Source organism: Streptomyces sp. LX-29, from assembly GCF_029541745.1.
Taxonomy (GTDB): domain Bacteria; phylum Actinomycetota; class Actinomycetes; order Streptomycetales; family Streptomycetaceae; genus Streptomyces.
The window spans coordinates 2,761,948-2,817,982 of sequence record NZ_CP089746.1; the positions used below are offsets into that span (position 1 = coordinate 2,761,948).

Genomic DNA, 56,035 nt, shown 5'->3' on the forward strand with positions numbered 1-56,035 from the left:
CGCGTGACATGGCGGGCGTGGGATGAGCATCGAGCACGACACCCGGCAGACCGGCCCCGGCGGCCGCGTCGGCGTCGCCCGCTGGGCGGCCGACCTCGCCATGGGCGCCCGGTTCGCCCTGACCGGCGGCCGCGAGGGCTGGACCCGCACCATCCTGACCTCGCTCGGCGTCGGCCTCGGCGTCGTCCTGCTGCTGATGGCCGCCTCGGTGCCGAACCTGATCCCGGCCCGGGAGCACCGCGGCGACGCCCGCTCGGTCATGGTGTCGAACGATCCGGAGCCCGCGCGGGGTCCCGACACGCTGTTGGTGAGCAACACCGGCACCCAGTTCCACGACCGGGACATCTCCGGCGTACGGATGCACCCCGACGGCGCCGAGGCCCCCCTCCCCCCGGGCGTGGACCGGATGCCCAAGCCCGGCGAGATGGTGATCTCCCCCGCTCTGAAGGAGCTCCTGGACTCCGAGCCGCTGCTGAAGAAGCGCTTCGCGGAGCGGATCGTCGGCACCATCGACGACGAGGGCCTGCTGGGCCCGCAAGAGCTCTACTACTACGCCGGGGCCGAGGCCGCGGAGACGACCTCCTCCAACGGAGGGTTCCACCGCATCGACCACTGGGGCACCACGACCGAGAGCGGCCCGCTGCCGCCGCCGCTGGTACTGCTGATCATCATCGGCTGTGTGGTGCTGCTGCTCCCGGTGGCCATCTTCATCGCCACCGCCGTCCGCTTCGGCGGCGAGCGCCGGGACCGGCGGCTGGCCGCGCTGCGCCTGGTCGGCGCGGACAGCCATATGACGCGGCGGATCGCCGCGGGCGAGGCGGTGTTCGGCTCGCTCGTCGGGCTCGCGGTGGGCGCCGTGCTGTTCCTGCTGGCACGCGAGCTCATCGAGGGCGTGGAGATCCAGGGCGTCAGCTTCTTCTCGCGCGACGTCCGGCCGTCCGTGCTGCTGGCCACGCTGATCGCGCTGGCGGTGCCGGCCGCGGCGGTGCTGGTCACCCTCTTCGCGCTGCGCGGCATCGCCATCGAGCCGCTGGGCGTCGTCCGCAACACCCGGCCCCGGCGCCGCCGGCTGTGGTGGCGGCTGGTGCTCCCGGTCCTCGGCTTCGGTCTGCTGGTGCCTCTGGTGGGGCACGACCTCGCCGGAAACCGGGAGACCTACCAGGTCGCCGCGGGCGCCGTACTGGTGCTGATCGGTACCACCGCGCTGCTGCCCTGGGTGATCGAAGCCGCGGTCGAGCGCTTCCGCGGTGGTCCGGTGCCCTGGCAGCTGGCCACCCGCCGGCTCCAGCTCAGCAGCGGCACGGCGGCGCGCGCGGTCAGCGGCATCACGGTCGCGGTGGCCGGCGCCATCGCCATCCAGATGCTGTTCGTCAGCGTGCAGGACGAGCACACTCAGGACACCGGGCAGGACACCAGTCGGGCCCAGTTCTCCACCGCGATCCCCGTGCGCGACGGCGCGGACGCCCAGGCGGCGCTGAAGAAGTTCGGCGCCACCGCGGGGGTGCGCGAGGTGCGCGGCCTGGTGTCCGCCAGCGCCGCGGAGCTGCCCGCCGGGAAGAAGCCCGCGGAGGACCCCGCCACCACGGGGCTGTACGTCGGCGACTGCGCCGCGCTGCGCGAGGTCGCGCGGATCGACGGCTGCAAGGACGGCGACGTCTTCTACACCCTGTACCCGGACGACCCGAGCGCCGCCTTCATCAAGCCGGGCGCCCAGCTCAACCTGGAGACCCCGCGCTACTCCTGGGACGGCGAGCTGGAGCCGCAGCGCACCGCCCGACCGTGGACCATCCCTGCTTCGGCCCGCGAGGTGCCGACCCGGCCGGACCCGATGGGCTGGGAGACGATCGGCGTCCTGGCCACCCCGGGCGCCCTCGACATCCGCACGCTCAGCGAGCCGGAGGCCATCGCCTGGCTGACGCTGGACCACGGCGACGCGGAGGCCGTCGAGCACGTCCGCAACACCGACGCCGCACTGAACCCGCAGATGCGCGGGTGGGCGATGATGTCGACCGAGGAGTCGCGCGAGTTCGCGAGCATCCGCCGCGGGCTGTTCATCGGAGCCACGGCCACGCTGCTGCTGATCGGCGCCAGCATGATCGTCTCCACCCTGGAGCAACTCCGCGAACGCCGCCGACTGCTGTCGGTCCTGGTCGCCTTCGGTACCCGGCGCTCCACTCTCAGCTGGTCCGTACTGTGGCAGACCACCGTCCCGGTCGTCATCGGCCTCGCGCTCTCCATCACCGGCGGACTCGCCCTCGGCGCCTTCCTGCTGAAGATGGTCGAGCGGCCGATATCCGTGGACTGGGCCGGCGTCCTCATGATGACCGGCATCGGCGCGGGCGTGATCGCCCTGGTCACCCTGGTCACGTTGCCGCCCCTGTGGCGGATGATGCGCCCGGACGGTCTCCGCACGGAGTAGCCGAACGGCGCCGACCACACGACGGTGGGGGCGGGAGGGGCGACCCTCCCGCCCCCACCCGCGCATCCGCGCGACGCAGCACAGAGAACCCCGCCGCGACGGCGAGCACCCCCCACGGCGCGGTCCGGCGGTGCCCCACCGCCCGCGACCCGGCGACAAGACGGCCCCAAGCCGGGAGGCTAGGCCGTGAAGCGGACCGGCAGCGGCTTCAGCGCCCCCCGTAGCGCGACGGCGAACGCCTCGAACTCCTCCGCACGCGCGGCGCCCGCGCGCATCGCGAGGCCGATCCGCCGGGACGGGGCGGGGTCGCTGAAGTAGCCCGTGGCGAGCTCGGCGCTGCGGCCGGTCTCCACGGGCACGGCGGTGCGGGGCAGCAGGGTCACCCCGAGGCCGCCGGCGACGAGTTGGACCAGCGTGGAGAGCCCGGCCGCGCTGGTGGTGCCGAGGGCGCCCTCCGGGCGACCGACCTCGCGGCAGATGTCCAGGGCCTGGTCGCGTAGGCAGTGCCCCTCGTCGAGCAGCAGCAGGTCCAGGGACTTCAGCGCCTCGCGGGGGATGTCGCCACGGCCGCCGAGCCAGTGGTCCTTGGGGGTGACGAGGACGAAGTCCTCGTCGAACAGGGGCAGCTCGGTGACGCCGGCGGCGCCGAGCGGGACGGCGAGCAGCAGCAGGTCGAGCCGGCCCTGGCCGAGGCCGTCCAGTAGCGAGGCGGTCTGCTCCTCGTGCACCTGGAGGTCGAGCTCGGGGTAGCGGTCGTGCACCAGCCGCAGCACGGTGGGCAGCAGATACGGGGCGACGGTGGGGATGACGCCGAGCCGCAGCACCCCGGTGAACGGCGCCCGGGCGGCCTCGGCCTCCTCGATGAAGTCGCCGACGGCGTCCAGCACCGCCCGCGCGCGCACCGCCAACCGCTCCCCCGCCGCGCTGAGCAGCACCTTGCGGGTCGTACGCTCCAGGAGCTGCACCCCCAGGGCGTCCTCCAGGGCGGAGACCGCACCCGAGAGGGCGGGCTGGCTCATGCCGATGGCGGCCGCGGCGTCGCGGAAGTGCAGATGTTCGGCGACGGCCACGAAGGCACGCAGCTGGGAGAGGCTGGGCTGACGCGGTTTGCCCGCACCGCCGCCCGGGCCGAGAGAAACGCTCACTGATAACTCCTTCCGATCAGCAGCACCCAGTCTAGCTATTTCACTGATCAATGCCTCGTATGGCAGGGTTGTCACGTCCAACCCCAGGAAGGTCCGAACCGGGACTTTCTTCGCTGCAACCTGCACAAGGAGAGCGCGTGCTCACTGTCGGTGACAAGTTCCCCGAGTACGACCTGACCGCTTGCGTCTCGCTGGAGAGCGGCAAGGAGTTCGAGCAGATCAACCACAAGTCCTACGAGGGCAAGTGGCGTGTGGTGTTCTTCTGGCCGAAGGACTTCACCTTTGTCTGCCCGACCGAGATCGCCGCGTTCGGCAAGCTGAACGAGGAGTTCGCGGACCGCGACGCGCAGATCCTGGGTGTCTCCGGCGACTCCGAGTTCGTCCACCACGCCTGGCGCAAGGACCACGCCGACCTGCGTGACCTGCCCTTCCCGATGCTGGCCGACTCCAAGCACGAGCTCATGCAGGGCTGTGGCGTGGAGGGCGAGGACGGCTTCGCGCAGCGCGCCGTGTTCATCGTCGACCCGAACAACGAGATCCAGTTCACCATGGTGACCGCCGGTTCCGTGGGCCGTAACCCCAAGGAGGTCCTGCGGGTCCTCGACGCCCTGCAGACCGACGAGCTGTGCCCCTGCAACTGGAGCAAGGGCGAGGACACCCTCGACGCGGTCAAGCTGCTGGCCGGTGAGTGACCGTGGCTCTCGATGAGCTGAAGTCCGCCATACCGGACTACGCCAAGGACCTGAAGCTGAACCTCGGCTCGGTCATCGGCAACTCCCCGCTTCCGCAGCAGCAGCTGTGGGGCACCGTGCTGGCCTGCGCGATCGCCTCGCGCTCGGCCCAGGTGCTGCGCGAGCTGGAGCCGGAGGCGAAGGCGAACCTGTCGCCGGAGGCGTACACGGCCGCCAAGTCGGCCGCCGCCATCATGGCGATGAACAACGTCTACTACCGGACCCGGCACCTGCTGTCGGACCCGGAGTACGGCAACCTGCGTGCGGGCCTGCGGATGAACGTCATCGGCAACCCGGGCGTGGAGAAGGTCGACTTCGAGCTCTGGTCGCTGGCCGTCTCCGCCATCAACGGCTGCGGCATGTGCCTCGACTCGCACGAGCAGGTCCTCCGCAAGGCGGGCGTGGAGCGCGAGACGATCCAGGAAGCCTTCAAGATCGCCGCGGTCCTGCAGGCCGTCGGCGCCACCCTCGAAGCCGAGGGCGTGCTCGCCGGCTGACCTGTCCGCCGGCCCGGAGCGACGAAGGGGCGGTTCCCCCAGCACCCGCTGGGGGAACCGCCCCTTCCGCGTTCCATCCGTTCTGCCGTCCGGCCCTTCCGCGTGCCGAGGCCGGCCCGCCGGGCACGGCCGCGGACGCGGAAGGGCAGCGACTACTCCCCCGGCTCGTCCCGCTCGCGCCGCGCGATCGGCGGCGGCACCGGGGCGATCGCCAGCGCCGAGGCCCCGTGCGGCCCCGGTGTCCCCGCCACCCTCGCGGCCTCCTTGGAGTACGCGCGCAGATAGCCGACCACCGTGTTGGCGACCGCGACCAGCGGAACGGCGACGACCGCGCCGCCGATGCCGCCGATCAGGGAGCCGGCGGCCACCGAGAGGACCACCGCGAGCGGGTGGACGCTGACGGCGCGGCCGAGGATGAAGGGCTGCAGGATGTGACCCTCGATCTGCTGCACGGCCAACACCACCACGAGCACCATGGCCGCCGTGAAGACGTCCTGGGTCACCAGCGCCACCACCACCGCGAGCGCGCCGGAGATCACGGCGCCGACCAGCGGGATGAAGGCGAAGAGGAAGATGAAGACCGCGAGCGGGACGGCCATCGGGACGTCGAGGAAGTAGATGCCGACGCCGATGAAGATGGCGTCGATCAGAGCCACTATCACCGTCCCGCGCACATAGGCCGTCAGCGTCCGCCAGGCGCGCGGCCCGGCCCCCGCGACGCCCTCGCGCGCCGCGGCGGGGACCAGCTTGAGCGTCCAGTTCCAGATCTTCGGGCCGTCGTAGAGCAGGAAGAGCGTGCTGAACATCGCCAGCAGAATGCCCGTCAGCACCTCCACGACGACGGTGACGCCCTCCAGACCGGCCGTAGTGATCTCCTCGGTGTTGTCCCCGATCGACTCGCGCAGGTTCTTGGCGATGTCGTTGATCTGGTCCTCGGTCACATGGAACGGGCTGTGCAGCAGCCAGCGCCGCAACTCGTCGATGCCGTCCTGGACCCGCTGGGAGAGGTCGTCCAGGTTCTCCATGACCTGCCACACCACGAACCAACAGACCAGCCCCATGACGACGAAGCCGGAGACGAAGACGATGGCGGTGGCCAGGCCCCGCGGCACCCCCCGGCGGCGCAGCCGGGCCACGGTCGGCTCCAGCAGCGCGGTGATGAGCAGGGAGACGGTGAAGGAGAGCACCACCAGCTCGACGGCGCTGATGACCCGCATCAGCACCCAGACGGTGCCGGCCAGGACCAGCAGCCGCCAGCCGACCTCGGCGGCCACGCGCACGCCGTAGGGCACGGCGGCCACCGGATCCGGGCGGGGCGCCGCGAGCGGGGCGTAACCGGACGGCGCCTGGGCCCGCTCGGGCCCGGGCGCGGCGACGCCCGCGGGCGTGCCGGGCCCGTCCGCGTGCGTGGAGTGGTCGTCGGCTCCGGGCGCGCCGGGGGTGTCGTCGGAGGCGGCACCGCGGCCGCTCGACGAGGAACCGCCGGCGGGCGTCTGCTCCAGCGGGGTCCGCTCGCGCTCCCGCGCGTCGCGTTCCTCGCGCTCCCGCTCTTCCCGCTTGGCTTCGAGCCGGTCAGAGAGCCGCGTCAGGCCGGCCCCCAGCCTGCCGACCCACTTCGGCAATCTGGACATCGTTCTTTCCCTACCCCCGCTCCCCGCAGTTCGTCGGGATGACGTTACCGGAGGACGCGCCGAGCCCCCGTTCGGTTGCGAACGGGGGCTCGGTGACGTCTGGTACCGGTGCGCCGCCGGGTGCGACGGCCTACCGGGGCTACGGGCCTAGGCGGTTTCGTTTGGATCACCGAGCGGACCAGAGGAAGATGCCCGCGATGTGGAGTCCGGCCAGGTAGATGACCGCTGTCTTCTCGTAGCGGGTGGCGATCCCTCGCCACTGCTTCAGGCGGTTGATGCACCGCTCGACGGTATTGCGCTGCTTGTACGCGTCACGGTCGAAAGCGGGTGGCCTCCCACCGTGTCTGCCGCGACGCAGCCGGTGGCCGCGCTGATCCGCCCGGGTGGGGATCACTGCCCGGATGCCGCGCTGGCGTAGATGCTCGCGGATCGCACGTGAGGAGTACGCCTTGTCGGCCAGGACGACGTCCGGCCTGGTGCGAGGTCGTCCACGTCGGCGGGGAACGCGCAGACGGGCCATGACCTCGCCGAAGGCGGGTGCATCGCCGGCCTGGCCGGCCGTGAGGACGAAGGCCAGGGGCCGGCAGTCGCCGTCGGCCGCGAGGTGGATCTTCGTGGTCAGCCCGCCGCGGGACCGGCCGATGGCGTGGTCGGCCGGTTCTCCAGCCGGGGCCCCCTTTTGCGGGCCCCGGCAGCGTGCTGGTGTGCTCGCACGATCGTGGAGTCCACAGAGACGGCCCAGTTCAGGTCCTCGTCCGCGTCGGCCTGGGCTATGAGAGCGGTGAACACTCGCTCCCAGGTGCCGTCGACGGCCCACATACGCAGCCGGTTGTAGACGCCTCGCCAGTTGCCGTACTTCTCCGGAAGGTGCACCCACTGGGTTCCGGTCTGGAACTTGAAGGCGATCGCGTCGATCACCTCCCGATGGTCCCGCCACCGACCACCGCGCCTCGGCGTCCGGTCCGGGAGCAACGGCTCGATCCGCGCCCACTGCGCGTCAGTCAACGGCACACCCAGACCAACGACCGGCTGATCCAAACGAAACTGCCTAGTACCAGTGGTTGGCCTGCCAGAACGACCAGGCGCCGCAGGGGCTGCCGTAGCGTTCGTCCATGTAGCTGAGGCCCCACTTGATCTGGGTGGCCGGGTTGGTCCGCCAGTCGGCGCCCGCGGAGGACATCTTGGAGCCGGGCAGCGCCTGAACGAGGCCGTACGCACCCGAGGAGGGGTTGGTGGCCTGGTAGTTCCAGGTGCTCTCGTGGTTCACGATGTTGCTGAAGCACTGGAACTGGTTGGCGGGGACGATCTGCCGGGCGATCGCCTGCACCTCGGCGACCGTGTACGAGCTCTGCTGCGGGAAGGACTCCTGGCGCGGCGCGGAGCGGCTCGCGACCTGCTCCTCCTCCTCGCGCTCCTTGGCTTCGCGCTCGGCCTCGGCCTCGGCCTTCTCCTTGGCCTTACGCTCGGCCTCGGCCTTGTCCGCGGCGGCCTTCTTCGCCTTGGCGTCCTTCGCGGCCTGCTTGCGCGCGGCCTCCTCGGCAGCCTTCTTCGCCTCGGCGTCGGCGGCAGTGGACTGGATGTCCGCCTGCGCCGTCAGCGAAGCGGTCTGGACCTGGGCCTGCTGGCCGGCGGGTATCTCTGCGAGGAGCGTCGCATCGGCGGCGGCCGCCTCGACGGGCTCGGCGGAGCTCTTCTGCTCGCCGCCCGCGGCGACGCCGACGACGGCGCCCACAGTGGTGACCGCGGTGGCCGACGCCACTGCGAATCCCCGGACCGAAATCCGGCTCACACGGTTTCCTTCCAGCATCGCCCACTTAGGTGACCTCGCGGGCGCAATCGTGCCCCTTGGCGCTGGCCTCCCCTTGTTCCGACCCCGGTTGGTGACGGGGACCGACTGGTCACGGGAGGCACGGGCCCGGTGGTCCCCCGCTGGGAGGGCCGTGGTGCTTCGGGCGGCATACGGCGGCGTGTTGAGTTGTGGTACTGCTGATGCTCCACACCGCTGGGGGTGCTGATGTGCCGTATGCGGGGCCTGACAGGACCCACACCCTGCCGGAAGGCGACACCCGGAGGCAATTCTCTGTTGCGTGTTAAAGCTCACACCCCGTTTACACCAGCCGTTTCAGGAAATCCCCCGCGCACCAAGGCGCCGCGCGACTAAGCTTCTTGGCTTCTCGCGCGGCGCCTCGACGGCAGCAACGTCCCTTTTACGCCCTAGACATGGATATCTTCCAGCATTTCGGTCACCAGGGCGGCGATCGGGGAGCGCTCGGAGCGGTTGAGAGTGACATGGGCGAAGAGCGGGTGACCCTTGAGCTTCTCGACCACCGCCACCACGCCGTCGTACCGGCCCACCCTCAGATTGTCGCGCTGGGCCACGTCATGGGTCAGCACGACCCGTGAATTGGCGCCGATCCGGGACAGAACGGTCAGCAGGACGTTTCGCTCCAGCGACTGCGCCTCATCGACGATGACGAAGGCGTCGTGCAGCGAGCGGCCGCGGATGTGAGTGAGCGGCAGGACCTCCAGCATGCCGCGCCCCACCACCTCCTCGATCACGTCCGCGGTGGTCACCGCCGAGAGCGTGTCGAAGACCGCCTGCGCCCAGGGGCTCATCTTCTCGGCCTCGGTGCCCGGCAGATAGCCCAGCTCCTGACCGCCCACCGCGTACAGCGGCCGGAAGATCATCACCTTCCGGTGCTGTCGCCGCTCCAGCACCGCCTCCAGCCCGGCGCACAGCGCCAGCGCGGACTTGCCGGTGCCGGCCCGGCCGCCCATGGAGACGATGCCCACGTCCGGGTCGAGCAACAGGTCCAGCGCGATGCGCTGCTCGGCGCTGCGGCCCCGGATGCCGAACGCCTCCCGGTCGCCGCGCACCAGCCGCACCGTCCCGTCCGCGGTGACCCGGCCCAGCGCCTTGCCCCGCTCGGACTGGAGCACCAGCCCGGTGTGCACGGGCAGCCCCACCGCCTCGGGCACCCGGACGGCGGACTCGGCCGCGTAGAGCTCGTCCACCTGCTCGGCGGTGACGGACAGTTCGGCCATCCCGGTCCAGCCGGAGTCGGTGATGGCCAGCTCCGCGCGGTACTCCTCGGCGAGCAGGCCGACCGAGGACGCCTTGATGCGCAGCGGCAGGTCCTTGGAGACGACCGTGACGTCATACCCCTCGGCCTGGAGGTTCCTGGCCACCGCGAGGATCCGTGAGTCGTTGTCCCCGGGCCGTCCGCCATGGTTGAGGAAGGCCGCGGGCAGGACACCCGGGTCGGAGTGGTTGAGCTCGACACGCAGGGTGCCGCCCAGCTCGCCGATGGGGATCGGGGCGTCGAGGCGGCCGTGCCGGATGCGGTACTCGTCCAGCAGGCGGAGCGCCTGCCGGGCGAAGTAGCCCAGCTCAGGGTGGTGCCGCTTGGCCTCCAACTCCGTGACCACGACGACCGGGAGCACGACCTCATGCTCCTCGAAGCGGGCCATGGCGTTCGGATCGGCCAGCAGGACGCTGGTGTCGAGAACATAGGTGCGCCGGTCTTGCTCGCGGCGCTTCTTGCTGGTCACCACGGGTGGACGAACCCCCTCGGGAGAGGTCGGGGTGCGACGGCGTCGCGGGGGAATGGACCGGGCAGGACCCCACGCGGGGCCGAGCACCGGCCCTCCGCGTCATACGCACGATCCGCACAGTCGTCCGTGAGCAAAGGGCCTCCCGGGCGGACGGCCCCATGCCGCCCGCTGGCAGTTCGACGCCCCCATGGACAGTTGGGCAGGGCGTCGACCTGCCAGGGATATTCCCTCGATAGTGCAAACCCATGCAACGGCATATGACGGCAGCCACGTGAACGTTGTGCGACACGCGTGCCAACCGTGTCCCGGGAGACCACTGAGTCGAACCCCCGCACGCCGCCACCCTCACGGCAGCGCGCGCACTCCGACCCCGCGCGCACCGGCGGCCGAGCCGAGGGGCGCGCGGCGCCCGGAGGCGAACCGAGCCCTCAGGGCGTGGGGCGCCCGGCGGGAAACCGAGCCCTCATCGGGCGGGGGCGCCCGGCGGGGAACCGAGCCCTGAGGTCAGTTCCCGTAACGCCGGTGCCGCGCGGCGTAGTCCCGCAGCGCGCGCAGGAAGTCCACCTTGCGGAAGGCGGGCCAGAAGACCTCGCAGAAGTAGTACTCGGAGTGCGCGCTCTGCCAGAGCATGAAGCCCGAGAGGCGCTGCTCGCCGCTGGTGCGGATGACCAGGTCGGGGTCGGGCTGGCCGCGCGTGTAGAGGTGCTCGGAGATCATGTCGGTGTCGACGATCTCGGCGAGCTCCTCGAAGGTGGTGCCCTTGTCGGCGTGGTCCAGCAGCAGGGACCGCACCGCGTCGGCGATCTCCTGGCGGCCGCCGTAGCCGATGGCGACGTTGACCAGTATCCCGTCGACGTGGTCGGTGGCCTGTTCGGCCTGCTTCAGCACGGTCTGGGTGTGCGCCGGCAGCAGGTCCATGGTGCCGACGTGGTGCACTCGCCAGCGGCCGTCGGCCGCCAGGTTGCGCACGGTGTCCTCGATGATGGCCAGGAGCGGGAGAAGCTCCTTCTCCGGGCGGTTGAGGTTGTCGGTGGAGAGCATCCACAGGGTGACCACCTCGACATCCGTCTCGGTGCACCAGCCCAGCAGTTCCTGGATCTTGTTGGCCCCCGCCTTGTGGCCCTGCTCGGGAGAGCCGCCGGAGGCCCGGGCCCAGCGGCGGTTGCCGTCGAGGATGACGCCGATGTGCTTGGGCACCTGCGCATGGTCGAGGCGGCCCTCCACCCGGCGTGCGTAGAGCCCGTACACCAGGTCGCGCAACTTCACGTCTTCCAGCCCCTCCATGCCATGACCTGCGCTGTGCGCCTTGCTGTGCTTCGCGCCATACGCCCTTGCCTCGCGCTCCGCGGCCTCGCGGCGTGCCGGCTTCGGCGGTCCGCGTCTCGTGCTGTCGCGCCGCGCGGCTCGCCCTGCCGCCATGCCGTGGCCCTGGCGGTCCGCACCGAGGGCGCCACCCTACTGCGGGGGTGGCGCGGGTGGCGAACCTGGGGCGGTGCGAGCCTGTAGCGTCCGTGTGACACCCCGCGAACAGGATCATCCATGAGCGACACCACCTCTCCCTACGCGGCCGCCGCCGACCGCTATGACGCGATGGAGTACCGCCGCAGCGGGCGCAGCGGCCTGAAGCTGCCCGCCGTCTCGCTCGGCCTCTGGCACAACTTCGGCGATGACCGCACGCTGACCTCCCAGCGTGCCATCCTGCGTCGCGCCTTCGACCTCGGCGTCACCCACTTCGATCTGGCCAACAACTACGGGCCGCCGCCCGGCTCCGCCGAGCTCAACTTCGGCAAGCTGCTCGCCCAGGATTTCCGGCCGTACCGTGACGAACTCATCATCTCTACCAAGGCCGGATACGAGATGCACCCCGGCCCGTACGGCGAGTGGGGATCGCGGAAGTACCTGATGTCCTCGCTCGACGCCTCGCTGCGCCGGATGGGCCTCGACTACGTGGACATCTTCTACTCGCACCGCTTCGATCCGGACACCCCGCTGGAGGAGACGATGGGCGCCCTCGCCTCCGCCGTCCAGCAGGGCAAGGCGCTGTACGTCGGGGTGTCCTCGTACGGCGCGAGCCAGACCCGCGAGGCGGCGCGGCTGCTGCGCGAGATGGGCGTGCCGGCACTGATCCACCAGCCCTCGTACTCGATGATCAACCGCTGGATCGAGGACGACGGGCTGCTGGACACCCTGGAGGCCCAGGGGATGGGCTGCATCGCCTTCGCCCCGCTGGCCCAGGGCCTGCTCACCGACAGGTACCTGGACGGGGTCCCGGCGGGTTCGCGGGCCGCCCAGGGCAAGTCGCTGGACCCGGCGCTGCTGACGGAGGACATGGTCCGGCGGCTGCGCGGGCTGAACGAGATCGCCGCGCGGCGCGGCCAGTCGCTGGCGCAGCTGGCGCTCGCCTGGGTGCTGCGGGACCAGCGGATGACGTCGGCGCTGATCGGGGCGTCGAGCGTGGCGCAGCTGGAGGCGAACGTGGCGGCGCTCGGCTCGCCGAAGCTCACGGCCGAGGAGCTGACCGAGATCGACTCCTATGCGCGGACCACGGAGGGCGTGAACATCTGGGCGCGCCGAGGCTGAGGCCGGGGCCGCCGTAGCGGGTGTCCGCGCGGCCGGATCGCATCGCTTCGGTCGCGGGCCTCCCGGCGGTCGCGGGGCCGGAAACGGGACCGGCCGGGCGGCCGCGGCTACCCGGATCGCCGCGCCGGGCGGGGCGCCCGGCGCGGCGACGCGGGCGGTCCGGCGGCGATCCGGCGATCCGGGGGCCGGCGGTCACGGTGGCGGATCAACCGCGGATGGTGACCCCGTGGCGGGTCCGCATCCGCCGCAGTTCCCAGAGCGAGACGGCCGTCACGGTGAGCGGACCGCCCAGCAGCGAGCACAGCTGGACCTGGACCGGCCCGTTCGGCATGCCCTGGTCGAACAGGTTGAACAGGGCGAGCACCCAGACCAGCACGCCGGTGAGCACCGCGGGCAGCGCGGCGTGCACATGGGCGGTGTTGAAGGCGCTGCGGGCGGCGTGCGCCGAGGCGAAGAAGAGGAACGGCAGCCCCCAGAGCAGTACCCCGAGCATGGCCAGGGCGATGGCGATGTCGACCGCGCCCTGGTACCCCCCCGACTGGGCGGCGAGGCTCCCCGCCCAGATCGACCCGCCGAGGGCGATCACGGTCAGCAGGTACCAGCCGATGGTCTTCAGCGGGACGCCCAGCCGGGAGCGCAGCACCCGGCGCCGGTGCGGCGGCGCGTAGAAGATGAAGGCGAGCATGACGAGCGGCCCGGTGACGATGAGCAGGACCGGGGTCACGAGGAGATTGCCGACGCTGTTCTCGGCCGCCTCGTTCCAGCCGTCCTCGGGCCCGTAGGCATAGGCGATCCCCAGGGTGGCCAGCAGGCCGAGCAGCGATCGGGTCAGCTGTACGCGGTCCACGACGGGGTCCACGATGCGGCCTTCGCCCTGGTGCTTGAACACCTTCTCGGCCGCCCGGTTGGCCGAGCGGAGCACCGGGATGAGCCAGCCGACGAAGGGCACCCGCCACCACAGACGGCGCCGGCGCCGCGCGGGACCCGGCGGCGGGCCGAGGTAGGGCGTGGGCGGCGGCCCGTACGGATCGGGCACCGGCGGGGGACCGTACGGATCGGGCACCGGCGGAGGCCCATACGGAGCCTGCCGTCCCCTGTGTCCGGAATTGTTCGGCGGACCCCATCCCCCCGTGGCCATGACCCCTCCCCTTCACCTGCGCTGATTTCAACAGCGCGGGAGTCTAGGGCACGTTTTCGGCCATGACCCGGGGCTTCGGTGAACGCGGGGCACGCGGGAGGGGCGGCGGGGGCGCGGCGGCACCGGATCACGGGGGCACGAAAAACGGGCCGGTCCGTGGGGGGGATACGGACCGGCCCGAGGGGGGGCTTCCACCATAACCCTTTGTAAGGGGTGCTCGATGCATCGACGAGGGTGACCGGGTGTCGCGCGCTGACGGCCGGCGGTCCCGGACGGGGGCGGAGGCGGGGTTCAGGCCGCCCCGAGGCCGCCCAGGAGCAGCCCCGCACCGGCCCCGATGATCATGAAGGGTCCGAAGGGTATGGCGGTTTTCCGGCCGGCGTGTCGCGCCAGCACCAGGGCCATGCCGTAGCCGGACCCCAGCAGCAGCCCCGCGAAGGCGCCGAGGAAGAGGACGGGCCAGCCGTACCACCCCAGGGCGATACCCACGGTCAGCGCCAGCTTGACGTCACCGAAGCCCATCCCGCTCGGGCTGATGACGAAGAGGAGGAGGTATCCGCCGCCGAGCACGACCCCGCCGAGCAGCGCCCTCGGCCAGGAGCCCGCCCCGTGCGGCAGGAGTTCCGCCACGGCCAGCAGCGCGGCGGCGGCCGCGGCCATCGGCAGGGTGAGCACGTCCGGCAGCCGGTGGACGGCCCGGTCCACCCCCGCCAGCAGCACGCCCGGTGGGGCCAGGAGCAGCCAGACCGCGAGCTCCGGCCGCGCCCCGACCGCCGCCGCCAGCGCTCCGCAGACCAGCGCGGTCCCGAGCGCGGCCAGCGGCGCGCTCATCCCGTACGCACGCTCCCCGGGCCGGCAGGCGCCGCACCGCGCGGGGCCGAGCCAGCCCCCGGCGACCCCGGTGATCGGGTGCCCACGCGGGCACGCGGACCGCCACGGCTCCTCGGCCGGCACGGCCAGCCGGTGCAGCGGGCGGGGCACGAGCAGCCCGGCGGCGGCTCCGTACGCGGTGGCGGCGGCGATCAGCAGGGCGGACACGGCGCAGAGCCTACGGAAGCGGCGGCTGGTAGAAACAGTGCCAACGAGTCGCGAGGGGGCGGGAGATGGGGCGAGCGTGGCACGACGGCACCGGAACGCTGCACGCACCGGGGGGTGCCGTACCGCTGGAGATCGCCGCGTCCTACCGGGCCCGCACCCGGGGCCTGCTGGGTCGCGACGGCCTGGACGGCGCGCTGCTGCTGACCCCGGCCGGCGGCGTGCACACCTTCCGCATGCGCTTCCCCATCGACGTCGCCTATCTCGACCGGGAGCTGACCGTGCTGTCCGTACGGACCATGCGCCCGGGCCGACTCGGCCGGCCACGACCGCGGGCGCGCCACGTACTGGAGGCGGAGGCGGGGGCGATGGCGGGGTGGGGCGTACGGAGAGGCGTACGGATCACGGTCCAGCCGGGCTGACGGCCGGTCCGGTCACAGGGCCGCGAGGGCGGTCTCCACGGTGCCCTCCAGCCCGGCCCGGTCACAGCCGGCCTGGGCGGAGACCCGCAGCCCGCTGATGGTGGCGATCAGAAAGTGCGCCAGCCGGCCCGGGTCGCCGCCCCGGTCGAGGTCGCCGGCGCGCTGCCCGGACTCGATCACGGCGCGAAACGCCTCGAAGCGCGCCTGGTAGTCCCTCTTCAGCAGCTCGGCGATCTCCGGGTCACGGCCCGACAGCTCGATCGCGGTGTTGATGAAGAAGCAGCCGCGCCCGGTGGACGCCGCCAGCCAGTCGACGTCGCTCTCGCCGTACACCTCGGCGACGATGTCGGTCATCATCGTGCGGATCTTCTCGCGCGCCGACAGGTCGGATCCCAGCAGTTCGGCCTGCTGCTCGGCGCGCAGCTCGACATAGCGGGCGAAGGCCCGGCGGAAGAGGTCGTGCTTGCTCTTGAAGGTGTTGTAGATCGAGCTGCGCCCCAGCCCCGTCGCCTCGCACAGTTCCTGAGTCGACGTCGCCTCGTACCCGGCGGCCCAGAACGCCCCCATCGCGGCGTCGACCGCGCGCTGCTCGTCGAACGTCCTCGGTCGTGCCATGCGTCCAGACTAACACATTTTAGACCACCCGATCCATTACCCCCCGAGCGCCCTGCCCCTGGCTCGTGCGCCGACCCTCCTCCAGCCTCCGCGCGAGGGGGGGCTGACGGACTACCCGTCTCGCGAGAAGCTGACCTCCACCCGCCGGTTCTTCCTGCGCCCCTCCTCGGTCGCGTTGTCCGCGATCGGGTACTGCTCGCCGTAGCCGCGGATCTGGTAGTCGACCGTGGAGTCGAGGCTCTTGGACAGCTCCTGCTGGACCGCGTTGGCGCGTTCCTTGGAGAGGTCGTCGCCGTGGGCGGAGGAGCCCAGGTTGTCGGTGAAACCGAAGACGCGGACGGTGGTGGCGCCCTGTTCCTCGACTTCGTCGGCGATCACCTTGATGCGCGCGCTGGCCTCGCGCGAGAGCTTCGCGCTGTTCTTGTCGAAGAGGACCTCGGCCTGGAGGGCGAACTTCACCCTGGTGTTGGTGTCCTCACGCCGCTCGTCGCCGGTGGCGGTCTCCACGACCACCTTGATGTCGAGGACACGGCCGGGGGCCAGTTCGGCGCCCTCCTTCAGCCGCAGATCGGCGTCGTCGGCGTCGATCTCCACGGGGGGCGTGGTGTCGGCGGGGGCGCCGGGGCCGCCGTCGGCGTGGGCGGCGGGCGACGGGACGGCGAGGAGGAGCGTGGCGGTGAGGGCGGCGACGGCCGCCTGGGAGCGGATGCGGTTCCTCGACATCAGCGGTTCACCCGGAGATCTCGATGCTGACGGACGGCATGGTGGGGAGCTGGAAGTCGACCGTGCTCACGTCGTCCGGCGGGGCGGGGAACTGGGCGTAGAACGGCCGGCTCTCGTCGGGCCGGATGTTGCTCAGGCCCGTGGTGCACAGGCATTCGCCGTCCGTGTCCCGCAGGATCAGATAGCGCTTCTTTCCCGCCGGGTCGACGAGGGAGGCTCCCGAGACCGAGGACTGGGACCTCAGCTCGATCTCCTTGGAGCGCCACGCGTACGCGTGGAACGGCTTGGTGCCACGGTTGGTCACCGTCCCCTCGACCGTGAGGAAGCCCCCGCCGTCCCGCTTGGCCGAGGTCAGGGTGACGGTCACTCCGCCCGGCCCCTTCAGCTCTCCGATGGACTCGGTGGGCTCCCGCCCCGACTCCCCGGCCCGTTGCACGGAGTCGGACGGCTTCCTGGTCGTGGCGCGCTTGCCGTCTCCGCCGCTCCCGCCGTCGTCGCCCCCGCCTCCACCGTCGCCCCCACAGCCGGCCAGCGTCAGGGCGAGGGCGGCCACGACCCCCACCGCGAACACGCCCCCGTGGGGCCTCGTCGTACGCCGCATGCTCATGAGTGGGCAGTCCTTCGCGTGTCGGTCGACGGTCGGAGGGTCATACGGTCAGGGGGCCAGCTTCACGGCGTAGAGGGCCTTCGCCTCGGGGAAGTCGTCGAGACGCTCGGGGTCGATGTCCACCTCGGCCCCGTCGCACACCAGGTGGATCGGGGGCTTCTCCTCCGCGGGCTCGTCCTCGCCCTTGCGCCTGTCCTCGCCCTTGTCCTTGTCCTTGTCCTTGCCTTCGGGGTTGTCCTCGTCCTGGTCGTCCTCGCCCCCACTCGGCTCCGGCTCGGGAGGCGTCTCGGGAGGCTCGTGGACGCAGCGCGGCTCCACGACCGCCTTGGCTCGAGCGGTCGCCCGCTTGTTCTCGGTGCCGGGGATGACCGACTTCCCCACGGTGTGCAGGGTCTCCACGGTGACGGCGAAGGACACCGGCAGATAGCCCGGGTCGCACGCGCGCAGCCGCGCGTCGTTCTTCCCCGCGAACCACTCGGCGTCCGCGCAGGGGTCCTCGGGAACGCCGAACCTGCCGTCCAGGATGTCGTCCCAGGGCGTGTCACGCGCGATCGCGTCCAGGAGCGCCACCCGCAGCTGGCCGCGGTAGCTCTGCGCGGCCGCCAGCGCGGCGGCGTCGGCCGCGGTCTGGCCGCCGTTCCTGGTGGCTCCGGCCTGGCCCACCGCGAAGAAGGCGAGGGCGAGGAAGAGCAGGCCCACGACCGCCGTGAGATAGAGAGGGAACGCCTGGCCCGCATCGCCGCGCAGGCGACGGGCCAGCCCATCGGTCAGCCGCCTCAGCCGCCGGTGATCTTCGAGATCTCGTCCGAGATGGCGCCCGCGATCATGCCGCCGAAGTCCGTCGTCATCAGGACGAGAGCGATGGCCACCACCACGGCGATGACGCCCAGGTACTCGACCGAGGTCTGCCCCCGGTCCGCCAGGCGGCCCGTCAGCTGGGCCCGCCACCGGTCGTTCCGCACCGTACGCTTTCCCATCGCATTCCCCTCCACGCGTGGCCGCCCCCCTCTGGGCCGGCGCTCCGCCCCCCGTGGTGCCGCTGGCGACACGAGCAAAGTACGCCCGAACACCGGCCGCGGAACAGGGCACGCGGGGGCATTGCTTTCCGCTCCAGGGAGGTTCGAACCGTGCCCGGCGGGCCGGGTCAGTGTGGTCCACCCCTCTCACCCCCTTCCGGGTGTTCCGTAGACGACTGTGCCATATCCCGTTGCATACGCGAAGGTTCTTGTCTCGATGGAAACGCTTTCGAGACCGCCGCCGCGGAGCGCAGCTGATCGTGGTGGGGAGAGGTGTGTTGGGAGATGTGCGGCGTGGCCTGCGGTGCGACGGGGTGCATCATGGGGTGTTCCTCTCGCTGCGGTGTGCATGCGTCATTCCCCCGTGATGTCGCCGACGTTGGTGCCGGATCCGATGAAGAAGCCGGCGATCAGCAGGATCACCGTGCCCGGCACCATGAACGTGGTGATGATGACAGTGGCTTTGGGCACCGCGCGCGCGGCGCGGCGGCGGGCGTTCTGTGCGTCGGTGCGGCGCATGTCGTTGGCGATGGCGATCAGCGTGTCGACGATCGGCGCACCGAGGTCCTCGCCCTGCTGCAGCGCCGTCACAAACTGGGCCACCTGCTCGGAGTCGTTGCGTTTGCGTAGTTCCTCGAATGCCTGGCGACGACTGACGCCCATGTCCATCTGACGGAGGGTGATCCGCAGCTCGTCGGCCCACGGCCCCTCGTACCGCTCCGCCACCCGATCGAGTGCCTGGCGGAAGCTCAGGCCCGCGCTGACGACCACCGCCAGCACGTCGAGGAAGTCCGGCAGGGTTCGCTCGATCGCGTCCTTCCGCTCCCGCACCGCCGCCCAGATCCCCACCTCGATCCAGAACAGCCCGAAGGCGCACAGCAGCAGCGCCAGCAGGAGCTGTCCCTCGGCCAGCATCACCAGGGCGCCGCCGAAGCCGAGCGCCCCGTAGACCGCCCTCCGGGCCGCGTAGCGGTCCACCGTCAGGCCGCCGGGGTTGCCCGCCCGGTCGATGCGACGGCGGACCTTGGCGACCCGGCGCTCGCCCATCAGCCGCAGCACCAGCGGGGCGTAGCGCATGCCCAGCCGGTCCACCGCCGAGCCGACCGCCGTGGTCCGCGTGGAGCCGACCTCCAGCGCCACCGCCAGGTCGCTCGGCAGCTTGGCCTCGCCGCGGTAGAGCGCGATCCCGTACGCGACGCCCGCCACCGACAGGGCCATCGCCAGGGCCAGGATCAGTGCCATCGTCTTCGCGCTCCCCCGCTACACATCGATCTTCGACAGGCGGCGGATCAGGAAGAACCCCGTCCCGTACAGCCCGAAGGCGACGACCACGGCCGCCTGGCCCCAGAAGCTGTCGGTCATCCGCTCGATCGACCCGGCCGAGATCCTGTCCATCAGCAGCAGCGTGCCGACGCCCATCAGCGGCACCACATAGGCGGTGACGGTGACCTGGGAGAGCTGGGTGCGCACCTCCCGACGGGTCTCCTTGCGCTCCTCCAGGGTCTGGGTGAGGTTGCGCAGCGAGGTGACGACCGTGCCGCCCGCTCGGTGGGAGAGCACCAGGGTCGTGACCAGCACGACCAGCTCCCGGGAGGGCAGCCGGTCGGCCAGCTCGCCCAGCGCCTCGTCGACGGAGTGCCCGACGGCCAGCTTCGCGGCCACCTTGCCCAGTTCCTCCCCGGCCGGAGCGTCCATCTCGTCGGCCGCCATGCCCAGCGCCGTGCGCAGCGCCAGGCCCGCCTGTGTGGCGTTGGCCAGGATCCGCGCCAGCTCCGGCAGTTGGTTGATGAACCGTTCGATCCGCTTCTGTCGTTGCCAGGCGAGGAAGGCGAACGCCGACCACACGGCGACCAGTGCGGCGATCGGGCCGAAGAAGGCCGCGAGCGCGGTGGCCGCGATCAGCCACAGCCCGGCCGCCGCGCTCGCCGTGTAGACGACGAACTCGGCGGGGGTCGTGGTCAGGCCCGTCGCCGCCAGCCGCCGCTCCAGCCGCCGGCCGAGGGCGGTGGCGCGCAGCCTCCGGTCCAGCCGGGCGAAGCGGCGCGGGTGTCCGGCGCGGGGCGCCGGCCCCGCGTCCGAGAGCCGCTCGATCAGCGCCTGCCGCTGGGCCCGTCCGGAGGCGTAGGTCTGAACGCCCACCACGGCCAGCGCGCCGCTCAGCAGGGTGCCGCCCACCGTCAGCAGGGCCGGGTCAGCCACGGTGACCCCCCGGCCCGCCCGCTCCGCCGAAACCACCCTCCGCCTCGGCACCGCCGAAGGCGCCGGGAAGGCCGCCGTAGGGTCCGCCGCCGGGCTCCGCCCCGGTCCCGACCCCGTCGGGCTCCGCCCCGGTGCCGACCCCGTCGTATGCGCCGGACCCGCCCGTCTCGCCATAGGGCCCCGGCCCGCCATAGGACCCTGCCTCGCCGCAGGACCCCGTTCCGCCATAGGACCCCGTCCCGCCGTGGGACCCCGTCCCGCCATAGGGCCCCGTCCCGCCATAGGGCCCCGTCCCGCCGTTCCTGCCGGCCCCGTCGTACGGCCCGCGGCCCGGCGCGGCGCGGGTCGTCAGCTCCGCCGGGTAGGCGGCGACCCCGAAGGCCGGTGGCACCGGTTCGTTGGCCAGCCGCAGTCGGTCGGCGAGGCGCTCGGGCAGCGGGAAGTGGTCGAAGCGGCCGCGGATGGTGCGGTCGGCGCCCATCGGCTCGGGGTGGAAGCGGGCGACGGTGGTGATGCGGTACTCCTCGTGGCCGTGCGAGTCGAGCAGGGCGATCTCGCTCACCTTGCGGGTGCCGTCGGCGTGTCGGGCCAGCTGGACGACGCAGTCGACGGCGCTGTTGATCTGGTCGCGCAGCGCCTCGTACGGGATGGCGACGTCCGACATGGAGGCGAGCGTCTGCAGCCGCATCAGCGCGTCCTCGGCGCTGTTGGCGTGCACCGTCGCCAGCGAGCCGTCGTGGCCGGTGGACATGGCCTGGAGCATGTCGAGCGTCTCCCCGCCGCGCACCTCGCCGACGATGATCCGGTCGGGGCGCATGCGCAGCGAGTTGCGCACCAGGTCGCGGATGGTGATCCGGCCCTTGCCCTCGACGTTCGGGGGGCGGGACTCCAGCCGGATGACGTGCGGCTGTTGGAGCTGGAGCTCGGCGGCGTCCTCGACGGTGATGATCCGCTCGCCCTCGGGGATCAACCCGGAGAGCGCGTTGAGGAGGGTCGTCTTCCCCGCTCCCGTGGGGCCGGAGACGACGATGTTGAAACGGGCCCGCACCAGCGCCGCCAGCAGCAACAGCATCTGCTCGTCCAGGGTGCCCATGCCGATCAGTTCGCGCAGGGTGTAGACGCGGGGGAAACGCCGGATGGTGAGGGTGGCGCCGGTCAGGGAAAGCGGCGGCAGGATGACGTTGACCCGTTCGCCGGACGGCAGTCGGGCGTCCACCATCGGGTTGGACTCGTCGACGCGCCGGTTGACGGTGGAGACGATCCGCTCGATGGTCTGCATCAGCTGCTCGGGGGAGGCGAAGCGGACCGGGACCCGCTCCATGCGGCCCGCCCGCTCCACGAAGATCTGATCCGGGCCGTTGACCATGATCTCGGTGATGGAGGCGTCCTCCAGCAGCGGCTCCAGCACACCGAGGCCCAGCGCCTCGTCCACCACCCGGCGGATCAGCTGGGCGCGTTCGGCGGTGGACAGCACCGGGCCCTCGCGACTGATGATGTGCCCCAGCACCCGTTCCAGCCGGGACCGCCGGTCGGCGGCGGCCAGCGAGGACATCTCCGCGAGGTCGATCTCCTCCAGCAGCTTGGTGCGGTAGACAGCGACCAGCCGGCCGTCCTGGCGCCCTTCGGCCGGGCCCTCGGGGGCCGCGATCCGCGACCGCAGGCTCATGCGTCCCCTCCTCCGTCCGGCAGTCCACCGTCCGCCGGTCCGCCGGCCGTCGACCCCCCGCCCGTCGACCCCCCGCCCGTCAATCCACCGTCAGTCGATCCGCCGCCCGCCGGTCCACCGCCCGCCAGTGCGTCGTCCGCCGGGCAGGGCATGGTGGCCTCCCGTCGTGCCTCGTCGAGCCCGATGCCGGGCAGCAGCCGTGGGATCCGGACCGTGACGGTGGCGTGCGCCTCCGCGCTCCCGTCGCAGGAGCTCCAGTCGACGCTGGTGTCGTCGGCCAGCCAGCCGCTGACCGCCGCCCGGCCCGCCGCGCCCGGACTGCTCACCGGGTCGTCCAGGGAGGCGGTGCGGGCGGCCGCCCGGGCCGCCGTGCCCGCCTGCTGCGCGGCGTAGGCGGCCAGGCCCAGCTGCACCCCGGCGAGCGCGATCACCAACAGCAGCGGCAGGAAGCCGATCAGCTCGATGGAGGCCATGCCCCGGTCCCGCGCGCCCCGGTCCCCCGCGCCCTGGTCCCGCGCGCCCCGGTCCCACCGCCGCGCGGAGGCCGCCGCGCGGGGACCGCCCGCGCCCCGCCGCGCGCCCGGCCGCCGGCTGCGGGCCTCCCCCCGGTCCACCGCCCGCCAGGGCCGTCGTCGCGCCGTCATCGCCCGGCCTCCTCGACCGCGCCGGCGGAGCCCGTGACATGCCAGGGGAAGTCGACGGCGCCGGGGAAGAGGAAGGGGACCTTCAGGTCGACGGTGACCTTTCGGACGTCGCCGTCCGCGGCGCCGCAGGAGACGTCCGCGGTCCAGGCGTCGGGGAGGTCCTCGGTGGCGGCGGCCGCGCAGTCCTCGCCCACCGCGGCGGCGCGGGCGCCCGCGTCGGCGGCGTTGCCGGCCAGGGAGTAGGTGTAGCCGACCAGGACGCACTGCCAGATGGCGATGAGCACGACGAGGATCACGGGCAGCACGCCGACGAACTCGACGGTGACCTGTCCGCGGTCGCCGCCCCGACGGCGACCGAAGCGGCCGTTGCTGGGCACCTGGGTGAGGGCCTCGGGACCGGTGCCGGCGCGCGGGTCAGGGGGCGGTGCACCGCCCGCTCCGGGGCCCGCGCCCAGGGCGCGGCGCCGGCGCAGCCCGGGAAGGGAGCGGTCGGCGGCGCCGGCGTGGCCGCCGCGGTGGCCACGTCCGCCGCCGGTGGCCGCGGCCGGGTCGACCAGGCCCAGCTCCCCGGCCAGCCCCCACAGCGCCTGTCGCACCGCGGACTTGGGGTCGAGGTCGTGCATCCGGCCGGAGTCGACGGCCGGTTGCAGCTCCTTGTAGCCGGCGGGGACGCAGGTCCGGGCGCACCGGGTGCCGGTGGCCCGCTCCACCAGGGCGGGTTGGATCTCGGCGCCGCGGGTGTGCCGGTTGACCAGGGTGAGGGTCTCCTCCGCCTTGCGGATCTGGAGCCGGTCCCAGAGCCGGACCATCCGCTTGGTGGCGCGCACCGCGACCACGTCCGGGGTGGTGACCAGCAGCGCGGTGTCCGCGATCTCGATGGTGGCGGCGCCGGCCGTGGTGATCTGCGTGCCGCAGTCCACGACGACGATCTCGAAGCGGGCGCGCAGCGCCCCGATGATCTGTCGGGCCGCGGTCTCGCCGACCTCCTCGCCGCGCTCGCCCTCCCCGGGCGCCAGCAGCAGCCCGAGCCCGGTCTGGTGGGTGAAGACCGCTTCTTGGAGCACGCGCGGGGTGATGTCCGCGATCTGCGCCAGGTCGGCGATGGAGCGGCGGAACTGCACGTCGAGGTAGGAGGCGATGTCCCCGGACTGGAGGTCCATGTCGACCAGCGCCACGCTGCGCCCGGCGGACTGGGCGGCCAGCGCCAGTTGGACGGCGGTGACGGTGGTGCCGACGCCGCCCTTGGCGCCGACGACGGCGACCAGCCGCCCGCCCGGTCGGGCCACGGCCAGCGGGTCGCCGCCGCCTCCCAGATGGCGGCGGACGCCCTGGGCCCACTGGGCGGCGGCGTGCACGCGCGCGGCCAGCTCGTCGTAGGTCAGGGGCAGCGCGGCCAGCCCGCGGGCGCCGGAGTCCATGGCGGCGGAGTAGAGCGCGGGGCCGGCGTCCGCGGTCATCAGCACCACGCCCACGGCCGGGAAGCGCAGCGCGACCTCGCGGATCAGCTCCAGCGCCGGCACCGGTCCGATCCGCTCGTGCACCAGGACGACCTGCGGCAGCTCCTCCACCGAAGCGGCGGCCAGCGTGGCGAGCGCGTCCAGCAGCCGGGTCGAGTCGGCGACCGGAGCCAGCGGCTCGACGTCGGGGAGCTGGCCGAGCAGTCCACCGACCGCGCGGGCGGCGTCCGGGTCGCCGACAGCCGGAAGGATTGTGATGGTCACCGTGGCCGCCTCCTGCTACTTGTCGGCGTCGAGGGTGTACGTGCGGTCGGCGGGGTCGACGGGGTCGGGGGCGCCGCCGGGGGCGATGAGCGCCAGCCGGACATGGGAGGCGAAGGACTCGGCGTAGGCGACCCGCTGGGCGTCCCGGGTGTCCAGGGCGAAGGTGATGGGCACCGCCTTGTCCAGCCGTCGGCGTTCGTCGCGGTCCGGCTCCAGGGCGGTGAGCTCGCCGACGTCGATGACCCGGGCGGCCGAGACGATGAGTTTGGAGACCGGCTTGTCGTCCTGCTTCCGGCCCTCGAAGGTGGCGTAGATGTTGACCTCGTCCCCCGGCCTGATCTTGCCCGCGACGCCGGTCGCCGCGTCGATCATGATGGCGATCTCCTGCTGGCCCGCTCGGAGCGCGGGGCGATCCACGATCATGTCGGCCTGGAGCAGCGAGCCCTTGCGCAGCGGGGTGACGGCGATCTTCCCGCGGAGCTCGGCGAGGTCGGTGACGGCGGTGTCCGGCAGCCATCGCTCGGGCATGGAGACCTCCTCGAACTCGCCCGCGTCCAGCGTCTCGTAGGCGGGGATGTCCGTCTTGAGCTTGTACGCGGTGGTCTCGGGGCCGACCTTCGACTCCACGTCGTCGATCACGGACAGCACTCCGGCGAACGCGCCGACGGCGCACAGGACCGACAGGAGCAGCAGGATCACTCCGCGGCGCTGGCGAGCATTCATGGACGGGCAACCTCGTTCGGGAACGGGACGTCAGTGGCTGGTCAGGGCGGGTCGGGCGGCCGGGGCGAGGGCGGGCGCCGCCTCGGAGCGTGGCACCGGGCAGGAGCAGAACGCGCAGCGGTCCCCGATGAGTTCGAGGCCGCACCAGTGGCACTCCTCCCGCCGTACGGAGGCCACCAGCTGGTAGAGGACGGACAGGTCGGGAATGGCGGCGGCGAACTCGGTCAGCCGGCCGGTGCCCCACCAGCGGGGCGACTCGCCGGGCAGCTCCACCTCCTGGACACCGGTGACCCGCCAGCCGGAGGCCAGCGTGCCGGTGATCCAGTCGGCGCCGTGGCCGCCGTGCTGGCCGCGGGCGAGCGTCAGCTGGGTGGCGTAGCCGGGGGCGGGCGGCTCGTCGGCCCCGCCGCCCACCGTGACCAGCCGCGGGGTGGGGTGGGCGATCACCCCGAACCGGCTGCCGGGCACCCAGGACCTGACGTGTGAGCCCAGCCCGACGGGCACCCGGTCGAGACGGGCGACCGAGCCGAGCTGGGCGCCCGCGTGGATGTAGTGCGCCAACAGCCGGGCCGCGCAGCCCAGTACGCCGGGGCTGAAGTCGGCGACGGAGAGCTGGCGCAGTTGACGGGCGAGCACGCCGACGGCGAGCGGCGGCAGGTCCAGGGCTAGCAGCGCGATGCGGTCGCTCTCCAGCAGGGAGCGCACGGTGTGCAGCCGCCGCACCAGGGGCGCGGGGGACGCGGCGGGGTAGAGCACCACCAGATAGCCCTGCTGGTCGAGGAGGGCGGCGGTCTCGGCGAGCGCGGTCTCCAGGGACTGGGCGTCGGGGTGCGGCAGGACGACGCCGGACGGCGTCTGACCGTCGGGCAGCGCGTGACCGAAGGTCGGTGGCAGCACCAACTCCCGGCTGGTGACGGCAATCGCGGTGGGCACGTCGGCTACCCCGTTCACTTCGGGCGCCGGGGCGAGCGGCGGCCGCAGGTCGATACTGCCCTGTGCTGGTGCAGCAGCACTTTATCCACGAATGCGGCGGGAGAGAACAGGCCAACGGTCTCGTCCACAAGCCTTGACAACCCGATTGGTCTGGACCAACTTTATCGGCCAAACGGTGGCCACCGTAAGCGAGTTCCTCTCCCTCACCCCCTGCATCACCACTCCCCCACGGAGGCAGTCATGGACCGTGCGCCACGCGCCGGACTCCCCGCAGCCGCCACCGCCCGCCGACGACTGACCCGGGCCCTGGCGGCCGGGGCCGCCGGCACCCTGGCGGCCACGGGCCTCGTCGCGCTCGGCGGGCCGGCCCGCGCCGCGGCCGACCCCAACCTCGCCCGGAACCCGGGCTTCGAGAACGGCCTGAGCGCCTGGACCTGTTCGGGCGACAGCGGCACCACGGTCGGCAGCCCGACGCACGGCGGGTCGGCCGCGCTGAAGGCGACTCCGGCCGGCACCGACAACGCCCGGTGCTCCCAGACGGTGAGCGTCAAGCCCGGCTCCTCGTACACCCTCAGCGCCTGGGTCCAGGGCTCCTACGTCTATCTGGGCGCCGGCGGCACCGGGACCACCGACGTGTCGACCTGGACCGCCTCCGCGCCCGGCTGGCAGCAGCTGTCCACGTCCTTCACCACCGGCCCGAACACCACCTCGGTGACCATCTACACCCACGGCTGGTACGGGCAACCGGCGTACCACGCCGACGACATCAGCCTGAGCGGGCCCGGCGGGAGCGACCCCGGCGAGCCGATACCCGGCGCGCCCACCGGTCTGGCGGTGGGCACCGCCACCGCCACCTCGGTCGACCTGTCCTGGAACCCGGTCGGCGGGGCCACCGGCTACCACGTCTACCGCGACGGGACGAAGGTGCAGGCGGTCAGCGGCACCTCGGCGACGGTGACCGGACTGACCCCCAGGACCTCGTACCGGTTCGAGGTGACCGCGACCAACGCCGCCGGCGAGTCGTCGAAGTCCGCCCCGGTCACGGCGACGACCACGGAGGGCAGCGGCGGCGGGCCGACCGTGCCCCGGCACGCGGTGACCGGCTACTGGCAGAACTTCGACAACGGCGCCGCCGTGCAGAAGCTCGCCGACGTGCAGCCGAACTACGACATCATCGCGGTGGCCTTCGCCGACGCCACGAGCCGGCCCGGGGCGGTCACCTTCAACCTCGACTCGGCGGGGCTCGGCGGCTACACGGTCGCCCAGTTCAAGGCCGACATCAAGGCCAAGCAGGCCGCGGGCAAGTCCGTGATCATCTCGGTCGGCGGCGAGCGCGGCACGGTCGGCGTCAACGACGCCGCCTCCGCCGCCAACTTCGCCGACAGCGTCCACGCGCTGATGCGGGAGTACGGTTTCGACGGGGTCGACATCGACCTGGAGAACGGACTCAACGCCACCTACATGACCCAGGCGCTGCGTTCGCTGTCGCAGAAGGCCGGGCCGAAGCTGGTCATCACCATGGCCCCGCAGACCATCGACATGCAGTCGACGTCCAACGCGTACTTCCGGACGGCGCTCAACATCAAGGACATCCTGACCGTCGTCAACATGCAGTACTACAACAGCGGTTCCATGCTGGGCTGCGACGGCAAGGTCTACTCCCAGGGCACCGTGGACTTCCTCACCGCCCTGGCCTGCATCCAGCTCGAAGGGGGCCTCGACCCGTCCCAGGTCGGGCTCGGCACCCCCGCCTCCACCCGCGCGGCCGGCGGCGGCCACGTCGCCCCGTCGGTGGTGAACAACGCGCTGGACTGCCTCACCCGGGGCACCGGCTGCGGCTCCTTCAAGCCCGCGAAGACCCATCCGGGGCTGCGCGGCGCCATGACCTGGTCCACCAACTGGGACGCGACCGCCGGCAACACCTGGTCGGGCGCGGTCGGCCCGCACGTCCACAGCCTGCCGTAGCGGAGGGTCCGCCCCGACGCGCCACGGTGCCCGCCCCCCCCCCGAGGGGCGGGCACCTTCGTCTCGCGACGGGTCAGGGCCGGGGCAGCACGCAGCCCGGCCGGGTGAGGTCGATCTTGTTCCCGGTGCCGACGCAGGCGGCGATGAGATAGGTCTGCTGGGCGTAGTTGATGCCCTGGTGCACCGTGACGTTGCCGCTCTCGTCGACCTCGCACGGGTTGTTGACCGTGCACCGCTCGCCGTCCTCGTTGCCCGTGTTGTTCACGGCGACGACCTTGCCGGTGGCGGCGTCGACGACGGGCGAGCCGGAGGTGCCGCCGATGGTGTTGCAGGAGGGGGTGTAGCGGACCGAGTCCTTCCAGGTCCACGAGCCCTCACGCATCCGGTACACGAAGCCGTCGATGTCGCAGGTGTAGATCCGCTTCCAGTATCCCGACACCACCTTGATGGCGGTGCCCGGCACCGGGTGGTCGGCGGAGAGGCTCAGCGCGTCGATCTTGTAGCGCTGCTTGATCTGCGCGTAGGTGGAGCTCAGCTGGTACAGCGATATGTCGGTGTCGGTCATGGTGGCGTACGCGACCTTGGTGGCGCGCAGCGTTCCGACGCCGCTTCCGGAGGAGTTGAGCAGGGTGAAGGACCGACTGGAGGCCCGGTCGACGATGACCTGGCCCGCGGCGGGCATCCCGCCCTCCAGGCAGTGACCGTTGGACAGGACGAGGGCCGGGTCGGTGTCGACGGAGTTCGGCAGCCGCACCACCGAACCGGAACAGTTGCTCAGCGCCACCGTGCCGGCGAAGTCGACGGCCTTGCCCTTGGCCTCCGCGAGCGGGGCGGCCGGGGCCCGGTCGGGGGCGGGGCTCGGGGCGACGGCCTGGGCGGTGCCCGCGCCGACGAGTGAGGCGCCGGCGAGGAGCAGCGTCGCGAGCGCACCGACGAGAGGTCTCTGCATGGGGGGTTCCTCTCCACACCGAAGTGGTTTCGGTTTTGACATGCGCATTGTTGGTCTCGGCGGGCCGTGAGGCAATCCAACGCACGGAAGGCGGACGGAAGTTGGCGGATTCCGAGCACCCCGCCACTCTTGACCCTGTCATGCCCATGGCCGAACACTGAGCGCAGTCGCACCTTTCACCCCCCTCAGGAGACCTCATGCGACTTCGCATACGCGCAAGGGCCGGCAGACGCGCCACCGCGCTGGCGGCCGTGCTCGCTCTCGCGCTCGGCGCGCCGCTCGTCGCCCAGGCCGACGACTCCGACCCTGCGCCGGCGTCCCCCACGACCCGGGCCGAGGAGACGCAGCGGCAGTACGAGGTGGCGGGCCGGACCACCGCCGCCCAGCGCACCGCCATCGCCTCCACCGGCGCCTCCATCGACGAGGTGGACGCCCGCTCCCTGGTGATCACCGCCGACGCCGCCCAGGCCAGGGCGTTACGGGCGCTCGGCCACCGGTTGACCGCGCTGCCCGGGCCCCCGGCCCGTACCGGCGGCAAGGCCGTACGCCCCTTCGACTTCCCGCCCGCGGACTCGAAGTACCACACCTACGCGGAGATGACCGCCGAGATCGACGCCGCGGTCGCGAAGTACCCGAACATCCTGAGCAAGCGCGTGATCGGCAAGTCGTACCAGGGCCGCGACCTCGTCGCCCTCAAGATCAGCGACAACGTGGGCACCGACGAGGCCGAGCCCGAGGTGCTGTTCACCCACCACCAGCACGCCCGTGAGCACCTCACGGTGGAGATGGCGCTGTACCTGCTCCGCGAGTTCACCCAGGGCTACGGGAAGGACTCCCGGATCACCGGCGCCGTCAACGGCCGCGAGATCTGGATCGTGCCGGACCTCAACCCGGACGGCGGCGAGTACGACATCGCCACCGGCTCCTACCGCAGCTGGCGCAAGAACCGGCAGCCCAACTCCGGCTCCTCCTCGGTCGGCACCGACATGAACCGCAACTGGAACTTCAAGTGGGGCTGCTGCGGCGGCTCCTCCGGCTCCACCGGCTCCGAGACCTACCGCGGCACCGCCGCCGAGTCCGCCCCCGAGGTGAAGGTCGTCGCCGACTTCGTGCGCACCCGGGTCGTCGGCGGGAAGCAGCAGATCAAGGCGGCGATCGACTTCCACACCTACAGCGAGCTGGTGCTCTGGCCGTTCGGCTACACGTACAACGACACCGCCCCGGGCCTGACCCAGGACGACCACGACGCCTTCGCCACCGTCGGCCGCAAGATGGCCGCCAGCAACGGCTACACCCCCGAGCAGTCCAGCGACCTCTACATCACCGACGGCACGATCGACGACTGGCTGTGGGGCAACCAGAAGATCTTCGGCTACACCTTCGAGATGTACCCGCGCGGCGGGGGCGGCGGCTTCTACCCGCCCGACGAGGTGATCGAGCGGGAGACCGCCCGGAACCGCGACGCGGTGCTCCAACTGCTGGAGAACGCGGACTGCATGTACCGGTCCATCGGCAAGGAGCAGCAGTACTGCGCGGGTCGTTAGGCCGCGCGTGCGCCGAACTGAATGCGTGAGGGCGGCCCCCGACGCGGGGGCCGCCCTCCCCTTGGCGGGTGCCGGGTGGGTCAGCGAGCCAGCGTCTCGCCGCGCCCGACGGCCCCGACGAAGGACGCCCAGGCGGGCGCCTCGAAGACGAGAACCGGCCCCTTGGGGTGCTTGCTGTCGCGGACGGGGACGACGCCGGGGATGCCGTCGGCCACCTCGACGCACTCGTCCCCCGTGTTGTCGCTGTAACTGGACTTGCGCCAAGCCGATTCGGATATGCGGGTTGGACTGGTCATCAGTACGCGTCCTTCGAGATGGAGTCGATCAGGGAGGCCGTCTCGTGCGGCGGCAGTGCCGATGCCTGGAGAAGATCGAGGCGTCGTTCGTCCTCCGGTTCCGCGCGTCAAGCGGCGGTCAGCTGCCGTACGCGTTCGCTGAAGTCCGCCACCAGGCGGTGCTTGCCGAACGGCTTCATCCGCCGCTGGAGGTCGTGCACCGCCTCCACCGTTCGCGAGGACTTGACCTGCCGGGACAGGGACAGCGTCCTGACGCCTGCCGCGTGCGCGGCCTCCAGGTCGTTCCTCTGGAGGTGCGACACGGCGAGTGCCGCCTGTGACATGGCGCCGCGCCGGGCGCGCTTCTGCTTCCGGGCGTGGTCGATGGACCTCCGGGCGTGCTCCTCGGATGCATCGGCCTGTCCGAGATCGCCGAAGGTGTTCGCATGCTCGCCGTGCAGGTAGGCCGGGTCGATGAAGGCCGCCCAGTCCTGCTCTTCGTCGAGGCGGACGCTCTCGTACACCGTTTCCGACCTGATCACGGCGGAAGCGGCGGCGCGCCTGTCCCCGAGCCTGGCCCAGGCACGCGCTTCCAGAGCCCACAGATCGGCCAGACACGCGGGAGACGCGGACTTCGCAAGCCCTGCCCGACCTGCCTGAGCCAGTCTGCGCCCTTCCTGAGGCTGCCCGAGCAACGTCGCCTGATCCGCCATTCCTGCAAGGATGTGAGCGCCCAGCGATGGGTTGTGCGACTCCTCGGCGAGTCTCAGCGACTGGATCAGGTACCGCTGCGCGGTTCCGTGTTCGCCGTTGTCGTAGGCCATCCACCCCAGCAGGTAGGTCTGTTCCGCTGCGGCTTCGCACAGGGCGCGCCGGATCTGTTCGGTGTGGGTGCGGCGCAGCAAGGGGAACACGTGGGCGTTCAGGTAGGCCGCCAGGGCCAGCCGACCCGACCCCCCGCCCTGGAAGATGTCCATCCGCTGGAAGACGCCGAACATGTTCCGTACGGCGCTCACATCTTCGAGCCGAACCCTGGCGCCGGGCACGGGCTGTTGATCGAGGGTGCTCAGCAGCCAGTCACGTGACGGCCCGATGCCCGCGACGGCGGCGAACGGCGCTACGGCAAGGAACGTGCGGCGATCCACGTCCGCCCTCCCCAGGTCGGCTACGGCTTCACGGTAGCCGTGCAGGAGGGGCTGTGCACAAGCCCCCGACCGGCCGTCCGCCGTGCGGCAGAGGCGGGCGGCCTCCGGCGCGGGGGCCGCCCTCCCCTTGGTGGCTGCCGGGTGGGTCAGCGGGCCAGCGTCTCGCCGCGCCCGACCGCCCCGACGAAGGACGCCCAGGCGGGCGCCTCGAAGACGAGAACCGGCCCCTTGGGGTGCTTGCTGTCGCGGACGGGGACGACGCCGGGGATGCCGTCAGCTACCTCTACGCATTCGCCTCCGTTGCCGTAGCTGTAGCTGGACTTGCGCCAGGCGGATTCAGGTATGCGGGTTGGGCTGGTCATCAGTACGTTTCCTTCAAGATGGAGTCGATCAAGGAGGCCGTTTCTTGCGGCGGCAGTGCCGATGCCTGGAGAAGATCGTAGGCGCGGTTCGCCTCGGTGACGTCTTCCCTTTCGACGAGCAGGTAGCCCTTCGGGACGGCATCCACGTGCACGACGTCGGCGCCCTCATCGAACGACAGGACTGTGAACGGGCCGCACCAGCAGGAGTAGGCACTCTTCGCTTCCGGCACGATCTGGACCATGTGAGGCGGGGTTTCCGCCAGGTCGCGAAGCCGTTTGAGCTGCTCTCGCATGATGCGGGCATCGCCGATCGTTCGCTTGAGGATCACCTCATCAAGGATGATCCAGAGCGCTGGCGGGACCTCGCGGGCGAGGATGCGCTGCCGCTCCATGCGCGCTGTCACAAGGTCCTCGACGTTGCTCGCGCGGGCTGCACTGAAGATGGCTCGGGCGTAGTCCTCCGTCTGCGCGATCCCGGGGACAAGTTGGCAGTGGAACATGCGGATGGCCGACGCATTGCCCTCCAGCTCGACGTACTTGCGGAACCACGGCGGGTACGCGTAGCGCAGCACGAGAGGTGCCAGCCTGGCGAACCGGCCGCCCGAGTGCGGGAACAACCGATCACAGGCTTCGGCGAAGTCCAGCGTGGGCACGCGCTGGCCCGCTTCGATCTTCGCGACGAGCGAGTACCCGCAGTGCGCTTCCTTGCCCAGCTCCTGCCGGGACAAGCCGTTCCGCTCGCGCTCCAGGCGTACCTCGGCACCGAAGTGCGCCAGTGGTGAGGAAGTCGGGTCACTCGGGTTTACGTAGTCACTCTCGACGCTCAACAGAACTCCCCTTGCGCTTTGGACGGTTGAGCCAGTCCAGCTTCTCCCTCTAGCGAGCGTACGCGCAGCGCGCAACGCTTGCACTACACACAGTCACATCCGCCTCAATGGGGCGCCGGGACGCAGAAGACCCCGGCGACCGTGCAGCCGGTCCCGGGGCGTGGCCATCAACTTCAAGGGAGTTGACGACGTGAGAGACCATATCCGAACGATCCTCGAACCGCTGCTGGGCTTGCTTCTGCCCTCGTCCGGCCGGCACCGCGCCAGCGGACCCCGGCATGCCATGCCGCGCCGTATGCGGGTAGCGGCGGTGGTCCGGTGAGCGAGCAGCGACAGGACAGGGACCAGGAGCAGGACCACCCCAGCCTCGCCGATCTCGGTCGGCGCGGGGACGATCTGGCCGAGCGGATCCGCCGCCACCTGGGGCCCCAGAGCGGCGCGCGGCGCGTCACGTATCGGTTTCGGGAGCACACCATCGGCCTGGACCGCCGGCCGGAGGCCGAACCGCACTCGTTCACCATGCAGTGCGCGGACTGCGGGGACCACAGCGCGCCGCACGACAGTGGTGAGGGCGGCACGGAATGGGCCGTGGCGCACCTGAAGGCCCACCCCGGACACCTCGCCTATCGGGAGATCATCACGCGTCCATACCGGTTCGAGCCGGGGGTGTGGCGGTGAGCCTGCCGTCGTCGCGCTGGCGCATCGGGCCCGCGCCCGAACGACGTCCGAGCCGCACCGAAGAGGGCGACGTCACGATGTCGTTCCCGATCAGCCACGCGGGGAAGCCCGTCGCCGTGGCGCCGCTGACGCTCACGGCCGCCGAGGCGGAGCAGCTCCACGCGGCGCTGTGCCACGCCCTGGCCGGGCACCCGCCGCCCGACGACGCACCCGCCTGCCGCCAGCCGTACGGGCGGACCGTCGTCCGCTGGCCGTAGCGGCTACCGGCCGCCCGTCTCGCCGCGTGGCGAAGGCGGGCGGCCCCGCACCGGGCCGCTCGGTGTCGCCCGGGGGCCGCCGGAACCGCGCTCCCGCGCGGGCGGGACCGCCGTTGACCTGGCACTTGCCGGGATGTTAGACAGCCATAAGCGACACATGCAATGACCGTTGCACAAGGTGCAATTCAGCTCTTATGGGAGGCTCCCTTGGCCGCCGCGCACTCCGCCGGGCACTCCGCCGCGCACTCCACCGAGAAGCCCGCGGACGACGGCGACGCGCAGCGCGTCGCCCGGCTGGCCGGCGCCCTGGCCGACACCCGGGTGGACCACCGCTTCAAGGGGCTCCCGCCGAACGCCGACGGGCTGACCGTCGGGGAGCTCGCCGCCGAGCGTCGCTCGCTGTTCAGCGGCGGCTTCACCACCCCCGTGCTGGCCCTGTCCGCCGAGGCGCTGGAGCACAACCTGGCGCTGATGGAGACCTACGCGGAGCGGCACGAGCTCGCCTTCGCCCCGCACGGCAAGACCACCATGGCGCCCGAGCTGTTCGCGCGTCAGCTGGAGCGGGGCGCCTGGGGCATCACCGCCGCCGTCCCGCACCAGGTGCGCGTCTACCGCGCCTTCGGGGTGCGGCGGATCTTCCTCGCCAACGAGGTGGTGGACGCGGCGGCCCTGCGCTGGCTGGCGGCGGAGCTCGACGCCGACCCCGACTTCCGCTGCATCCTCTACGTCGACTCGGTGCGCGGCGTCGAGCTGATGGACGCCGCGCTGCGCGAGGCCGCCGCCCGGCGCCCGGTCGAGGTGGTCATCGAGCTGGGCGCGGGCGAGGTCGCGCGCACCGGCGTGCGCACCGAGGCGGAGGCCACGGCGGTCGCGGCCGCGGTGGCGGCAGCGCCCACGCTGCGGCTGGTGGGCGTCGCCGGGTACGAGGCCCAGGTGCCGCAGGCCGACGGCGAGCGGGTGCGGGCCTGGCTGCGCCGGCTGGTCGCGCTCGCCGCCGACCTGGACAAGGCGGGCCACTTCGCGGAGCTGGACGAGCGGGACGAGATCGTCGTGAGCGCGGGCGGCAGCGAGTGGTTCGACGCGGTCGCGGACGTCTTCGCCGAGATCCCCGCCCTGTCCCGCCCGGTCTTCAAGCTGCTGCGGTCCGGCGCGTACATCTCCCATGACGACGGCCACTACAAGGAGCAGACGCCCTTCAACCGGGTCCCGGAGGAGGGCGCCCTGCACCCGGCCTTCCGGCTGTGGGCGCAGGTGATCTCCCGGCCCACCGCGGAGCAGGCGTTCGTCAATGCGGGCAAGCGGGACGTCGCGTACGACCTGCACCTGCCCGAGCCGCGGCTGGTGCGCTCCGCGCGGACCGGCGAGGTGCGCCCGGCCACCGGCATCACCGTCAGCGGCCTCTCGGACCAGCACGCCTGGCTGCGCATCGAGGAGGGCGCGGAGGAGGCGGCCGGGGCGGAGCTGGAGGTCGGCGACTGGGTGGCCCTCGGCCTGTCGCACCCGTGCACGACCTTCGAGAAGTGGCCGCTGATCCCGCTGGTGGAGGCGGACGGCACGGTGACGGACTACATCCGCACCTTCTTCTGATTCTTCCGCCGCGCTCCGTGCCCTCCGGGGCGCACCGGCCGCCGCCGGGGCGCCCCGGCGGCCTCCGGCCCTCGCGACGGCATCCCGGCTCCCGCGGAGGCGTCCGGGAGCCGGGGTGCCGTCCCTGGAGGAGTGCGTGGCGCATCTCACGTCCCGCCCGGCGGCCCGACTGCGGCTGCCGGATCGGGACCTGATCCGTGAGGACCCACCGCGCCGACCTGGTGCTCTTCGATCCTGAGACGGTCGCGGCCGGCGCCACTTTCGAAGCTCCTCGGGCCCTTCCAACCGGCATCCCTTATGTCCTGATCGCGGGACGCTTCGTCATCGAAGGCGGACGCCGCACGGATGTGCTCGCGGGGCGCACGGTGCGCCGGACCGCGCGGGGGCGGGCGGCGGCGCGCCCGGCGGAATTCTGAGTTCCGCCCGCGGCTCCGGGTGGCGAGAAACACCGCGCGGGGCCCGGAGCGCCCCCGTAAGGTGGCCGACATGCAGGTGATCCAGTCCACGAAGCTCGCCAATGTCTGCTACGAGATCCGGGGTCCGGTGCTTGAGGAGGCGATGCGACTGGAAGCGGCAGGTCACCGCATCCTCAAGCTCAACACCGGCAACCCGGCGGCCTTCGGCTTCGACTGCCCGCCGGAGATCCTCGAGGACATGCTGCGCAACCTCGGCGACGCGCACGGCTACGGCGACGCGAAGGGGCTGCTGTCCGCCCGGCGCGCGGTGGTGCAGCACTACGAGACCAGGGGGATCGAGCTGGACGTCGAGGACGTCTACCTCGGCAACGGCGTCTCCGAACTGATCCAGATGTCGATGCAGGCGCTGCTCGACGACGGCGACGAGGTGCTCGTCCCGGCCCCCGACTATCCGCTGTGGACGGCCTCGGTCTCGCTCGCCGGCGGCACGGCGGTGCACTACCGGTGCGACGAGCAGGCCGACTGGTACCCGGACCTGGCCGACATCGAGCGCAAGGTCACCGACCGCACCAAGGCCATCGTCGTCATCAACCCGAACAACCCCACGGGCGCGGTCTACGACGACGAGCTGCTGCGCGGGATCACCGAGATCGCCCGCCGGCACAACCTGATCGTCTGCTCCGACGAGATCTACGACAAGATCCTCTACGACGGCGTCACCCACACCCCCACCTCCGCCATCGCCCCCGACCTGCTGACCCTGACCTTCAACGGCATGTCGAAGGCGTACCGGGTGGCCGGTTACCGCAGCGGCTGGCTGGCGGTCTGCGGCCCCAAGGCACACGCCGCCAGCTACATCGAGGGCCTGACCATCCTGGCCAACATGCGGCTGTGCGCCAACATGCCGGCGCAGCACGGGATCGCCACGGCCCTCGGCGGCCGGCAGTCGATCCACGACCTCACCCTGCCGGGCGGCCGGCTGCTGGAGCAGCGCGACGTGGCGTACGAGCTGCTCACCCAGATCCCTGGGGTCAGCTGTGTGAAGCCCAAGGGCGCGCTGTACGCCTTCCCCAGGCTCGACCCGGCGGTCTACAAGATCAAGGACGACCGCCAGATGGTGCTGGACCTGCTGCGCGCCGAGAAGATCATGATCGTGCACGGCACCGGCTTCAACTGGCCCGAGCCGGACCACTTCCGCATCGTCACCCTCCCGTCGACCAAGGACCTGGCGGACGCCGTGACCCGGATCGGCAACTTCCTTGACGGCTACGGCCAGCCGTAGCGTTCCGCGAACGCTCGCGACGATCGAGGCCCGGCCCTTCCGGCCGGGCCTTCGCCGTGCCCCGGTGACGCTCCGCGTCCGAAAGGATCCCTATAGCGGGCTCAACTTTAGACAGCGTCTAAGTTAGGATGGTCTCCTGAACCTTGGAGGCCATCCATGTACGAACCGATCCGCACCAAGTCGGTCCACACCATGGCCGCCGTGCCCGACTTTCCGCACCGCTCCCGCGAGGAGGAGCTGGAGATCAGGCTCGCCGGGCATCTGACGGCGCTGCTGACCGTGACCGACGAGCTGCGCGCCCTGGCGCCCGACCCGGCCCTCGACGACGCCGCCCGGCGGCTCGCCGCGCAGGTGGCCCGGCTGCGCGCCGGGCGGGCGCCGCTGCGGGCCGCGCCGACGCCCGACGCCGGGACCCACGACCCGGCCCGCCTCGCCGCGCTCCACCAGCGCGCCCACACCCTGGCCGGCCAGGCCCTGGTCGTCGCCACCTCGCTCGCCGACCACCGGGGCGCGGCCCTGGCGGCGGAGCGCATGGCTGCGCATGCGGAGGCGGTTGGCGTGGCGGCCTAGTCGGCGGCCACGGCGCCGGGAGACAGCTCGGGGCGGGGTCCCGCGCGCTGCGCGGGACCCCGCCCCGACCTCGTCCTCACCCGCCCGGCCCGCCCGACCCGGTCCGGGCGGGTGGCCCGGTGTGGCGACTAGCCCAGACGCTTGACCAGCGCGCGGTACTCGTCCCACAGCTCCTTGGGGGTGTGGTCGCCGAAGGTGTTGAGGTGCTCGGGGACCAGCGCCGCCTCCTCACGCCAGACTTCCTTGTCCACGGTGAGCAGGAAGTCCAGGTCGGCCTCGGCCAGGTCCAGGCCCTCGGTGTCCAGCGCGTCCCGCGTCGGCAGGATGCCGATCGGGGTCTCGACGCCCTCGGCCTTACCGTCCAGGCGCTCGACGATCCACTTCAGCACCCGGCTGTTCTCGCCGAAGCCGGGCCAGACGAAGCGGCCTGCGTCGTCCTTGCGGAACCAGTTGACGTAGTAGATCTTCGGCAGCTTGGTCGCGTCGGCATCCTTGCCGACCTTGACCCAGTGGCCCATGTAGTCGCCCATGTTGTAGCCGCAGAACGGCAGCATGGCGAACGGGTCCCGGCGCAGCTCGCCCACCTTGCCCTCGGCGGCGGCGGTCTTCTCGCTGGCGACGTTGGCGCCGAGGAAGACGCCGTGCTGCCAGTCGAAGGACTCGGTGACCAGCGGGACGGCGCTGGCGCGCCGGCCACCGAAGAGGATGGCCGAGATCGGCACGCCCTTGGGGTCCTCCCACTCGGGCGCGATGATCGGGCACTGCCCGGCCGGGACGGTGAACCGGGCGTTGGGGTGGGCCGCCGGGGTCTCGCTGTCCGGGGTCCAGTCGTTGCCCTTCCAGTCCGTCAGATGAGCGGGCTTCTCCTCGGTCATGCCCTCCCACCACACGTCGCCGTCGTCGGTGAGCGCGACGTTGGTGAAGACGGAGTTGCCCCACAGGGTCTTCATGGCGTTGGCGTTGGTGTGCTCGCCGGTGCCCGGCGCGACGCCGAAGAAGCCCGCCTCGGGGTTGATCGCGTACAGCCGGCCGTCCTCGCCGAAGCGCATCCAGGCGATGTCGTCGCCGATGGTCTCCACGGTCCAGCCGGGGATCGTGGGCTCCAGCATGGCGAGGTTGGTCTTGCCGCAGGCGGAGGGGAAGGCGGCGGCGATGTACGTCGGATTGGCGGCCTCACCCTGCGGCGGGGTCAGCTTGAGGATCAGCATGTGCTCGGCGAGCCAGCCCTCGTCCCGCGCCATGACGGAGGCGATGCGCAGCGCGTAGCACTTCTTGCCCAGCAGCGCGTTGCCGCCGTAGCCGGAGCCGTAGGACCAGATCTCGCGGCTCTCGGGGAAGTGCGAGATGTACTTGGTGGTGTTGCAGGGCCACGGGACGTCGGCCTGCCCGGGCTCCAGCGGGGCGCCGAGGGTGTGCACCGCGCGGACGAAGAAGCCGTCCTCGCCGAGCTCGTCGAGGACCGGCTGGCCCATCCGGGTCATGGTGCGCATGGAGACGGCGACATACGCGGAGTCGGTGATCTCGACGCCGATGGCGGACAGCGGCGAGCCCAGCGGCCCCATGCAGAAGGGCACGACGTACATCGTGCGGCCGCGCATCGAACCGCGGAAGACGCCCTTCTCGCCGGCGAAGACCTCGCGCATCTCGGCCGGGCTCTTCCAGTGGTTGGTCGGACCGGCGTCCTCCTCCTTCTCGGAGCAGATGAAGGTCCGGTCCTCGACGCGCGCCACATCGCTGGGGTCGGACGCGGCGTAGTACGAGTTGGGGCGCTTGATCGGGTCGAGCCGCTTGAAGGTGCCCTTGGCGACGAGCTCCTCGCACAGGCGCTCGTACTCGGACTCGGAGCCGTCACACCACACGATCTCGTCGGGCTGGGTGAGGGCGGCGATCTCCTCGACCCAGGCGATCAGCTCCTGGTGGCGGGTGGGGAGGGTGCCGGGGGTGAGGGGAGCCGCATTGCTGCGCGCCACGATCGCTCCGTTCCGCCGGATGGGTGTTCCGGCGTGATGTCTTGAGGGTTTGGGCGGATATGTGCACCTATATCCGATATGGAGACAGCTACCCCTTGGGGGCTGCGACCCGGATGCACAGCTCATCCGGTGCCGACCGCGCTCATTTGATCATCCGACCCCTCAGCCGATCTGTCCAGAGGGCACCTCCGTGACCATCACCACTCGATACCGGGCCGTAACCTACGGTGGCGTAGGTAGCATTACGCCATGACTGCCACCGCGCCCGACGCCGCCGTGGACTCCCTCCCGGGAGGATCCGAACTGGCCGCTCCCCTAGGGGAGACGGCCCTACCGATGCCGCTCAAGCCGAGACTGCGAGGGTGGCTGCATGCCGGGATGTTTCCGGCCGTCCTGATCTCGGGCGTGATACTGACCGCCCTCGCCGACAGCCCGCGCGGGCGCCTGGCCTGCGCGATCTTCACCCTGACCGCCTGTGCGCTGTTCGGGGTGAGCGCGCTCTACCACCGGGGCGACTGGGGCCCGCGGGCCTCGGCCGTGCTGCGCCGGCTGGACCACGCGAACATCTTCCTGATCATCGCGGGCACCTACACGCCCTTCACGCTGCTGCTTCTGCCGGAGGGCAAGCAGCAGTTGCTGCTGTGGCTGGTCTGGGCCGGCGCGCTGGCCGGGATAGCCTTCCGGGTCTTCTGGGTCGGCGCCCCGCGCTGGCTCTACACCCCCTGCTACATAGCGCTGGGCTGGGCGGCGGTCTTCTTCCTCCCCGACTTCATGCGCACCGGCGGCATCGCCGTCATGGTCCTGATCATCGTCGGCGGCGTGCTCTACAGCATCGGCGCGGTGATCTACGGGACCAAGCGGCCGAACCCCTCACCGCGCTGGTTCGGCTTCCACGAGGTCTTCCACTCCTTCACCCTCGCGGCCTTCGTGGTGCACTACGTCGGGGTGTCGCTGGTGGCCTACCAGCACGGCTAGGCCCGGCGCACCGTCACCCCCTGAGCTGAGACACGGCCCGGGCGGAGGTGAGCCTTCGGGCCCACCCCGCCCGGGCCGCTGTTTTTTCACGGCCGGGCCTCCCGGAGCAGTCGGGCCGGGGGGGGCCGTCCGGTGGCCGCCCGGCGTACACCCGGGCGGGGGCCGTCCAGTGGCCGCCCGGGTGTACACCCGGGCGGGGGCCCGGGGACCTGCCAGGACCCGGCGGAGCCTCATGACAGCCGGGTGGCACCCTGGCGGGTCGGGGCGGGTGGGCCGATCTCAGGACCGCCCGACGATCAGTGAGGCCAGCACCTTCGGGTCTCCTGTCGGCGCGTCACACGTGAAGTTGCGGCACACATAGGCCGCGGGACGCTGCTGGAAGAGCGGACGGTCCGCCAGCAGCGGCAGCTCCTCCGAGCCGGGCGGGCCGACGGCGACCACCGCACCGGGGGCGGTGCCCAGCAGGGCGGTCCGGTGCAGGGCACGGGTGGCCGGGTCCTCCAGCGAGCCGACGACGGCGATCTCACGCGGCCCGTCCAACACCGCCTCGGCCACCGCCAGCCCCCAGCCGATGAACCGGGGCGCGCGCGACCCCAGCGCGGTGACCACGCCCAGCGCTCTCTCGGCGGCCTCCCGGTGCCGGCTGGAGCCCGTCAGGGCCGCGTACGAGAGCAGGGCGCCGGCGGCGGCCGTCCAGCCGGAGGGCGCCGCGTTGTCCGTCGGGTCCTGGGGGCGGCGGATCAGCGCCTCGGCGTCGTCGGCGGTGTCGTACAGGGCCGCGCCGTCCGGGGCGGCGAAGTGTCGCAGCACCGTGTCCAGGAGCAGCCCGGCGAACTCGACCCAGACCGCCTCCCCGCTGACGGCCGCGAGCGCCAGGAAGCCCTCGGCCACATCGGCGTAGTCCTCCAGGACGCCCGCGTGGGTGCCCGCCTGGCCGTCCAGGGAGGTGCGGGTCAGCCGCCCGTGGTAGTCCATGTGGGTGCGCACCAGCAGGTCGGCGGTCTCGGTGGCGGCCTCGACCAGATCGGGGCGGTCGAAGTACGCGCCCGTCTCGGCGAGCGCGGCCACGGCCAACCCGTTCCACGCCGCCACGATCTTGTCGTCCCGGCCGGGGCGCGGCCGCCGCTCCCGGGCCTCCAGCAGCCGCTGCCGCACGGAGGCCACCCGCGCGGCGTCGACCAGCGGCTCCCCGTCCGGCAGTTGCAGCACCGACGCGCCGTGCTCGAAGGTGCCGTCCTCGGTCACCCCGAAGTACCCCTCGGCGAACCGCCCGTCCTCCTCCCCCAGGACCTCGCGCAGCTGCTCCGGCGTCCAGACGTAGAAGGCGCCCTCCACATGGGCGCCGCTGCCGTCGTCGCTGTCGGCGTCGAGCGCGGAGGCCAGGCCGCCCTGCGCGGTGCGCAGCTCCCGGACCATGAAGTCCGCCGTCTCCAGGGCGATACGACGCGCCAGGTCGGAGCCGGTGGCGCGCCACAGATGGGCGTAGACCCGGCACAGCAGCGCGTTGTCGTAGAGCATCTTCTCGAAGTGCGGCACCGTCCAGCCGGCATCCACCGCGTAGCGCGCGAAGCCGCCGCCGAGCTGGTCGTAGATGCCGCCGCGGGCCATCGCCTCGCAGGTGGCCTGCACCATCTGGAGCGCGCCCTCGGAACCGGTGCGCGCGTGGTACCGCAGCAGGAATTCCAGCACCATGGAGGGCGGGAACTTCGGCGCTCCCCCGAAGCCGCCGCGCACCGCGTCGAACTCTCTGGCCAGCCCCATCAGCGCGGCGTGCAGTTCGTCCTGGCCCGGCGGGTGCGGCGCGTCGAAGGCCAGGGTGCGCCCGGCCAGGTCCCGCACGATCCGCCCGGCGACCTCGGCCACCTCGTCCCGGCGGTCCGCCCATGCCGTCCGCACCCCCTCCAGGACCTGCTGGAAGGACGGCATGCCGTGGCGGGGCTCGGGCGGGAAGTAGGTGCCGAAGTAGAAGGGCTCGGCCTCGGGGGTGAGGAACACCGTCATGGGCCAGCCGCCCTGCCCCGTGGCCGCCTGCACCGCCTCCATGTAGACCGCGTCGACGTCCGGCCGCTCCTCCCGGTCGACCTTCACGGACACGAAGTGCTCGTTGAGATAGGCGGCCGTCTCCTCGTCTTCGAAGCTCTCGTGCGCCATCACATGACACCAGTGGCAACTCGAATAGCCCACGCTCAGCAGCACCGGCACCGCACGGCGGCGGGCCTCCGCGAACGCCTCGTCGGACCACGGCAGCCAGTCGACCGGGTTCTCGGCGTGCTGGAGGAGGTAGGGGGACGTCTCGTGCGCCAAGCGGTTGGACATGCCTCCATCTTCGCGCATCCACTCGATCCCGCCCGCGTTGTCCACAGGCGTGGTGCGCGCGTTGTCCACAGCTCCACGGGGTGCGTTGCGTGGAGGTGGGCGGGTCGGTTAAGCGGGCTGCCGCCGGGCCCCGGGCCCGGCGGCGGTGTCCCGTGCTCCTTTCGGCCGGCACTTCCCCACGCGCGCGTCGCTCCTCCTCCCCCGCTCCCTCCCCCCGACGGCGGGACAGCGACCGTCGACGACGTCGCGGGTGGCCGTGGGCGGCGTCACGGTGGCTGTCAGCGGCCGGCGTCGCGGTGGCCGTCAACGGCGTCACGGTGGCCGTCAGCGGCGTCGCGGTGGCGTCAGCGCAGCGTGCGGAAGAAGCCTCGGACGTCGTCGACGAGGAGGTCGGGGGCCTGGAGCGAGGCGAAGTGGCCGCCGGCGGGGATGTCGGACCAGTGGGTGATGCGGTGCGAGAGGGCGGCGAGGCCCCGGATGGCCTGGTCGCCGAGGAAGTTGGCCACCCCGGTGGGCACCCCCGAGGGCTCCGGGCGCATGCCCCAGCCGTCGGCCCCGGCCTCCCGGTAGAGCCGGGCCGCGGAACCGGCGGTGCCGGTCAGCCAGAGGGCGCTGACGTTGGTCAGCACGGCGTCGCGGTCGGCCGGTGTCTGCTCCGTACGGGTGGGGTCGTGGTCGACGAACCATTCCAGGTTCCACGCCAGTTGCCCGGCCGGGGAGTCGTTGAGGGCGTAGGCCACGGTCTGCGGGCGGGTGCTCATCTGCGTGGCGTAACCGGAGTGGCCGTACCACCACGCTTCGTTGGCCCGCGCCTGCTCCCGTTCGGCGGCGGTCAACAGCTCCAGCTCCTCGGGGCCGGTGGCGTTCGCGGCGTCGGCGAGGGCGTTGACGTGCACGCCGATCACCTGGTCGGGGGCGATACGGCCGAGCTGGGGCGAGACGATGGCGCCGAAGTCGCCGCCCTGGGCGCCGTAGCGCTCGTAGCCGAGACGGCGCATCAGTTCGGCCCAGGCGCGGGCGATGCGCCCGGTGTTCCAGCCCTTCTCCCGGGTGGGTCCGGAGAAGGCGAAGCCGGGGACGGAGGGCGCGACGACATGGAAGGCGTCGGCAGGGTCGCCGCCGTGCGCCCGGGGGTCCGTGAGCGGGCCGATGATGTCCACGAAGTCGTTGACGGTGCTGGGCCAGCCATGGGTGATGATCAGCGGGGTGGCGTCGGGCTCCGGGGAGCGGACGTGCAGGAAGTGCACCCGCTGGCCGTCGATGACGGTGGTGAACTGCGGAAAGCCGTTGAGTCGGGCCTCGTGCGCGCGCCAGTCGTAGCCGTCGGCCCAGTAGCCGACGAGCTCCTTCAGATACGGCAGGGCGACGCCGTAGTCCCAGCCGGCCCCGGGCAGTTCGTCGGGCCAGCGGGTCCGTGCCAGCCGGTCGCGCAGATCGTCGAGATCGGCCTGCGGAATGTCGATGCGGAAGGGCGTGATCGCCGCGTTCTGTTCCGTGCTGTGGTCCATGCGGATCACGCTAGGAACCGTTGCGGTCAGTCAGTGTCCGCAAGAAGTCAGGGGCTGATCGCGTATGACAGCGGGAGGGGCGGCGGTGGCGGGGAACCGCGAGGGGGACCGATGGCGGGTCCACGGCAGGCGCCCCGCGCCGGCGGCCGAGGGCCTCGTGACGCGCGGGGTGAGGGAAGAGGCCGTCGTCGCCCCGTCACGGTCACGACCACCGTCGCCGCCGTGGCCCCGCCACCTCCGCGTCGTGGGGGTTCATCCGGCCGGCGTCGACACCCCAGAAGCCCGTCGCCGCGGGTGCCCGCCTCGTCGCGCTGAGGTGCTCCTTACGCGCGACGGGGGTGGGGGCGCCTCGGCGCGGGCTGAGCGGGCTGAGGGGAGTGGGCGCAGTGGTGGACCACGGGGGCGCGGAGCGGACCGGGGCGGTGCCGGGGCTCCCGGCTGCGGGGAGGCCGGTGACACGGAAGCCCTTCCCGCACAGTGTGCGGAGCCAGCCCCGCCGCGCGGGCGCGGCTTGAAATGCCTGGGCGTCGCGGAAGCGCGCGGGCGCGGCCGCAGCACGCCGGCAGGCCCAAGGCCCGACGGCGGCTCAACGCCTCGCCGCGCGGACATGCGGCCGACGCCCGGGACTACGGCCGGGGCTTGGCTGGGAGGTGCCGCCAGGCGCGCGGGTAGGTGCGGCCAGGCGCGCGACGGCCGGGACTCGGCAACCGGCCGCATCGCCCCGGGCAAGGCCGCCGCCCCAGGACACAGGCATGGCCGCCGCCCCAGGCACGCCAGGCCGCCGCGCCCTCACGCACGGGCAAAACCAGCGCCCCAGGCACGGGCAGGCCGCCGCGCCCCCACGCGCGGGCGCGGCCGCCGCCCCGGGGCACGGCCGCCGTGTTTTCGGGCGCGGCCGCCGGTCTGCGGCATCGCCGAAGCGCGGCCGGGCCGTCGGGGCTCGGGGCCCGACGGTTCGACCGCGCCGTTCCGCGATCGGCTCTCGCCGACCGGCGCCGGCTAGGCGCCCTCGTTCTCCGGGGTGGCCTTCGAGGGCTTCGCCGCCGCGGTGGACGCCGCCACGGCGCCCGCGCCCGCACCGGCCGTGGCCGGCTCCGGCTGCTCCTCGAAGTTCACCTTCCCCATGTGCTTGTTCATGGACTTCATCAGAAACCACACGGCGACGCCGATCACCGCGAACACGATGAAGCCGAGAACGCCCGGCGTCACCTTGTTCTTGTCCAGTTCTTTGGCGAGCTGGAACGCGGTGGACGCGTGCGTCATGGCCAGGGAGCTGGTCGCGCTCATCATGGGCTCAATTGTTGCGGATGCCCGCGAAGAGGTCGTCCTCGGGGAGGGAGGTATCCACCAGGGACCTGGCCAGCTCGTACTCCTCCGTCGGCCAGACCTCCTTCTGGATCTCCATCGGGACCCGGAACCAGCCGCCGTCGGGGTCGATCTGGGTGCGGTGCGCGATCAGCGCCTTGTCGCGGATCTCGAAGAAGTCCGCGCAGGGGACGTAGGTGGTCAGGGTGCGCTCCCGCTTCTGGAAGGACTTCCAGCGCTCCAGCCACTCCCCGTACGGCGACTCCAGGCCGCGCTCCAGCAGCGCCTCGTGCAGCGCGACGGTGCGCGGCCGGTTGAAGCCCTGGTTGTAGTAGAGCTTCAGCGGCTGCCACGGCTCGCCGGTGCCCGGATACTTCTCCGGGTCACCGGCGGCGTCGAAGGCGACCATCGAGATCTTGTGGGTCATGATGTGGTCGGGGTGCGGATAACCGCCGTTCTCGTCGTACGTGGTGATCACGTGCGGCCGGAACTCGCGGATGAGCTTCACCAGCGCGCCCGCCGCCTCGTCCACGTCCTGGAGCGCGAAGCACCCGTCGGGCAGCGGCGGCAGCGGGTCGCCCTCGGGCAGTCCGGAGTCGACGAAGCCCAGCCACTCCTGCCTGACGCCGAGGATCTCGCGCGCCTCGTCCATCTCCTTCTTGCGCACCTCGTGGATGTGCTCCTCGATGTACGTGTCGCCCTGGAGCTTGGGGTTGAGGATGGAGCCGCGCTCGCCCCCCGTGCAGGTCGCGACCAGCACGTCCACCCCCTCGGACACGTACTTCGCCATGGTGGCCGCGCCCTTGCTCGACTCGTCGTCGGGATGGGCGTGCACGGCCATCAGTCGCAGCTGCTCAGTCAAGGCTCGATCCTCATTGATTCGTCGCGGAAGGCGGCTTCTATAGTGACCCAAATCGGGGACGAATAATTCCGGGCCCCATGAGGAGGAACGATCATGGCGACGGTGCCAGCGGGCAAGCCGGAGGGCCGCTACGGCCGGTCCGCCGACGAGCGCGCCGACCGCAAGCTGAAGATCATCGGCGGGGTGCTCGGCACCGCGCTGCTCGGCGTGGTCGTCTGGTCGGGCTACTCCTACATCACCGGCCAGGACGTCAGCGGCCGCCTGATCGGTTTCCAGGTGGTCTCGGACGACGCCGTCAAGGTGCACCTGGAGGTCCGCAAGGGCAAGGACGACACCGGCGTCTGCACCCTGCGCTCCCGCGCGGAGGACGGCACCGAGGTGGGCCGCCGCGACGTCACCTTCGACCAGCGCACGGAGCAGGTGGACGAGATCGTCACCATCCACACCACCGAGCGCGGGACCAACGCCGAGCTGGTCGGCTGCAAGAACACCTCCGACGACTGACCCCGCCCCGTGCGGCCCGCCCCGGCGGGCCATCCGCGCCGCGCCACCGGTCCGCCCCGCGCCGCACCCCTCCCGCCGTACGCCGCCCTTCCGCCGCACGCCGCCCGCGCGGCGGCGCACCCGCGGCAGGGGCTCCGCGCGGCCAGCGGCGGAACGAATGATTCCCTTCCCGTACGCTCCCCCGGTCCCGGCCCCCGCGTCGCCCGCGTCGCCCGCGCGGCGGTCGACACGACCCCGCCGGCGACAGCCCGTCCGAAGTCGGGTTTCTCTTCCCGTCCGCCGTCGACCTCCGAGCGAGGGCGAGTGATTCTCGACACCGCCGCTCTGACCAGGACTGTTGCGTTTCATACGCATTCATTCCGCTGCCCTCCTCCCCCTTTTGCGCCGTAATTGTTAGGCTCGTGGTTTCGCCCGGCTTTGAAGGCGCACCCTTCTGAGTAGGGCGTTGATTTGTATTCCCAGCACCTACGAGGAGCACCTGTGACCCAGACCAGCGAGAGCGTCACCTGGCTGACCCAGGAGGCGTACGACCAGCTCAAGGCCGAGCTGGAGTACCTGTCGGGTCCCGCACGTGTCGAGATCGCGAAGAAGATCGAGGCTGCCCGCGAGGAAGGTGACCTGCGGGAGAACGGCGGGTACCACGCCGCCAAGGAAGAGCAGGGCAAGCAGGAACTCCGCGTGCGGCAGCTGACGCAGCTCCTGGAGAAGGCGAAGGTGGGCGAGGCCCCCGCGGACACCGGTGTGGTGGCCCCCGGCATGGTCGTCACCATCGCCTTCGACGGCGACCCGGACGACAGCCTCACCTTCCTGCTGGCGTCGCGCGAGTACGCGAGCACGGAGATCGAGACCTACTCGCCGCAGTCGCCGCTGGGCGCGGGTGTGAACGGCAAGAAGGTCGGCGAGGACGCCGACTACGAGCTGCCGAACGGGAAGAGCGCCACCGTGCGGATCCTGGACGCCAAGCCGTACCACGGCTGACACGGGTTCGCGTGACCCCCCGGCCGCGTTGCGCCGGGGGGTTTCTCGCGCCCTGGGGCCGTCAGGAGGCCCCGCGCGTCGCCGGGTGTCCACGGGCTCCCGCGGACACCCGGGACCCCGCCGACGCGCGCGCCGTGCGGCCGCCGACGCTCGCCGTGCGGCCGTCGCCGCGCGCTACGCGGCGGCCGAGCGGTACTTGCGCACCGCCAGTGTCCGGAAGCAGCCGATGATCAGCAGGGACCACAGCAGTGAGGCCTGGATCGGGTGCTGCATCGGCCAGGCGTCCGGCACCGGGTACCCGGGCGGGAGGTTGCCGAACAGCTCCCGGCACGCCTGCACGGTGGCGCTGAACGGGTTCCACTCGGCGATGTGCCGCAGCACGGTGGGCATGCGGTCGGCGGGCACGAAGGCGTTGGAGACGAACGTCAGCGGGAACAGCCAGATCAGGCCGCCGGAGGTGGCCGCCTCCGGGGTCCGCACCGACAGCCCGATCAGCGCCCCGATCCACGAGAACGCGTGCCCCAGCAGGAGCAGCAGGCAGAAGCCCGCCAGCGCCTTGAGGAGCCCCTCGTGCACCCGCCAGCCCACGATGACCGCGACGACGGCCAGCACCACCAGCGTGAGCGCCGTCTGCACCAGGTCGGCGAGGGTGCGGCCGGTGAGCACCGCGCCACGGGCCATCGGCAGTGACCGGAACCGGTCGATGAGGCCCTTGTGCATGTCCTCGGCGATGCCGGCACCGGCGCCCGCCGTGGCGAAGGTGACGGTTTGCGCGAAGATTCCCGCCATAAGGAATTCGCGGTAGACCGATGGGTCGGTGGAACCGCCGACGGCGATCGAACCGCCGAATACGTAGCTGAAGAGCACCACAAACATAATCGGCTGGATAAGTCCGAAAATGACGACTTCGGGGATCCGAGCCATGCGGATGATGTTCCGCTGGGCGATGACGAGCGAGTCGCGCACCGCCTGAACCGGCCCACCGCGCGGGCGCGGGGCCACGAGGGCGGTGCCGCCCGAACCTCCGACCCGGCCCGAACCGCCGACCCCGCCGGAGCCGCCGCGACCGCTCGTACCGGTCTTCCGCACCACGCTCATGGCGCGACCTCCCCGTTCCGCTCGCCCTCGGAGGCGACGGTCTCGGCGGTGTGCCCGGTCAGCGAGAGGAAGACGTCGTCCAGGGTCGGACGGCGCAACCCGATGTCGTCGATCTCCACGCCCCGCGCGTCCAGCTCGCGGATCACCTCGGCGAGGAGCTTGGCACCGCCGCTGACCGGGACGGTGACCTTCCGGGTGTGCCCCTGGACGGTCGTCTCGCCCTTCCCGAGGGTGCGCAGCACCCCGACGGCGGTGGGGATGTGCTCGCCGTCGTGCACCACCACCTCCACCCGCTCGCCGCCCGTCTGGGCCTTGAGCTGGTCGGAGGTGCCGCGGGCGATCACCCGCCCGTGGTCGACCACCGCGATGTCGTCGGCGAGGTGGTCCGCCTCCTCCAGGTACTGCGTGGTCAGCAACAGCGTGGTGCCCTGTGCCACCAACTCCTGGATGACGTCCCACAGCGCCTGCCGATTGCGCGGGTCGAGCCCGGTGGTCGGCTCGTCCATGAACATCACCGGCGGGCTGACGACCAGGGCGGCCGCCAGGTCGAGTCTGCGGCGCATGCCGCCGGAGTAGGTCTTGGCCGGGCGGTCCGCGGCGTCCGCGAGGTTGAACCGCTCCAGCAGCTCCCCCGCGCGGGCCTTCGCGTCGCGTCCGCTCATCTGATAGAGCTGGCCGACCATCCGCAGGTTCTCGCGGCCGGTCAGGTACTCGTCGACGGCGGCGAACTGACCGGAGAGGCCGATGGCGCGCCGCACGTCGTTGGGGTGCTTCAGCACGTCCACCCCCGCGACCCGCGCGGTGCCGCTGTCAGGCCGTAGCAACGTGGTCAGCACGCGCACCGCGGTGGTCTTGCCCGCCCCGTTCGGGCCGAGCAGTCCGAGCACGGTTCCTTCGGGTACGTCGAGATCGACACCGTCCAGAGCCTTGACGTCACCGAAGGTCTTCACCAGACCCTCGGCATAGATGGCGCCTGGCATGTACTCCCCCAGATTCTTGGGTGACTCAGACAAGAATCGTACGTTTGCCGGATTCATCCCGCCGGTTGGCGGAATGTCGTACGCCCTGGAGAATCCTTTCAGCGTGGTGCGGCCCGGTCGTGGAAACCTCCCCTGTCAGGGCATCACGGTGTAGCCGGCCAGGCGCAGCGCTCTGGCGACCGCCCCGCAGTGCTCCGGCCCCTCCGTCTCCAGGTGCAACTCCACCTCGGCCTCCGTGAGCCCGAGCCGCGGATCGGTCCGTACGTGACTCACGTCGAGGACGTTGGCGTTCGCCTCGGAGAGGACCCCCAGCAGGGTGGCCAGCGCTCCGGGGCGGTCGGTGAGCCGCAGCCGCAGCGACAGGTAGCGCCCCGCCGCGGCCATGCCGTGGCGCAGGATCCGCTGGAGCAGCAGCGGGTCCACGTTGCCGCCCGACAGCACCGCGACCACCGGCCCCTCGAACTCCTTCGGGTCCGACAGCAGCGCCGCCACCGGGCTGGCCCCGGCCGGCTCCACCACGAGCTTCGCCCGCTCCAGACACAGCAGCAGCGCGCTGGAGAGTGCGTCCTCGGACACGGTACGGATGTCGTCGACGAGATCACCGATGATTTCGAACGGTATGTCGCCGGGCCGCCCCACCTTGATGCCGTCGGCCATCGTCGTGGGCGCCTCGATGGAGACCGGACGGCCGGCGGCCAGCGAGGGCGGGTACGAGGCGGAGCCGGCCGCTTGGACGCCCACCACGCGCACGTCCGGCCGCAGCGCCTTGATGGCCACCGCGACCCCGGCCGCCAGCCCTCCGCCGCCGACGCCCACCAGGACGGTGCGCACCTCCGGGCACTGCTCCAGGATCTCCAGGCCGACCGTGCCCTGCCCGGCGATCACATCGGGGTGGTCGTAGGGGTGGATGAAGACCGCGCCGGTGCTGTGCGCGTACTCCTGAGCGGCGTGCAGCGTCTCGTCGAAACTCTGGCCGTGCAGCCGCACCCGCGCCCCGTAGTCACGCGTCGCGGCGACCTTCGGCAGCGGCGCGCCCTTCGGCATGAACACCGTGGAGGCCACGCCGAGCAGGGAGGCGGCGAGCGCCACGCCCTGCGCGTGGTTGCCGGCGCTGGCCGCCACCACACCGGCCCCCCGCTCCTCCGGCGACAGCCCCGCGATCCGCACATAGGCGCCGCGGACCTTGAACGATCCGGTGCGCTGGAGGTTCTCGCACTTGAAGTGGACCGGCGCGCCGAGCAGTCCGGTCAGATAACGGCTGCCCTCCAGCGCCGTCGTCCGAGCCACTCCCGACAGGATCTTCTGGGCCTCACGCACGTCATCGAGCGTGACCGCTGGTGCAACTCGTGCCATGGGGCCAGTCTCGCAGCTCGCCTCGTCGGCGTGACGGCCGCCAGGCGGAGACGACAGGTTTGTGCAGCGCGGGTACGGGGAACGCCGCGGCCGCGTACTCTGTGCCCCATTCCACAGACCACCGCACGAAGTGAGCTCCAGGCCATGCCCACCTCTTCGGACATGACGACTCAACTCGATACGAACGTCACGGAGGTCGCGAACCCCGCGAACGTCCTCGACACCCTGCAGCACCAGGTCGCGCTCTTCGCGCGCCGCGCGGAGCAGACCCGCCTCGGCGGCCTCGGCCAGGCGCGGAACTCCATGGACCGCGCCGCGTATCTGCTGCTCAACCGGCTTGACCAGGAAGGCCCGATGGGGGTCAAGGCGCTCGCCGCGGGCATGGGGATCGACTCCTCGACCGTGACCCGACAGGTCGCCCCGCTGGTCGACTCCGGCATGGTGAAGCGCACCTCGCACCCGGAGGACGGCCGCGCGGTCGTGCTCCAGCTCTCGCAGCGCGGCAAGGCGCGGCTGGAGGAGGTGCGGTCCTCCCGGCGCGAGCTGATGGCGGTGGTGACCGAGGGGTGGACGGCGGAGGAGCGCGACGCCTTCTGCGAGTTGCTCACCCGGTTCAACACCGCGCTGTCGGCCATCCACACCTCCCTGCCGCAGGCCGCTCCCGCCTCTTGACCGCGCGGGCGGGCCTGGCGTGTGCTCATAAGGAGGCGCATTCCCCATGGGCCGGCCGCTTCCGGCCGCGAACCGCACCCCGTGCCCCGGGTGACGCGCCGAGCGGACACGGGAGGCGCTGTTGCGAGAGCGACGGGCGGTGCGCGAGCTCCGTCGGGCCCGGGAGTTCGAGTCATTCGTGGCGGGCGCCGGCGGGCGGCTGCTGCGCGCCGCCACGCTGCTGACGGGCGAGCCCTTCGGCTCCTGCGAGGCCGCCGAGCGGCTGCTGGCCGCCGCCCTGGCCCGTACGTACGCCTCCTGGGTCGCGGACCGGCCGCGCGGCGAGGATCCCTATGACCGCGCCCGCCGGGAGCTCGCCGCCCGCTTCGCCCACACCGCCTGGCAGTACCGCCGCCCGCGCGGTGGCGTGCTGGGGCGCCTCACCCCGCAGGAACGCCTGGTGCTGGTGCTGCGCCTGTACGAGGGCGTCGCGGAGGAACAGGTCGCCGCCGTGCTGGGCCTCTCGCCCGAGCGGGTCCGGGTCGTCTGCGCCCGCGCGGTGAGCGCGGTGCACGGCGGGGTCGCACGGCCCCCGCGCGGGGCGCGGGCGCCGAGTGGGCCCGGTGGCCGCGACGGCGGACCGGAGGGCGGATCGGGGAACGCCCCGGGGCGGGCGGCCGAAGTATCGGCAACCGGCGCGGGAGCGGCCCGGTGAACGCGCACGAGCGCAAGACGGACCGGGTGCGGCGGCTGCTGGACGCGCCGCCGCAGCCCGTCACACCGCCCTGGCTGGCCACCGTGGCGGCCGCGCGGGGCCACCGGATCCTGCGGCGGCGCCGCGCGGTGCGCGCCGTGGGCTGGTGGCTGCTGTGGCTCGCCGTCGTCGCCTTCGCCGTGTGGGCGTTGCTGACCGAGCCGTGGCACATCGCTCCGGCGGAGACGACGCCTCCGCTGGAGGGCTGGTGAGCGTCCGCGGTGGGCGGGCGCCGCTGCGCACCCGCCCACCGCGCGGGGGTCAGCCCAGCGCCTGGGTGAGGTCCGCGATCAGGTCGTCCGCGGACTCGATGCCCACCGAGAGGCGGACCAGGTCGGCGGGGACCTCCAGGGCGGAGCCCGCGGTCGAGGCGTGGGTCATCCGGCCCGGGTGCTCGATGAGCGACTCGACACCGCCGAGGGACTCGCCGAGGGTGAAGAGCTTGGCGCGGTTGCAGACCTCGACGGCCGCCTCCTCGCCGCCCGCGACGCGGAAGGAGATCATCCCGCCGAAGCCGCGCATCTGCTTGGCGGCGACCTCGTGGCCCGCGTGCTCGGGCAGCCCCGGGTAGTAGACCTGCGTCACCTTGGGGTGCGAGGTGAGCAGCTCGGCGACGCGGGCGGCGTTGGCGCCGTGCCGGTCCATGCGGACCGCGAGGGTCTTGATGCCCCGCAGCACCAGCCAGGAGTCGAACGGGCCGGCGACGGCACCCATCGCGTTCTGGTGGTAGGCCAGTTCCTCGCCGAGCGCGGCGTCGGACGTCACCAGGGCGCCGCCGACGACGTCGGAGTGGCCGCCCATGTACTTGGTGGTGGAGTGCACCACGACGTCCGCGCCCAGCGCCAGCGGCTGCTGGAGGTAGGGGCTGGCGAAGGTGTTGTCCACGACGAGGCGGGCCCCGGCGGAGTGCGCGATCTCGGCGAGGACGGCGATGTCGCTGATACCCAGGAGCGGGTTGGAGGGCGTCTCCACCCAGATCACCTTGGTGCGGGGACGCATCGCGGCGCGCACCGCGGCCGGGTCGGAGGTGTCGGCGACCGACCACTCCACGCCCCAGCGCTCGACGACCTTGGCGAAGAGGCGGAACGTGCCGCCATAGGCGTCGTTCGGGATGACGACGTGGTCGCCGGGGACCAGCACGGTGCGCAGCAGGCAGTCCTCGGCCGCCAGCCCGGACGCGAAGGCGAGGCCGCGGCGGCCGCCTTCCAACGCCGCCAGGTTCTCCTCCAGGGCGGTACGGGTGGGGTTGGCGGAGCGGCTGTACTCATAGCCGCCGCGCAGGCCGCCCACGCCGTCCTGCTTGTAGGTGGACACCTGGTAGATCGGCGGGACGACGGCGCCGGTGAGCGGGTCCGCCTCCTGGCCCGCGTGGATGGCGAGCGTCTCGAAGCTGTCGAAGTCGGTCATGTATCCGAGCGTAGTCGCCGCCCCGTGGTCGTCGCCCGTCCCGGTCCGCGGCGCGGATGCATACGCTGTAGGAGCGGCTCGCGCGGCACGCACCCGCAGGGCGTGTCCGCACACCGCGCTCCGCGCGGGCGCACGACACTTCCGACTCTCACGGGACAGGCCATGGAATACCTCCTCATCCTGATCGGCATCGTCATGATCGGCGGGGTGATCGTCGTGCCCGCCCTGCGGCGGATGCGCGGGAATCAGGAGGTCCTGCAGGCGGCGACGCGCGCCGGCGACCCGAACGCGTACGGCTTTCTGCCCCCGGAGCGGCTCGACGTCCGGCTGCCCGGGCCCGACCAGCAGCTCGCCGACGTCCTGGAGGAGATCCGCCGCGGCCGGGACTGGCAGCCGGCGGCGCGGCTGCTCGCGCTCACCGAGGCCGGCTCGGAGCTGCGCTGGCAGCGCGTACTGACGCTGGCGGGGGCGGCGGCGCACGAGCTGGCGCAGGCGCCGGGCGAGGGCGGCATGTGGCTGCGGACCTGGCGGGTGGAGGCCCCGAAGGACCCGGGCGGCGCGGCCGTGCACGCCCAGTTCCTGGTGGCGCAGGCACTCCGGAACCCGTCCTCCGACGACTTCCGAATGATCATGGAGGAGGCCCGTACGGTCTGCGCCGAGGCGGCGCTGCTGGCCCCCGGCGACCCGGTCCCGCACATCACCGAACTGGCCGTCGCACGCGGACTCGCCTACCGTCAGGCCGACTTCGAGGAGCTGTGGGCCAAGGTCACCAAGCTCGCGCCGCACCACATGGGCGCCCACCTGGCGGCCCTCCCCTACTGGAGCGCGTCCTGGCACGGCTCGCAGGACCAGGCGGAGGGGTGGGCCCGCGCGGCCGCCGGCTCGGCGCCGGAGCGCAGCCTGCTGCCGGCGCTGCCGCTGTTCGCCGTCTTCGAGCACCTTCCGGAGGTCAACCTGGTGCGCGGGCTCTATCAGAGCGCGGTGGTCTCGCAGGCCATCGAGGGCGCCCGGTTCGCGGCGCACCACGCCCCCGCCGACCACCCGGTGCTGCCCCATGTGCGACACCTGCTGGCCTGGTTCCTGGTGCAGGCGGAGCGCTACGGGGAGGCGATCGATCAGCTGCGGCGGGTGGACGGGCACGTGGGCGCGCTGCCGTGGTCCCTCAACGAGGACCCGGCGGTGGCGTACGTGGCCTACCGCACGGTGGCGGTGTCGGGCTGGGAGTCCCAGGGCGGCACGCCGGCGACGCTGCCGGGCTGACGGCCGGCGTCCCGGCCGCGCGAGCGCGAGGTCCGGTCCGCCGTCATGGCCCGCCCGACGCGATGCCCGCACGGGAACAGACGCGAGGCCGGCCCGAGGAATGCGGGCCGGCCCCCGGGCGTTCTACGGGTGGCTACGCCCAGCGACCCCGAGGGAGCGCCGAGATGCTGTTCCACCGCCAGAAGTCCCACCTGCCCTCCCCCGAGGAGGCCCTGCGCGGTCGCGCGGAGCCGGAGTTCGCGCTGCCCGAGCGCCAC

Annotated in this window: 53 protein-coding genes and 3 pseudogenes (2 of these 56 running past the window's edge); 22 read left to right on the plus strand and 34 right to left on the minus strand. The window is 72.1% G+C overall.

All coding sequences use genetic code 11. The features are described 5' to 3' along the window. Together LRS74_RS11720 and LRS74_RS11725 are read left to right on the plus strand one after the other, a co-directional pair. Positions 1-26, plus strand: partial view of an ABC transporter ATP-binding protein gene (locus LRS74_RS11720; protein WP_277740954.1) — the final stretch only. It extends 661 nt beyond the left edge of the window; the window shows 26 of its 687 coding nt (coding positions 662-687); its start codon lies off the left edge, out of view; the stop codon is at positions 24-26. After that, entirely contained in the window at positions 23-2,419 is a 2,397-nt protein-coding gene (locus LRS74_RS11725; RefSeq protein WP_277740955.1) for an ABC transporter permease, read from the plus strand. The genes LRS74_RS11720 and LRS74_RS11725 overlap by 4 nt, the downstream gene beginning before the upstream one ends. A gap of 179 nt (positions 2,420-2,598) precedes the next feature. On the opposite strand, the gene LRS74_RS11730 is transcribed toward LRS74_RS11725, so the two are convergent. Beyond that, the gene (locus LRS74_RS11730; protein WP_277744713.1) at positions 2,599-3,501 is read right to left on the minus strand and encodes a LysR substrate-binding domain-containing protein; all 903 of its coding nucleotides are present in this window, start codon (positions 3,499-3,501) and stop codon (positions 2,599-2,601) included. 200 nt (positions 3,502-3,701) lie between these two features. On the opposite strand from LRS74_RS11730, the gene LRS74_RS11735 reads away from it, so the two are divergent. Both LRS74_RS11735 and LRS74_RS11740 read left to right on the plus strand, forming a co-directional pair. Next, positions 3,702-4,256 carry a peroxiredoxin gene (locus LRS74_RS11735; RefSeq protein WP_144381282.1) on the plus strand — a complete coding sequence of 185 codons (555 nt, stop codon included), beginning with the start codon at positions 3,702-3,704 and terminating at the stop codon, positions 4,254-4,256. A gap of 2 nt (positions 4,257-4,258) precedes the next feature. Beyond that, positions 4,259-4,792: an alkyl hydroperoxide reductase gene (locus LRS74_RS11740; RefSeq protein ID WP_277740956.1), complete on the plus strand. Its 534-nt coding sequence runs from the start codon at positions 4,259-4,261 to the stop codon at positions 4,790-4,792. 152 nt (positions 4,793-4,944) lie between these two features. Here LRS74_RS11740 and LRS74_RS11745 read toward each other — a convergent pair whose 3' ends face one another. From LRS74_RS11745 to LRS74_RS11765, 5 genes are all read right to left on the minus strand, one after another. Further along, positions 4,945-6,423: an AI-2E family transporter gene (locus LRS74_RS11745; protein ID WP_277740957.1), complete on the minus strand. Its 1,479-nt coding sequence runs from the start codon at positions 6,421-6,423 to the stop codon at positions 4,945-4,947. 166 nt (positions 6,424-6,589) lie between these two features. Further along, positions 6,590-7,461, minus strand: a protein-coding gene (locus tag LRS74_RS11750; RefSeq protein ID WP_277738995.1) for an IS5 family transposase whose coding sequence is annotated in 2 segments (ribosomal slippage) — positions 6,590-7,101 and positions 7,101-7,461 — 873 coding nt in all. Because the reading frame shifts where the segments join, the coding sequence is not laid out codon by codon here. Between the two features lie 10 nt (positions 7,462-7,471). Beyond that, positions 7,472-8,230 (minus strand): transglycosylase SLT domain-containing protein, encoded by a 759-nt coding sequence (locus tag LRS74_RS11755; RefSeq protein ID WP_277740958.1) that lies wholly within the window; start codon positions 8,228-8,230, stop codon positions 7,472-7,474. Between the two features lie 407 nt (positions 8,231-8,637). Continuing rightward, entirely contained in the window at positions 8,638-9,978 is a 1,341-nt protein-coding gene (locus LRS74_RS11760; protein ID WP_277740959.1) for a PhoH family protein, read from the minus strand. Between the two features lie 504 nt (positions 9,979-10,482). Continuing rightward, complete coding sequence (locus tag LRS74_RS11765) at positions 10,483-11,244, minus strand: isoprenyl transferase (RefSeq protein WP_277744714.1); 762 nt, start codon at positions 11,242-11,244, stop codon at positions 10,483-10,485. A gap of 273 nt (positions 11,245-11,517) precedes the next feature. On the opposite strand from LRS74_RS11765, the gene mgrA reads away from it, so the two are divergent. Continuing rightward, a complete protein-coding gene (gene mgrA / locus LRS74_RS11770; RefSeq protein WP_277740960.1) occupies positions 11,518-12,558 on the plus strand; it encodes an L-glyceraldehyde 3-phosphate reductase in 1,041 nt (346 codons plus the stop codon). Positions 12,559-12,763: 205 nt separating this feature from the next. On the opposite strand, the gene LRS74_RS11775 is transcribed toward mgrA, so the two are convergent. Next, positions 12,764-13,594, minus strand: a complete 831-nt coding sequence (locus LRS74_RS11775; protein WP_277740961.1) for a hypothetical protein — start codon at positions 13,592-13,594, stop codon at positions 12,764-12,766. Positions 13,595-13,987: 393 nt separating this feature from the next. Then, complete coding sequence (locus tag LRS74_RS11780; RefSeq protein WP_277740962.1) at positions 13,988-14,734, minus strand: A24 family peptidase; 747 nt, start codon at positions 14,732-14,734, stop codon at positions 13,988-13,990. A gap of 65 nt (positions 14,735-14,799) precedes the next feature. Between LRS74_RS11780 and LRS74_RS11785 the strand changes: the two genes are divergently transcribed. Beyond that, complete coding sequence (locus LRS74_RS11785) at positions 14,800-15,153, plus strand: DUF192 domain-containing protein (protein ID WP_277740963.1); 354 nt, start codon at positions 14,800-14,802, stop codon at positions 15,151-15,153. 12 nt (positions 15,154-15,165) lie between these two features. Here the strand turns inward: LRS74_RS11785 and LRS74_RS11790 are convergent, their stop codons facing one another. The 12 genes and pseudogenes from LRS74_RS11790 to LRS74_RS11845 form a co-directional block, all read right to left on the minus strand. Further along, entirely contained in the window at positions 15,166-15,768 is a 603-nt protein-coding gene (locus LRS74_RS11790; RefSeq protein WP_277740964.1) for a TetR/AcrR family transcriptional regulator, read from the minus strand. A gap of 111 nt (positions 15,769-15,879) precedes the next feature. Beyond that, complete coding sequence (locus LRS74_RS11795; protein ID WP_277740965.1) at positions 15,880-16,491, minus strand: OmpA family protein; 612 nt, start codon at positions 16,489-16,491, stop codon at positions 15,880-15,882. A 7-nt stretch (positions 16,492-16,498) separates the two neighbouring features. Then, positions 16,499-17,098 (minus strand): hypothetical protein, encoded by a 600-nt coding sequence (locus LRS74_RS11800; RefSeq protein WP_277740966.1) that lies wholly within the window; start codon positions 17,096-17,098, stop codon positions 16,499-16,501. Positions 17,099-17,146: 48 nt separating this feature from the next. Next, positions 17,147-17,878: a pilus assembly protein TadG-related protein gene (locus LRS74_RS11805; protein WP_347178194.1), complete on the minus strand. Its 732-nt coding sequence runs from the start codon at positions 17,876-17,878 to the stop codon at positions 17,147-17,149. Then, positions 17,875-18,075 (minus strand): hypothetical protein, encoded by a 201-nt coding sequence (locus LRS74_RS11810; RefSeq protein ID WP_277740967.1) that lies wholly within the window; start codon positions 18,073-18,075, stop codon positions 17,875-17,877. The genes LRS74_RS11805 and LRS74_RS11810 overlap by 4 nt, the downstream gene beginning before the upstream one ends. A gap of 393 nt (positions 18,076-18,468) precedes the next feature. After that, positions 18,469-19,356, minus strand: a complete 888-nt coding sequence (locus LRS74_RS11815; protein ID WP_277740968.1) for a DUF5936 domain-containing protein — start codon at positions 19,354-19,356, stop codon at positions 18,469-18,471. Between the two features lie 18 nt (positions 19,357-19,374). Continuing rightward, positions 19,375-20,313: a type II secretion system F family protein gene (locus LRS74_RS11820; protein ID WP_277740969.1), complete on the minus strand. Its 939-nt coding sequence runs from the start codon at positions 20,311-20,313 to the stop codon at positions 19,375-19,377. Positions 20,314-20,647: 334 nt separating this feature from the next. Then, positions 20,648-21,979: pseudogene (locus LRS74_RS11825) on the minus strand (CpaF family protein); the annotation flags it as partial. After that, the gene (locus LRS74_RS11830; protein ID WP_347178124.1) at positions 21,976-22,623 is read right to left on the minus strand and encodes a TadE/TadG family type IV pilus assembly protein; all 648 of its coding nucleotides are present in this window, start codon (positions 22,621-22,623) and stop codon (positions 21,976-21,978) included. The gene LRS74_RS11830 and the pseudogene LRS74_RS11825, both read right to left, overlap by 4 nt. Further along, positions 22,620-24,344 (minus strand): TadE/TadG family type IV pilus assembly protein, encoded by a 1,725-nt coding sequence (locus tag LRS74_RS11835; RefSeq protein ID WP_277740970.1) that lies wholly within the window; start codon positions 24,342-24,344, stop codon positions 22,620-22,622. Before LRS74_RS11835 ends, LRS74_RS11830 begins: the two co-directional genes overlap by 4 nt. 15 nt (positions 24,345-24,359) lie before the next feature. Beyond that, a complete protein-coding gene (gene cpaB, locus LRS74_RS11840; RefSeq protein WP_277740971.1) occupies positions 24,360-25,067 on the minus strand; it encodes a Flp pilus assembly protein CpaB in 708 nt (235 codons plus the stop codon). 30 nt (positions 25,068-25,097) lie between these two features. Continuing rightward, entirely contained in the window at positions 25,098-26,000 is a 903-nt protein-coding gene (locus LRS74_RS11845; protein ID WP_277740972.1) for a hypothetical protein, read from the minus strand. A 240-nt stretch (positions 26,001-26,240) separates the two neighbouring features. Here LRS74_RS11845 and LRS74_RS11850 point away from each other — a divergent pair, with 240 nt between their 5' ends. Then, positions 26,241-27,965 (plus strand): glycoside hydrolase family 18 protein, encoded by a 1,725-nt coding sequence (locus LRS74_RS11850; protein ID WP_277740973.1) that lies wholly within the window; start codon positions 26,241-26,243, stop codon positions 27,963-27,965. A 73-nt stretch (positions 27,966-28,038) separates the two neighbouring features. On the opposite strand, the gene LRS74_RS11855 is transcribed toward LRS74_RS11850, so the two are convergent. Further along, positions 28,039-28,914 carry a serine protease gene (locus tag LRS74_RS11855; protein ID WP_277740974.1) on the minus strand — a complete coding sequence of 292 codons (876 nt, stop codon included), beginning with the start codon at positions 28,912-28,914 and terminating at the stop codon, positions 28,039-28,041. Between the two features lie 197 nt (positions 28,915-29,111). Between LRS74_RS11855 and LRS74_RS11860 the strand changes: the two genes are divergently transcribed. Continuing rightward, positions 29,112-30,458, plus strand: coding sequence for a M14 family metallopeptidase (locus tag LRS74_RS11860; protein WP_277740975.1), 1,347 nt, complete (start codon positions 29,112-29,114; stop codon positions 30,456-30,458). An 80-nt stretch (positions 30,459-30,538) separates the two neighbouring features. Here LRS74_RS11860 and LRS74_RS11865 read toward each other — a convergent pair whose 3' ends face one another. The 4 genes and pseudogenes from LRS74_RS11865 to LRS74_RS11880 all read right to left on the minus strand — a co-directional run bounded on the left by LRS74_RS11865 (position 30,539) and on the right by LRS74_RS11880 (position 33,067). Next, the gene (locus tag LRS74_RS11865) at positions 30,539-30,754 is read right to left on the minus strand and encodes a DUF397 domain-containing protein (protein WP_277740976.1); all 216 of its coding nucleotides are present in this window, start codon (positions 30,752-30,754) and stop codon (positions 30,539-30,541) included. Between the two features lie 107 nt (positions 30,755-30,861). Beyond that, positions 30,862-31,908: pseudogene (locus LRS74_RS11870) on the minus strand (transcriptional regulator); the annotation flags it as partial. A gap of 116 nt (positions 31,909-32,024) precedes the next feature. Beyond that, entirely contained in the window at positions 32,025-32,240 is a 216-nt protein-coding gene (locus LRS74_RS11875; RefSeq protein ID WP_277740977.1) for a DUF397 domain-containing protein, read from the minus strand. Continuing rightward, positions 32,240-33,067: a helix-turn-helix transcriptional regulator gene (locus LRS74_RS11880; RefSeq protein WP_277740978.1), complete on the minus strand. Its 828-nt coding sequence runs from the start codon at positions 33,065-33,067 to the stop codon at positions 32,240-32,242. The genes LRS74_RS11875 and LRS74_RS11880 overlap by 1 nt, the downstream gene beginning before the upstream one ends. A gap of 318 nt (positions 33,068-33,385) precedes the next feature. Between LRS74_RS11880 and LRS74_RS33615 the strand changes: the two genes are divergently transcribed. From LRS74_RS33615 to LRS74_RS11910, 6 genes and pseudogenes are all read left to right on the plus strand, one after another. Next, a complete protein-coding gene (locus LRS74_RS33615; protein WP_347178125.1) occupies positions 33,386-33,745 on the plus strand; it encodes a hypothetical protein in 360 nt (119 codons plus the stop codon). Further along, positions 33,742-34,002 carry a hypothetical protein gene (locus LRS74_RS11890; RefSeq protein WP_277740979.1) on the plus strand — a complete coding sequence of 87 codons (261 nt, stop codon included), beginning with the start codon at positions 33,742-33,744 and terminating at the stop codon, positions 34,000-34,002. Before LRS74_RS33615 ends, LRS74_RS11890 begins: the two co-directional genes overlap by 4 nt. 162 nt (positions 34,003-34,164) lie before the next feature. Further along, positions 34,165-35,589, plus strand: a complete 1,425-nt coding sequence (locus LRS74_RS11895; protein WP_277740980.1) for an alanine racemase — start codon at positions 34,165-34,167, stop codon at positions 35,587-35,589. A gap of 112 nt (positions 35,590-35,701) precedes the next feature. Further along, positions 35,702-36,005 (plus strand): annotated as a pseudogene (locus LRS74_RS11900) (amidohydrolase family protein); the annotation flags it as partial. Between the two features lie 70 nt (positions 36,006-36,075). Next, a complete protein-coding gene (locus tag LRS74_RS11905; protein ID WP_277740981.1) occupies positions 36,076-37,287 on the plus strand; it encodes a pyridoxal phosphate-dependent aminotransferase in 1,212 nt (403 codons plus the stop codon). 156 nt (positions 37,288-37,443) lie between these two features. Continuing rightward, positions 37,444-37,857 (plus strand): hypothetical protein, encoded by a 414-nt coding sequence (locus LRS74_RS11910; RefSeq protein WP_277740982.1) that lies wholly within the window; start codon positions 37,444-37,446, stop codon positions 37,855-37,857. Positions 37,858-37,985: 128 nt separating this feature from the next. Here the strand turns inward: LRS74_RS11910 and LRS74_RS11915 are convergent, their stop codons facing one another. Continuing rightward, positions 37,986-39,827: a phosphoenolpyruvate carboxykinase (GTP) gene (locus LRS74_RS11915; protein WP_277740983.1), complete on the minus strand. Its 1,842-nt coding sequence runs from the start codon at positions 39,825-39,827 to the stop codon at positions 37,986-37,988. Positions 39,828-40,076: 249 nt separating this feature from the next. Between LRS74_RS11915 and LRS74_RS11920 the strand changes: the two genes are divergently transcribed. After that, positions 40,077-40,802: a hemolysin III family protein gene (locus LRS74_RS11920; protein ID WP_144381252.1), complete on the plus strand. Its 726-nt coding sequence runs from the start codon at positions 40,077-40,079 to the stop codon at positions 40,800-40,802. 279 nt (positions 40,803-41,081) lie between these two features. On the opposite strand, the gene LRS74_RS11925 is transcribed toward LRS74_RS11920, so the two are convergent. The 4 genes from LRS74_RS11925 to mca form a co-directional block, all read right to left on the minus strand. Then, positions 41,082-43,118 (minus strand): thioredoxin domain-containing protein, encoded by a 2,037-nt coding sequence (locus LRS74_RS11925; protein ID WP_277740984.1) that lies wholly within the window; start codon positions 43,116-43,118, stop codon positions 41,082-41,084. Positions 43,119-43,462: 344 nt separating this feature from the next. Then, a complete protein-coding gene (locus LRS74_RS11930; RefSeq protein WP_277740985.1) occupies positions 43,463-44,626 on the minus strand; it encodes an epoxide hydrolase family protein in 1,164 nt (387 codons plus the stop codon). Positions 44,627-45,625: 999 nt separating this feature from the next. Then, positions 45,626-45,916, minus strand: coding sequence for a hypothetical protein (locus tag LRS74_RS11935; protein ID WP_277740986.1), 291 nt, complete (start codon positions 45,914-45,916; stop codon positions 45,626-45,628). A gap of 4 nt (positions 45,917-45,920) precedes the next feature. Continuing rightward, entirely contained in the window at positions 45,921-46,793 is an 873-nt protein-coding gene (gene mca / locus LRS74_RS11940) for a mycothiol conjugate amidase Mca (protein WP_277740987.1), read from the minus strand. A 93-nt stretch (positions 46,794-46,886) separates the two neighbouring features. On the opposite strand from mca, the gene LRS74_RS11945 reads away from it, so the two are divergent. Together LRS74_RS11945 and greA are read left to right on the plus strand one after the other, a co-directional pair. After that, the gene (locus tag LRS74_RS11945; protein WP_277740988.1) at positions 46,887-47,297 is read left to right on the plus strand and encodes a DUF4307 domain-containing protein; all 411 of its coding nucleotides are present in this window, start codon (positions 46,887-46,889) and stop codon (positions 47,295-47,297) included. A gap of 480 nt (positions 47,298-47,777) precedes the next feature. Continuing rightward, positions 47,778-48,275, plus strand: coding sequence for a transcription elongation factor GreA (gene greA, locus LRS74_RS11950; protein WP_277740989.1), 498 nt, complete (start codon positions 47,778-47,780; stop codon positions 48,273-48,275). A gap of 174 nt (positions 48,276-48,449) precedes the next feature. Here the strand turns inward: greA and LRS74_RS11955 are convergent, their stop codons facing one another. The 3 genes from LRS74_RS11955 to ilvA form a co-directional block, all read right to left on the minus strand. Then, positions 48,450-49,373: an ABC transporter permease gene (locus LRS74_RS11955; RefSeq protein WP_277740990.1), complete on the minus strand. Its 924-nt coding sequence runs from the start codon at positions 49,371-49,373 to the stop codon at positions 48,450-48,452. Next, positions 49,370-50,353, minus strand: a complete 984-nt coding sequence (locus tag LRS74_RS11960; protein ID WP_277740991.1) for an ATP-binding cassette domain-containing protein — start codon at positions 50,351-50,353, stop codon at positions 49,370-49,372. Before LRS74_RS11960 ends, LRS74_RS11955 begins: the two co-directional genes overlap by 4 nt. Positions 50,354-50,488: 135 nt before the next feature. Then, on the minus strand, positions 50,489-51,706 hold the full coding sequence (gene ilvA, locus LRS74_RS11965; RefSeq protein WP_277740992.1) for a threonine ammonia-lyase: 1,218 nt from the start codon (positions 51,704-51,706) through the stop codon (positions 50,489-50,491). A gap of 144 nt (positions 51,707-51,850) precedes the next feature. On the opposite strand from ilvA, the gene LRS74_RS11970 reads away from it, so the two are divergent. The 3 genes from LRS74_RS11970 to LRS74_RS11980 all read left to right on the plus strand — a co-directional run bounded on the left by LRS74_RS11970 (position 51,851) and on the right by LRS74_RS11980 (position 53,323). Further along, positions 51,851-52,378, plus strand: a complete 528-nt coding sequence (locus tag LRS74_RS11970) for a MarR family transcriptional regulator (RefSeq protein WP_144381244.1) — start codon at positions 51,851-51,853, stop codon at positions 52,376-52,378. A 121-nt stretch (positions 52,379-52,499) separates the two neighbouring features. Further along, complete coding sequence (locus tag LRS74_RS11975; RefSeq protein WP_277740993.1) at positions 52,500-53,072, plus strand: sigma factor-like helix-turn-helix DNA-binding protein; 573 nt, start codon at positions 52,500-52,502, stop codon at positions 53,070-53,072. After that, positions 53,069-53,323, plus strand: coding sequence for a hypothetical protein (locus tag LRS74_RS11980; protein WP_277740994.1), 255 nt, complete (start codon positions 53,069-53,071; stop codon positions 53,321-53,323). Before LRS74_RS11975 ends, LRS74_RS11980 begins: the two co-directional genes overlap by 4 nt. A gap of 49 nt (positions 53,324-53,372) precedes the next feature. Here the strand turns inward: LRS74_RS11980 and LRS74_RS11985 are convergent, their stop codons facing one another. Next, complete coding sequence (locus LRS74_RS11985; protein ID WP_277740995.1) at positions 53,373-54,518, minus strand: cystathionine gamma-synthase; 1,146 nt, start codon at positions 54,516-54,518, stop codon at positions 53,373-53,375. A gap of 162 nt (positions 54,519-54,680) precedes the next feature. Between LRS74_RS11985 and LRS74_RS11990 the strand changes: the two genes are divergently transcribed. Then, positions 54,681-55,778 (plus strand): hypothetical protein, encoded by a 1,098-nt coding sequence (locus LRS74_RS11990; RefSeq protein WP_277740996.1) that lies wholly within the window; start codon positions 54,681-54,683, stop codon positions 55,776-55,778. A gap of 164 nt (positions 55,779-55,942) precedes the next feature. Next, on the plus strand, positions 55,943-56,035 hold the 5' end (the start) of the coding sequence (gene msrA / locus LRS74_RS11995; RefSeq protein WP_277740997.1) for a peptide-methionine (S)-S-oxide reductase MsrA. It continues 570 nt past the right edge of the window; 93 of the gene's 663 nt are visible here — the first part of the coding sequence; the start codon lies at positions 55,943-55,945; the stop codon falls past the right edge of the window.

Coding starts and splice junctions, on each gene's coding strand:
- LRS74_RS11725 (WP_277740955.1), top strand. CDS start 23: ATGAGCATCGAGCACGACACCCGGCAGACCGGCCCCGGCGGCCGCGTC.
- LRS74_RS11745 (WP_277740957.1), bottom strand. CDS start 6,423: ATGTCCAGATTGCCGAAGTGGGTCGGCAGGCTGGGGGCCGGCCTGACG.
- LRS74_RS11755 (WP_277740958.1), bottom strand. CDS start 8,230: ATGCTGGAAGGAAACCGTGTGAGCCGGATTTCGGTCCGGGGATTCGCA.
- mgrA (WP_277740960.1), top strand. CDS start 11,518: ATGAGCGACACCACCTCTCCCTACGCGGCCGCCGCCGACCGCTATGAC.
- LRS74_RS11785 (WP_277740963.1), top strand. CDS start 14,800: ATGGGGCGAGCGTGGCACGACGGCACCGGAACGCTGCACGCACCGGGG.
- LRS74_RS11790 (WP_277740964.1), bottom strand. CDS start 15,768: ATGGCACGACCGAGGACGTTCGACGAGCAGCGCGCGGTCGACGCCGCG.
- LRS74_RS11795 (WP_277740965.1), bottom strand. CDS start 16,491: ATGTCGAGGAACCGCATCCGCTCCCAGGCGGCCGTCGCCGCCCTCACC.
- LRS74_RS11800 (WP_277740966.1), bottom strand. CDS start 17,098: ATGAGCATGCGGCGTACGACGAGGCCCCACGGGGGCGTGTTCGCGGTG.
- LRS74_RS11810 (WP_277740967.1), bottom strand. CDS start 18,075: ATGGGAAAGCGTACGGTGCGGAACGACCGGTGGCGGGCCCAGCTGACG.
- LRS74_RS11815 (WP_277740968.1), bottom strand. CDS start 19,356: ATGGCACTGATCCTGGCCCTGGCGATGGCCCTGTCGGTGGCGGGCGTC.
- LRS74_RS11830 (WP_347178124.1), bottom strand. CDS start 22,623: ATGACGGCGCGACGACGGCCCTGGCGGGCGGTGGACCGGGGGGAGGCC.
- cpaB (WP_277740971.1), bottom strand. CDS start 25,067: ATGAATGCTCGCCAGCGCCGCGGAGTGATCCTGCTGCTCCTGTCGGTC.
- LRS74_RS11850 (WP_277740973.1), top strand. CDS start 26,241: ATGGACCGTGCGCCACGCGCCGGACTCCCCGCAGCCGCCACCGCCCGC.
- LRS74_RS11855 (WP_277740974.1), bottom strand. CDS start 28,914: ATGCAGAGACCTCTCGTCGGTGCGCTCGCGACGCTGCTCCTCGCCGGC.
- LRS74_RS11860 (WP_277740975.1), top strand. CDS start 29,112: ATGCGACTTCGCATACGCGCAAGGGCCGGCAGACGCGCCACCGCGCTG.
- LRS74_RS11865 (WP_277740976.1), bottom strand. CDS start 30,754: ATGACCAGTCCAACCCGCATATCCGAATCGGCTTGGCGCAAGTCCAGT.
- LRS74_RS11875 (WP_277740977.1), bottom strand. CDS start 32,240: ATGACCAGCCCAACCCGCATACCTGAATCCGCCTGGCGCAAGTCCAGC.
- LRS74_RS11895 (WP_277740980.1), top strand. CDS start 34,165: ATGACCGTTGCACAAGGTGCAATTCAGCTCTTATGGGAGGCTCCCTTG.
- LRS74_RS11905 (WP_277740981.1), top strand. CDS start 36,076: ATGCAGGTGATCCAGTCCACGAAGCTCGCCAATGTCTGCTACGAGATC.
- LRS74_RS11910 (WP_277740982.1), top strand. CDS start 37,444: ATGTACGAACCGATCCGCACCAAGTCGGTCCACACCATGGCCGCCGTG.
- LRS74_RS11920 (WP_144381252.1), top strand. CDS start 40,077: ATGACTGCCACCGCGCCCGACGCCGCCGTGGACTCCCTCCCGGGAGGA.
- LRS74_RS11925 (WP_277740984.1), bottom strand. CDS start 43,118: ATGTCCAACCGCTTGGCGCACGAGACGTCCCCCTACCTCCTCCAGCAC.
- LRS74_RS11930 (WP_277740985.1), bottom strand. CDS start 44,626: ATGGACCACAGCACGGAACAGAACGCGGCGATCACGCCCTTCCGCATC.
- LRS74_RS11935 (WP_277740986.1), bottom strand. CDS start 45,916: ATGATGAGCGCGACCAGCTCCCTGGCCATGACGCACGCGTCCACCGCG.
- LRS74_RS11945 (WP_277740988.1), top strand. CDS start 46,887: ATGGCGACGGTGCCAGCGGGCAAGCCGGAGGGCCGCTACGGCCGGTCC.
- LRS74_RS11955 (WP_277740990.1), bottom strand. CDS start 49,373: ATGAGCGTGGTGCGGAAGACCGGTACGAGCGGTCGCGGCGGCTCCGGC.
- LRS74_RS11960 (WP_277740991.1), bottom strand. CDS start 50,353: ATGCCAGGCGCCATCTATGCCGAGGGTCTGGTGAAGACCTTCGGTGAC.
- ilvA (WP_277740992.1), bottom strand. CDS start 51,706: ATGGCACGAGTTGCACCAGCGGTCACGCTCGATGACGTGCGTGAGGCC.
- LRS74_RS11970 (WP_144381244.1), top strand. CDS start 51,851: ATGCCCACCTCTTCGGACATGACGACTCAACTCGATACGAACGTCACG.
- LRS74_RS11985 (WP_277740995.1), bottom strand. CDS start 54,518: ATGACCGACTTCGACAGCTTCGAGACGCTCGCCATCCACGCGGGCCAG.
- LRS74_RS11990 (WP_277740996.1), top strand. CDS start 54,681: ATGGAATACCTCCTCATCCTGATCGGCATCGTCATGATCGGCGGGGTG.